Below are 57671 nucleotides of genomic sequence, written 5' to 3' on the forward strand. Positions count from 1 at the left end.
TGGAGCTACTGGAATCACTGGTGCCACTGGAGGCACCGGTCCAACTGGAGCTACTGGAATCACTGGTGCCACTGGAGGCACCGGTCCAACTGGAGCTACTGGAATCACTGGTGCCACTGGAGGCACCGGTCCAACTGGAGCTACTGGAATCACTGGTGCCACTGGAGGCACCGGTCCAACTGGAGCTACTGGAATCACTGGTGCCACTGGAGGCACCGGTCCAACTGGAGCTACTGGAATCACTGGTGCCACTGGAGCTAGCGGTCCAACTGATACGGCACTTTATGCTGGAAATACAACAGGTCCTACAATCATTACTATTGCTGGTGGTACGAACATTGCTTTACCAAGTAATCAAAATATTAATGGATTTACGCCGAATGGTTCAAATGATACATTCACAGTCCAGCAAACAGGTAAATACTATATCACATATCAAGTAAATACCACTACTGCACTTTTAGTGAGCACAAGGCTATGGTTGAATGGATCAACTGCTATTCCAGGTTCAATTCAGTCCTCTGCCGTATCCACAACTTTTATGAGCAATACAGTTATTGTCAATTTAACAGCAGGAAATACAATTTCATTACAATTTTTCGGAGCGGTTGTAACAGCCATTCTAATAGGTGGTGGTGCAACCGGTGCATCACTTACCATCATCAGACTCAGCTAAGTGAAACGAAGATAGAAAAAAAGAAAGGCTCTGTCAGCCTTTCTTTTTTCTATCTTCAATTACGCTTATACAACGGTCAATATCAGGAGATTGCAAGAGGTGAAAAATAGACTGTATGAACGAAAACTCTAAATTCCACCATTCTAATAACTGAAGTTTTTCAATGATATCCGAAGAAAACCGATATTTCATGAGCCGCTGCGGGTTCCCTGCGACAATCGCATATGGAGGCACATCTTTTGTAATCAGACTATTTGCTCCAATGACTGCCCCGTTTCCTATCTGTACTCCTGACATGATTGTTGCTCCATATCCAATCCAAACATCGTGCCCTATACACACATCCCCTTTTGATCGTGGATGTCCTTCAATATGGGCAGCATCTGTGAAAATTTGATTGAAGGGATATGTGGTGACCCAATCTGTTCGGTGTTCACCACCAAGAAAAACTTTTACTTCGTTTGCGATGGAACAAAACTTCCCTACATTCAGCGTTGTTCCTTCTCCCCACGTCAAGACTTGAAAACCTGGTCCGGCATAAGTGAAGTCACCGATATCATACGAACTGAGCTCACTTCTTTGATTTAAAAACATAGAAGATCAGACCCCCTACAAAGTAATCGATCTTCGTATGTATATGCCAGATGATAGGCTCACATTATGATTGGACAAGTGCAACGATCTGCTTTTTCTTCCATACCAGTCGATAATAGCCGTATTGGAGCAATAAGTTTACAAAAAAGGCAGCAGGATATCCTATCCAGATTCCTTTGATCCCAAGCGATGTATGGTGTGATAGCACATAAGCCACTGGTACTTCAACAAGCCAAATGGAACAAATACTAAAGATGGTCGGCCATAGAACTGTGCCACTTGCTCTCATTGTGGCTGCAACGATTTGCGCCGTTCCAAAAATGAGATAGCTCCATAGGGTAATCACGACCAAACTATATGCAACATCAATTGTTGCAGGATCTGTTAAAAAGATAGATAAAATTTGTGGTGCGAAAATATAGACGAAAATAATAATCAATCCGCCTATCGCAAAGTTTAGCCCCAGCCCAATTTTAATGACATCTTTCAAACGATTCATGTTTCCTGCGCCAATGAATTGTGCGGCGAAAATAGAAACCGCAATACCAAGGCTCACTGCAGGCATCTGTACATAACTTACGACTTGATTGACAACGCCATAGGCTGCGGTCGCCTGTGATCCATAATCGTTGACAAAAGAAATGACAGCAATTTCTGATAAAGAAATGAGAATCATATTAATACTAGAAGGGATACTTAACTTTAATAGCGTTTTTAATAAATCCCCTTTCATCAATAAATGCTTTCTAACCGACGCATCAATGCGAAGCGGGTGCTTTGTTTTATAAAGATAGATATGAAGAATGATAAACGTAACGATTGTAGAAATCACAGAAGAATACGCAGCACCATATAAACCAAATGCCGGTAAACCAAGCCAGCCGAATAATAAAATCGGTAGCAGTAAAATATTTGTTCCTGTACTAATCATTAAGAAATAAAATGGAGTTTTCGAATCTCCTGTTCCTCGTAAAAAAGTTGTATAGACAAAATAAAGAAATAAGATGGGCATGGAGATGAATAGGATTCTGGCATATGCCGCACTTTCCTCCACAATATTTGCAGGTGTCCCCATCAAATGTAAAATATCTGTGGCAAAAAAACCTCCAATGACAGCTAAAGAAAGTCCGATTAAAAAGGTGAACGAAAGCGTTGTACCGATAATTTCCTTTAACCTCTGCTCATTTTTTGCTCCGTATGCTTGTCCAATCAGGATCGAGCTCCCTGATCCAATCCCAATGGAAAAAGAAACAAGTAAAAAGAAAAGTGGAAAGAATGCCGAAATCGCAGCTACTGCATCCTCTCCAATCCATCTACCGACAAGCACAATGGAAACAAGCTGTCCAATTGATTGCAAAATATTGCTTAATAAAAGTGGAATTAGAAAGATCGACATGGTTTTTACTAAAGATTGATTATTATCTAACGTCATGATGGTTCTCCTTCTCTGTCTAAAGATCCTCAGCTAACATGCTGACAATTCGGTCTTCTATCTCTTTTCCTTTTTCGTCATCAACGAGATGATTCAATAAGATGGAAAAAGCAAGCGTTTTTCCACTCTGCGTTTCAATATATCCAGATAGTGTGCTGACCGTTGATAGTGTACCTGTTTTTGCACGCACTTTTTCTAGTGTAGCTGGTTCTTTCAATCTATTTCTTAATGTACCTCCCACCATACGCTCACTTGCCCCAGCTAACGGAAGTGCATGGACATAGGTGTTAAACCATTTTTCCTTTTGAATGTTTGTCAAAAATAACGTGAATTGATTTGCAGAAACAAGGTTAATCGGTGATATGCCTGATCCGTCTCTCAACACAGTCATAGATGCATCTATGCCATAGGCAGGAAGACGTTCATTCAGCACGTCAAGCCCTTTGTCAAAACTCCCTTTGTTCTTTACCCGCTTCCCAAGTTCTTTTAACAGAATTTCTGCATGTGTATTGTTGCTTAATTTCATCATCGGAACAAGAAGATCGGATAAAGGCATTGATGTATGGGAAGCGATTTTTTTCGCTTTTTTAGGAACTTGTTTTGTTTTGAGTGGTCCTTTCAGCTGAATCCCCTCAGCCTTTAATGCTCGTTTCATTAAGTCTAAAGCATACGTTGTCGGTTCCCATAATGCGACCCATTGTTTAGACGAGGATGCTTTTAGCGGAATCGTTCCAGTCAGTGTAATTTTGTTTGTACCGTGAGAGCGTTTAAAAGATATTTTCTTCTTTCCGCCTTCTGGCACAGTTTTCACTTGATTGACAACTTGAGCGACGTCAGTCTTCGGGATCATCTCATAGCTGGCCTTCTGCCCTGCTTTCTTTCCCGGCTTAACTTCGAGAATGATCGTCCCTGCATCATAATCCTCATTCGGTGAAGCAGTAAGAGCAGATATTTGAGCGCCGTAATATTGATCTTCATCACTCCACGGCAGATCGATGGAATACCTTGTGTCATCAAACCAAGTATCATCAGCTGCAAGCTGTCCACGAATCGTATGTATTCCGGCCTTTTTGACTTGTTTGGCTAATGCGGCAAAATCGCTTTCTAACAATGTCGGGTCTCCAGAGCCTCGGAGATAAAGATTGCCGTGCAATGTTTTTTTGTGAATTGAACCATCTATCCAAACGTCTGTTGGAAAAGTGTGTGTTTCACCCAGTAGATCGAGTGCGATAGCAGATGTGAGTAATTTCATATTAGAAGCAGGAGTCAGACGGATGTCCGCTTGATGTTCATAAAGAAGAGAAGTGTCAGAAGTATCGCGTACGCTGATGCCAGCAATTGCGCCCTCTAAATCAGGTGCTGTTCGAATGAATTCGTCTAAAGAAGTGATCCATTTTGATTGATCATCATGAGCTGTTAGTTGTTCATCTTTCACTGAAAAAGGGAGAAATAACATCGACAAAATACATAGTTGTAAAAACATGACCTGTGAGAAACGTTTCACGCAATCCCTCCTTTTTAGAAAAGCAGCCAAATTTAGCAGATTATGTTCATTATACACAAAAGAACGTTTGTTCTCAAAGGTTTTTTAAACAGAAAAGTCAGCTTTCTTTGACGAAAACTGACAAGCCTCTTTTACCTTTTTTCAGGATTCCAGCCATCGCTTCCGCTAAGCACGGCTTGAACGGTGATTTGACTTGCTTCGTTTTTTGTTAATATCGTTGACCACTTCACCCGGTTTGCCACATGACTCCCTGCGCCCGTTGATCCATATTCTTGATATCTAGCCGTTCTTTCGTTGTCTTTGTTCTCCCAGTTATGCCATCCCTCAGCTTTAATATGTTCATCCATTTTTGTTTGGAGGAACGTGACAGCCGAATGAGGTCTCCACGGACGGCCTAAGTACACAGATTGAGACGCAGACGTTCCTTTATTTAACGTGGAATCAATAAAAACGTAGCCATACTTTTGCGCTTCTGTTGTGGATGCCGCTGTAATATATCCATTTCCAAGACTTTTTATTTCAGCTCTTTTAAATACAGCCGTTGCTGAACCAAAGATGAAGTCAACCGTGCCCTCGATATAGCAATCTTCATAATATTGTCTCCCTGTGCCTGTGGCATAAAGTGTATCTTGATAACCGAGAACACGTACGTGTTTAAACACAGCCCGGTCCCCGGATACATAAAGGGCAACCGCCTGCCCTGCGTTTCGGCCAGCTGTATTTTGAAACGTGATATTTTCTGCGTAAAAATGATTTGCCCGAATCATTGTACTAGAGCTATTGGTTGTGCTCCCGCTGCTTGCATTTGTATCATCATACGTCAGAATCGTCTGATACTGATTTTCTCCAATAAAGGACACATACGGCTTATTTTGCGGAAGGAGAATCTTTTCTTTATACACACCATTTTTAATATATATCGTCGTTTGCTGTTGATTGTTCACTGGTATCGCATCAATGGCAGATTGAACCGTTCGAAATGTCCCATTTCCTTTTTGGTCGACAATAAGCACGCGGTTTGTTTGATGGTTGTGTCCAGCTGCTTGCGCATAAGCTGAGTCAAAAAGCAGTAAGGCCAATACCATCATCAGCAGTCGTTTTCCATACTTCATCACACATCTCCCCCTTATATTGTGAACGTTTTCATTGACGTATTCTTTTTGATCCTATTCAGTTATAAAACAAAAAAACACAAAAAAACATCCACTGTGTTAGGTTGTGGATGTTTTTTCATATTTCATCGCATAAATTCCTTCATTTTCAATCCATTCACAAAATAGGACGTCTTTATAGGAGGATATGTGCTGTTTTTTCAATTGCTCTCTCAGCCACGCTTCATCAAATCCAGCTTCCTTTAAATCTTTTTTTAAAATCTCTCCGTCGATAATAAACGTTCTAGGCAATGTGACTTCTTTTCCTTTCACGTTCACATCTTCGGCTGTAGCTGGTGCATATTTCATTTTCGGAAGCACACTCACAGACCCATCCGTTTCCAAAATGGCAAATTCAATTTCATTAAGAGCAAAATGCCCTTTCGCTCGAATCAGCGTCTGCAGCTGATTTAAATCAAGCATATTTTTCTTTAATCGATTGTAGTGAATCTTTCCTTTATCAATCACAAGAGTCGGTCTTCCCTCTAAAAAAGCGCGAATGGATTTGAATTTTTGTGAAAGCCATTCAACTGTGTAGATTAAAACGCCCCAGACTGCAACTGCAAAAAGGATATGTAGCACGCTGACTTCTGGATCAAAAATGGCGTTACCAACCATCTCCCCTAAAATCAGTGCAGAAATAAAATCAAACGGCGTGATTTGTGCAAATTGTGTTTTCCCTAATAGCTTTGTAATGGAAAATAAAGCGAAAAATCCGATAAAGAGTTCAATCAAAATATTAAAAAATGGCACACATATACCTTCCTTTCTCACTGCATGTACTTACAGCATGTACAGGAAAGGAAGGTTCTAAACCATTTATGAAGGCAGTAAAATAAAGACGTCGTCTCCCTCAACCAATGCTTCATATGTTTTCACGCATCCATGATCTGGTTCTTGAACATTTCCTGATGAAAGGTTGATTTTCCAATCATGCATTGGACAGAAGACATGATCTCCGCTCACCATTCCTTCAGCTAGTACACCGCCTTTATGAGGACAGCGATTTTCAATGGCTTTGAACTGCTTGTTAGAGGTTTGAAAAACAGCTAATTCAAGTGGACCGGCTGCGACTGTTTTCCCTAGCTGCAATGGAAAATCTGATATTGTACCAATATGAACTTTTACAATTGAAACTGTCATCTGATCTCATCCCTTCAATTGATTTAGACGGAAGCAGTTGCCTTTTGAAATAATTGTCTTGTTTCTGTTTCGTTCTCTCGAATCTCTTGCCACGGTTCTTCATAAGTTGAAAGTGCGATGTCCATTCTTTCGATGAGTGCTGCACGTTTCTTGTCATCTAGCAGGACCGTTTGGATATGATTCAATCCAAGCCGTTCAACCCAAGCGGATGTTCTCTCTAAATAATTTGCGGTTTCTCTGTAATATTGAAGGTAGGCTGCGGCCATTTGTTCTACTTCTTCTGCTGTACTTACTTTCATTAATAAGTCTCCAGCTCGTAAATGTGTCCCTCCATTCCCGCCAGCATACAATTCAAATCCCCCATCGATACCTACGATGCCAAGATCTTTAATCCCAGATTCAGCACAGTTTCTTGGACAGGCTGATACGGCCATTTTGACTTTGTGCGGTGTGGCAAGTCCTTCAAATTTCTTTTCAAGTGCGATCCCAAGAGAAATGGAATCCTGCGTTCCGAATCTGCAAAATTGTTCTCCAACACAAGTTTTGACGGTTCTTAATGATTTTCCGTAAGCATAACCAGACGGCATATCTAAATCAGCCCATACTTTTGGTAAATCTTCTTTTTTGACACCTAAAAGGTCGATTCGCTGCCCTCCAGTCATTTTCACAAGCGGTATCTCATATTTGTCAACGACATCCGCTATTTTTCTCAGGTCATTAGCATTTGTCACGCCCCCGTACATACGTGGAACGACCGAATAGGTACCATCGTTTTGGATGTTGGCATGCATTCGTTCATTCACAAATCGCGAGCTTTTTTCATCTTTGTAGTCAAGCGGATACATCATCCCTAAATAGTAATTCAGTGCAGGCCGGCACTTTGAACAGCCTTCTTCTGTTTCCCAGTCAAGTACATTCATCACTTCTTTGACATGCTGCAAACCTTTCTCTTTTATTTCATGAATCACTTCATCTCTTGATAAGGTGGTGCAGGCGCAGATGGTTTCTTTTTGCGCAGTGCGGTTTGCATCATCGCCTAAAGTGTGCCATAAAATCTCTTCCACAACAGATTGACAGCCTCCGCATGACCGAGAAGCACTTGTACATTGCTTGACCTCTTGTATAGTCGTTAGGCCTTCTTTTTGAATAGCTGCCACTATTTGACCTTTTGAGACACCATTACAGCCACAAACGATATGGTCGTTTGCCATTTGTTCAATCGTGTTTTCTTGCGCCAGCTCATTTGATGTTAAGACAGATACTTTTTCCATATCTGACATATCAACACCTTCTCTAATGTACGAGAATAAACGTGGTCCATCGCTTGTTTCTCCAAACATGACGGCGCCGACTAATCGGTTTTGCTGGAAGACTAGTTTTTGATAAATGCCTTGCTGTTCGTCAAAAATCTTAATCGCTTGTTTCTCATCGTTTTCTATAAAATCTCCAGCTGAAAATACATCAACCCCTGATACTTTCAGCTGTGTCGATAGAACAGATCCTTCATAAGGCGTCGGGGCCATATCACAAACATGCTTCGCAAGCACGTTTGCTTGATCGTATAATGGCGCAACAAGACCGTACGTTTGTCCTCTATGTTCAACACATTCTCCGACTGCGTAAATCCGCGGGACACTTGTTTCCATGAAATCATTGACGATAATTCCCCGGTTCACTTCAATGCCGCTCGTTTCGGCAAGCTTGTGATTCGGTTTAATTCCTGCTGCCATGACCACCATATCTGTCTCTAATGTAGAACCATCTGAAAATGTTAGCCCTTCTACTCTTGTATCTCCTAAAATTTCATTTGTCTGTTTTCCTAATAAAAAGCTCATGCCTTGTTTTTCTAATGCTGTTTGCAGAAGTTGACCTGCCACCGGATCGAGCTGCCGGTCCATTAGATGAGAGCCAAGATGAATGACGGTCACTTCCATACCTAAGTTTAATAGACCACGTGCTGCTTCAAGTCCAAGGAGCCCGCCTCCAATAACGGCTGCTTTTTTGTACATCGTAGATGCTTTGACCATTTCCTCTGTGTCTTGTAATGTACGAAAAGCTGTTACCCCTTTTTTATCGCTCCCTGGAATGGGCGGGATGAACGGGAGGGACCCTGTCGCTAAAATTAAACGGTCATAATGCACGGTCCGTCCTTGATCACTCATAACGGTTTGATTGTCTGGATCGATCTTCACAATGGTCTCATTTGTAAACAGCTGAATATGATGTTCCTTGTACCAATTCCAATCGTTTAACGTAATATCCTCTGTCTTTGTATCCCCTTGGAGAACTTTCGATAAAAGAATCCGATTATAGTTAGGATACGGCTCAGTTCCAAATACAGTCATGTCGAATCGTTCATTGTCTGTTTTTAAAATGTTTTCGAGCGTTCGGATACCAGCCATACCATTCCCTACTAATACGAGTTTTTCTTTCATGAAAAACACCCCTCATGTGATCGTTTTTTAGAAAGTACCATAATCTAAACAAAGATGGAAAATACATGTTAAAATTTCTCACATAGTTTTCAATTCTTGTAGGCTGACAGCTGTACAGGACAATATTTAAAACCTGGCATTTTACTGTGTGGATCTAACTGTTTACCAATTAATAGGTTAATTGATTGATGTTTATTCCAGTGAAACGGAACAAACACAGTATCTTTTCGGGTGGTATCTGTTATGTGGCACCTCATGATGACACTACCTCGTTTTGACTGGATGGTGACGAGTTCCCCGTGCTGAATCCCGTAAGCTTCGGCTGTATCAGGATGAAGCTCTACATAAGCTTCAAACTGCCGGGCAACAAGAGAGGTGCTTTTTCTTGTTTGAACGCCCGTTTGGTAATGAGCCATCACCCTGCCGGTCGTTAAATAGAGTGGATATTCTGGACTGACTGGTTCTTTTGCACCCTGTTGTCCATGTGCAACGACTGCAAATTTTGCTAATTTATCAGGATGTGAGAATTGATGCTCAAATAGTCTTTCTGTTCCTCGGTCTTCCAAATGAGAGCAGGGCCATAATATGCCTTGCGTCTTCCTTAACCTGTCATAGGTCATACCGGAATAATCGGCTTTGGCTCCTTTCGTTGCTGTTCTCAATTCCTCAAAGATGTCTTCTGCAGATGAAAAAGAAAAAGAGCCTCCTTTGCCTAATACTGCTGCTATATCACAAATGATTTGCCAATCGTGCTTTCTTTGGTGTTTGAGTGGATAGGTTGCTTCTCTCAGCGTAACGCGTCCTTCTATGTTCGTCATGGTCCCTTCGTCCTCTAAATATGACGAAGCTGGTAAAATAACATCTGCAAGTGCAGCCGTCTCAGAGATAAATAAATCAATTGCGACAAAAAAGGACAGCTGCTCGATGGCTTTTTTGATAAAGCTTGCATGCGGACCTGATTGAACGGGATTAGAACACATTAAAAAGAGCGCTTTTATCTCTCCTTTCTGCATTTTTTCAAACATTTCAAAAGCAGATACACCTTTTCCAGGCAGTTCTTTTTCATCGATATTCCATATTTCGGCCATTTCTTTTCTATGTACTGGGTTTGTGATATCACGGTAACCAGGAAGCTGATCTGCTTTTTGTCCATGTTCTCTTGCACCCTGTCCATTTCCTTGCCCAGTAATAGCACCATATCCACACCCAATCCGGCCAATTTTCCCAGTAACAAGCAGAATATTCAGGAAATTACGAACGGATGCTGTCCCGTCTATTTGCTGCTCAATGCCTCTTGCAGTCAGAATCATTCCTGTTTTTTCGCGTGCGAATTTTCTCGCTATTTTTTGAATGACTTTCATCGATACACCGGTTTGCTGCGTAATGTCAGGCAGGGACATGTGTGAAATATGCTGTTTCATTTCTTGAAAACCTGATGTTCGTTTTTTAATAAATTCTTCGTCTAGTAACTGTTCATGAAGCATGACGTGTAAGATTCCATTTGCGAGTGCAGCATCTGACCCAGGCCTTAAGCTGACATGTAAGTCAGCTAGTTTGGCTGTTGCTGTTTTTCGCGGATCGATCACGATGAGAAATGCCCCGTTCTTTTTAGCTTCTTCCAAGTACGGCATGAGGGTCGGCTGACATTCCGCTATATTGGTTCCAACCAATAGTAAAACCCGGGCATGCTTGATGTCACGAAGCGGAAATGTTAGACCCCGATCAAGTCCAAATGTTTGGTTAGCTGCTGTTGCTGCTGAAGACATACACAGTCTTCCATTGTAATCAATGTATTTCGTTTTAAGGGCGACCCTTGCAAATTTTCCGAGTAAATAAGCTTCTTCATTTGTAATCGATGCACTACCATACACACTGATAGCATCGTTCCCATGTTCCGTCTGAAGGGTTTGAGTGCGTGCTTTGATTTCGTCAAGTGCCTCTTGCCAAGTCACTTTGACAAATTGACCGTTTCTTTTGATGAGGGGGTGATTCAATCGTTCCTTGTGCAGTGCGTGCTGGTGGGCATGCTGCCCTTTCATACAGATCCTGCCGAACGTGGTTGGATTATGAATACCTATCGTCTGGTAGCGTGTTCGCCCTTCTGCGTGCTGCTCGACTAATTGCATTTTGCACTGCATACTGCAAAACGGACATTGAGATGGGAACACCCTTTTTCGCTCTTGCTGCTCTGATGTTTGCTGCACATATTGTAAAAAAGATTGATTCATACATTCACACCCTTTTGTCTACTTTGCTCAAATTGCTCGCAGAGCTCTTCTCTCATTTCCTCATCGAGCAATTTTTCTCGGATGGAAATGATGCCGTTTTTTTGGATCCAGTCTCCAATAGATTCTTGAAAATATGCACGTTTTCTATAGTCTTCAAGCAGTGCTTTTAAAAAAGGAATCAGCTCATCCGTTCGGCTCACAGAATAAAAAAGCTGACCTGCCTTAGGTTGACGTATGCTGCCTCCTATATAAATGTCCCATTCATCCAGCTGCTTCTTGATGCAGATGTCATAGATGGGGCTGAAATGACATACGCAGGAAGGACCAGCGATATGAATCGATGTGACTGCAGGTAAAAGCGTGTTTTCTAGTTGTCTTTCGATCTCCATGACAAGTGTTGTGACAGATGGATCGTGACGACAATCACATGATAGAACATGAGAAAGTCTCTTGCTTTCTTGTGGCATGATGTGTCCATGTTCTTTTACAATATGGTCGGCCTCTTGTGAAATACCGATCAGCCGAATTCGTTTATTCTCCGTTAGTTCTACGTGCTGAATTTGCTTTTGCTCTAATAATCCGGTTATCATCTGTAAAAATGTCAGATCAAGACGGCCACCATATAACTGAGGCATTAGTATGTGCTCATGATCTGATGGGCTGTCTTTTACGAAAAGATCTTGAAACTGCTCAAGATAGTATGGAATGGCTGCTCGGCACTTGTCACAGCCGTTATCTGTCATCCAATCAAATTGTCTTCTTACTTGCTCTTCATTCAGCGGCTGCTGCTTTTTTACATACGAAAAAATGGTCTCTTCCTCTACATTTGTGCACGAGCAAAACGTGTCCAGTGCTTCCGTTAGCTGATTTGATGAGACATGGCAGCAGGCACGAACAAGCTCTTGACAGCCTCCGCAGCCCGTTGCGGCCCCTGTCTGTTTTTTTATCTCTTCTAAATTTGTCAGCTGATGGACCGATATGCTTTTGAATATCGCTCCCTTCGTCACCGTGTGGCATTGGCAGATGAGATCCTCTGTTTTTAATGAATCTAAAGGGGATATCTGCTCTTCATTCAGCGATTTCATGACTACGCTTTTATCACGCCCCACTTTTACATCCTGCAAAAGCTGCTCAGCTCTCTCAAGTTGACCAACTAATACAACGCCTGTGAGCACATCATGTTCAAACACTAGTTTTTTATATACTTCTTGTTCTTCATCTAAGTAAGTCACCACTGAAGCGGAGGGGGATCGGTTTACAATACTGCCAGCAGAATAAATAGATATGTCATTTGCTTTCAATTTTGTTGAATAAATGGCAGGAGGTAAATTCGTGACCAGTTCATCTAATAAATGATTCGCAAGCACGTTTGCTTGTTCATAAATAGGCTGCACAAGACCGTGCACCATCCCCTTATGCTCTGCACATTCTCCAATAGCATAAATATTCTCAACGTTTGTCTGCATGACATCATTTACAACAATGGCTTTTCTTGTATGAATGCCGTGCTGTTTTGCAAGCTCTATATTCGGACGGACCCCTGTTGTGAAAACCACGAGATCAGCATCCACGATGTCTCCACTTTTTAACAGAACGCCTTCTACTCTCTCGTTTCCTAAACATGCAATCGTATGAGCATTTGTTTTTACCTGAATCCCCTTGCGACTTAATTGTTGAGACAAAAGCCCTGCAGCTGTTTCATCTAATTGGCGTTGCATAAGCCAATCCGTGTGATGAATCAAGGTTGTCTTCAGTCCAGCGATCTGTAAACCAGCGGCCACTTCCACACCAAGTACACCACCTCCAATGACTGCTGCACGCTCATAGCGTAAAGAATCAGCGTAAATGGCCTCATAATCGTCAATCGTACGAAAAGCATAGACCCCTTTTTTGGATACGCCTTGTATAGGCAGAAAATGAGGCGATGAGCCTGTGGCGATAACCAGTTTGTCATACGGGATATTCCGGCGTGCTTCTGTCATGAGCAATTGACGCTTTGTATCGATGTGGACAACTGCTTCGCCTGTTTGGATGGTGATGTCATGTTTGGTGTACCATTCTTTTGGCTTTAGTTCAATTTGAGACAACGATTCACTTTTTTGTAAAACTGACGAAAGTTTTATTCGGTTGTAGGCCGGGTGCTTCTCTTTTCCAATGATCGTGATGGAATAGCGTTCTGGCTGTTTCTTTACGATATGTTCGATACATTTCATACTCGCCATGCCGTTTCCGATAAACACGAGTTTACGTTTTGCCATGTGAGATCAACCTTTCTAGCTTTTTGCGCCAAAGCAATGTTTGCCATAGATTATGGCACACATTTGTAAAAAAGTGTTTATCCATGTCATTTTTTCTAACACAACACTTCCATTCCTTCTATCAACTCGCTATCTTTAAGTCAGAAAATTCAAAATAAAGGAGGGGTTTTGTGAAACTCTCAGAATTGACTTCTAGTGGTCATCCTAAGACATTGTTTGGTTCATTTTTATATTTTGACGTGAGTTTCATGATTTGGGTTTTGCTGGGGGCACTCGGTGCTTTTATTGCACAAGATTTTGCCTTATCGACAATAGAAAAAGGCATGATTGTAGCCATTCCGATTTTATCCGGATCTTTTTTTCGAATTGTGCTAGGCCTATTAACAGACCGAATGGGACCTAAAAAAACAGCGATGATGGGCATGATTTTGACCACCATTCCGCTTATATGGGGGTTTTTCGGTGGTACAACCCTTTCAGAGCTAGTACTGATCGGGATTTTATTAGGGGTTGCAGGTGCGAGTTTTGCGGTCGCTTTACCGATGGCAAGCCGCTGGTACCCTCCTCATTTACAAGGGGTAGCGATGGGAATTGCCGGCGCCGGAAACAGCGGAACACTGATCTCGACACTCTTTGGACCAAGGCTTGCGGAGATGTATGGCTGGCATACAGTGATGGGGCTCGCTCTTATTCCTTTAAGTTTCGTCTTTTTGTTTTTTATTTTCACAGCAAAAGATGCACCAAACCAGCCGGCCCCTCAGCCGCTTCGGTCCTATTTTTCAGTCTTTAAAGTAAAGACAACGTGGTTTTTCTGTCTTCTTTATGCAATTACATTCGGTGGTTTTGTCGGACTTTCAAGTTTCTTGAGTATTTTCTTTGTGGACCAATATGCTATTTCAAAAATTCATGCCGGTGATTTTGTGACGCTTTGTGTGGCGGCAGGCAGCTTCTTTCGGCCAGTTGGCGGTTTGATTGCCGATAAAATTGGCGGGATGAAAGTACTGCTCGGTTTATTTGCTTTGATTGGTATCTGTTTAGGGGCAGTGAGTAGTCTACCTGCTTTACCAGTGGTCATTGCGCTTTTATTTGTCGGAATGATGTGTCTTGGTATGGGGAATGGGGCGGTGTTCCAGCTTGTGCCGCAAGTGTTTCATAAGGAAATTGGGATTGTGACTGGAATTGTAGGGGCTGCAGGAGGCATTGGGGGATTCTTTTTACCAAACGTTCTTGGCAGTTTAAAAGAAATGACGGGCTCCTATACATTTGGCTTTTTGACCATTTCTCTTTTTGTTCTTGCTGTCTTCCTCTGTTTGGTTGTCTCCCAGTTCAAACGTAAAAAAGTCATTATCCAGCCAACCATGTCTGAATCATAAAAAGCCATGACCACTCTTTGGTCATGGCTTTTCTCTATATATGGTAAACACCCTTTGTTTGACCTATTTTGGCAGAACCGAACTCCCCATTAAATAACGGTCTACCTCATGCGCCACTTGTCTGCCTTCGTTAATTGCCCAGACAATCAAGCTTTGACCGCGTCTTGCATCTCCCGCTGCAAATACGCCTTCTACATTCGTCGTATATTCCCCATATTTTGCGTCAATCCGATTGTTTTTGCTGTCCACGCCAAAGTGTTTCACTAGCGGCTGTTCAGTTCCCTCAAAACCAATCGCAATAAAGACTAGCTGAGCTGGCCATACCTTCTCTGTTCCTGGAATCTCATGAAATTCAAACTTCCCTTGCTCGTTTTTCACCTTTTCCATTTGAATGGTATGAAGCTCTTTTAACTTCCCATTTTTATCAGCCACAATCTTTGTGGTTTGAATCGAATATTGCCGCGGATCTTCTCCAAATTTTGCTTGTGCTTCTTCGTAAGCATAATCTAGAGAGAAGACATAAGGCTGTTCTGGCCACATGTTATCCCCTACACGTGTATCTGGAAGCTTTGGATGCTTTCCGAATTGAACAACACTTTTTGCTTTTTGGCGAAGTGCAGTTGCGACGCAGTCAGCGCCTGTATCTCCTCCGCCAATCACAATGACGTCTTTCCCTTTTGCGTCAATAAAGTTTTTATCTTTGAATCCTGAATCAAGCATGCTTTTTGTTGCGAGTGTTAAATAATCCATTGCCAGGTGAATCCCTTTTGCTTCCCTGCCTTCAATTAACAGGTCACGCTGCTTTTGTGCACCTGTACAAAGGATGACCGCATCAAATTGCTCTTTCAGTTCATCAGCCGTGATATCCACACCAATTTCTGTATTGGTCACAAAGTCAATGCCTTCTTGTCTTAGCAGTTTAACTCTGCGCTCAACGACTTCTTTGTCGAGCTTCATATTCGGAATACCATAAGTGAGCAGTCCACCAAGACGATCAGATCGTTCAAACACGGTTACAGCGTGCCCTGCTTGGTTTAGTTGGTCTGCACTTGCCAGTCCTGCTGGTCCTGATCCGACAATGGCAACCTTTTTCCCTGTACGGCTTGAAGGAATTCTTGGTGTAATCCAGCCATTTTCAAAACCTTTATCAATGATCGTCCGTTCGATATTTTTAATCGATACTGCTGGATCATTGATCGCGACGGTACATGAGCCTTCACAAGGTGCTGGACATACTCTTCCAGTAAATTCAGGGAAATTGTTCGTTTTTTGTAGTCTTTCAAGCGCTTCTTTCCATCTGCCCCGGTAGACAAGGTCATTCCATTCTGGAATTAAATTGTAGATCGGGCAGCCAGAAACGCCGCCCCTGATCTCCATCCCAATTTGACAAAACGGTGTTCCGCAATCCATACATCTAGCACCCTGCTGTTTCAATACCTCATCTGTATAAGGAGCTGAATATTCTTTCCAGTCATTTTGACGAGTGAGAGGGTCACGTTCATTTGGCTTTTCTCTTTTATAATCCATAAAACCTGTTGCTTTGCCCATTGTCCTCTCCCCTTTCTTAATGAGCGACGGCTGCTTTTTGCCCGTTTGCCGTTTCTTTATTTTTCGGTTTTGTGTTTGCTTCAAATGCGAACATAACAGCTTCCTCGTGGCTGAGGCCTGCTTGTTTTTGTTCCTCAATGCTTTGAAGCATCATTTTGTAATTTCTCGGAATGATCTTAATGAATTGATTCTTTTCTTGTGCCCAGTTCTCTAGAAGCGCTGCTGCTTTTGAGCTGTTTGTATAATCAAGGTGTTCCTGAATCATTTGCTTCACTTCTTGTTCTTCTTCGTGATCTGTGAGTTTTTCAAACATGATCATTTCCATGTTACACATTCTTTTGAACTGTTTTGCATCGGATGTATGCACATAAGCGATACCGCCAGACATCCCTGCGCCAAAGTTCTTCCCAACGTCACCTAAAATGACAACACGTCCGCCAGTCATGTATTCACAGCCGTGATCACCGATTCCTTCAACGACCACATTGACACCTGAATTACGAACGGCAAATCGTTCACCTGCACGACCGTTAATATACGCTTTTCCGCTTGTCGCGCCGTAAAATGCAACGTTACCGACAATCACGTTCTCATGTCCATTTTGTACAAAGTGATCAGATGTTTTGACAGCAATTTTGCCTCCAGAGAGTCCTTTGCCGATATAGTCATTTGAGTCACCTGTTAAATATAAAGACATCCCCTTTGGAACAAATGCGCCGAAGCTTTGTCCAGCTGAACCAGTGAACCGAAGTGTGATCGTATCCTCTGGCAGACCTTCTTCTCCGTAGCGCTTAGACACTTCACTGCCCGTAATCGTTCCAGCTACACGGTGAATGTTGCGAATGTTTAGTGACAGATCAACCGGTGTTTGATGATCGAGCGCTTCCTGTACATAAGGGAGAATCTCATTCATATCCAGTGATTCATCAATTTTATGATTTTGCGGCGTTCTGAATGTGCGTGGTCCCTCTGGCTGATATAGCAGGGTTTCAAGGTTCAGCTGTCCTGCTTTCCAGTGTGCTTTTGCTCTTTCACTTACTGATAAGACATCCGTACGCCCAATCAATTCATCCATTGATGTAAAGCCAAGTTCAGCTAAAATTTCTCTTACTTCCTCTGCAATAAACATCATGAAGTTGACAATGTGATCAGGGTCACCCATGAATTTTTTGCGAAGTTCTGGGTTTTGAGTAGCGACTCCGACTGGGCAAGTATCTAAATGACATGCTCTCATCATGACGCATCCTAATACGACAAGTGGAGCTGTCGCAAAGCCGTATTCTTCTGCTCCTAAAATCGCAGCCATGACAACGTCGCGTCCTGTCATTAATTTGCCATCCGTTTCAAGAACGACTCGCTCTCGAAGGCCGTTTAAGACAAGGGTTTGATGCGCTTCTGCCAATCCAAGCTCCCAAGGAAGTCCTGTATGTTTAATACTTGTTTTCGGAGAAGCTCCAGTACCGCCATCATATCCACTAATTACGATGACATCAGCTGTCCCTTTTGCAACACCTGCTGCAATCGTTCCAACGCCAGCTTTAGAAACTAGCTTGACACTGATGCGTGCGTCACGGTTTGCGTTTTTCAAATCATGGATCAATTGAGCCAAATCCTCGATTGAATAAATATCATGGTGAGGCGGTGGTGAGATTAGGCCAACACCTGGCGTAGAACCACGTACGTCTGCGACCCAAGGATATACTTTATTTCCTGGCAGTTGTCCGCCTTCTCCCGGCTTTGCACCTTGCGCCATTTTAATTTGCAGTTCATCTGCATTGACTAAATAATGACTTTTCACGCCAAAGCGGCCAGAAGCAATCTGTTTAATCGCACTTCTGCGATCATCCCCGTGCTCATCTACTGTGAAGCGTGCAGGGTCTTCCCCGCCTTCTCCGCTGTTGCTTTTGCCGCCAATTCGGTTCATCGCAATCGCTAGTGCTTCATGCGCTTCTTTACTTAATGAACCAAATGACATCGCACCTGTCTTAAAGCGGCGTACAATGGATTCAGCAGATTCAACTTCTTCCAGACGAACTGGCTTTTGTTTTGAACGAAAAGCAAATAGATTTCTAAGGAAACCAATTCGTTCTTCATCCGCTGCCTTCGTATATTGCTTAAATAAATCATAATCTTCGTTGCGGCATGCCCACTGAAGGGTATGAATGGTTTTTGGGTTAAAGGCATGATACTCTCCATTTTTTCTCCACTGGAATTCACTGCCTGATTCTAGCGTTTGATCAGTTGATGCCTGATACCCAGCCTCATGACGAAGCTTTGCTTCACTTGCAATGGTGTCAAGATCAATACCGCCTAGCTGCGAAGCTGTTCCTGTGAAATACGCCTGGATGACATCTTCACTAATGCCGACTGCTTCAAAAATTTGTGCGCCTCGATAGCTTTGGACAGTGGAAATTCCCACTTTAGACATTACTTTAACTACGCCCTCAGTCACACTTTTCCCAAACTTTGTGACAGCTTCATCAAAGCTAATCGCAATCGCTTCTTCAGCAATAAGCTGTTTGTATGTTTCGTAAACGAGGTACGGATGGATCGCATCTGCACCGTAGCCAATCAGTGCGGCAAAATGATGAACCTCTCTTACTTCTCCAGATTCGACGATTAAGCTCACCTTTGTTCGTAAGCCTTGACGCACAAGATGCTGATGAAGTGCACTCAATGCAAGAAGTGGTGGAATCGGCACTTTTTCTTCCGTCATGTCACGATCGGAAAGAATTAGTAAAGATACCCCTTCACGAATGGCTTTTTCTGCCTCTTCAAACATCGCATCAAGACCTCGTTTTAGGTCATCAGTGAAAAGTGTATGAATCGTTTTGCTTTTAAAGGCGTTATGAACAATCGTTTTCAAGCCGTTGAACTGCCCGCTTGTTAAAACCGGTGTATAAAGTTTAATTCTTCGACATGAATATTCATTTGGGTGTAAAATATCTCCCTCAGCACCTAACCAAGTCATGGTCGATGTGACAAGCTGCTCACGAATGGCATCAATTGGCGGGTTCGTCACTTGAGCAAACAGCTGTTTGAAATAAGAAAACAGCGACTGCGCACGATCTGATAACACAGCAAGCGGTGTATCACTTCCCATCGAGCCTATTGGGTCCTTGCCTTCTTCTAGTAAAGGAATTAAATACTTTTGAATGTCTTCGTACGTATAATGGAAAGCACGCTGACGCGTTAACAAATCACTCATTATACTAGAATTTTCTGAATTTTCTTCCGAGCGATTGACGTGAACCATTTCTTCATCGAGCCATTTTTGATAAGGAAGTTCATTCGCAATCGAAGATTTCACTTCTTCATCAGAAATAATGCGTCCTTCTTCTAAATCGATTAACAGCATTTTACCTGGTTCAAGACGGTCTTTATACTTCACATCTTCTTCATTTGTGTCGATGACGCCGACCTCAGATGAGAAAATGATATGATCGTCATTTGTCACATAGTATCTCGCGGGTCTTAATCCGTTCCGGTCTAAGATGGCGCCGATTTGTTTACCATCCGTAAACGAAATCGCTGTCGGGCCATCCCACGGCTCCATTAACGAACTATGGTATTCATAAAATGCCCGTTTCTCTTTTGACATGTGCGTATTCTCCGTCCACGGCTCAGGAATCAGCATCATCGCTGTATGAGCAGGAGTCCGCCCTGCAAGCACGAAAAATTCAAAGGCATTGTCTAAAATGGATGAATCACTTCCGTCTGCATTCAGCACTGGCAAAATCTTGTCTAGATCTTCTCCGAAGGCTTCAGACACGAATTGTTGTTCTCTTGCTCTCATCCAATTGATGTTTCCTCTTAATGTGTTAATTTCTCCGTTATGAATTAAGTAACGGTTTGGATGCGCTCGTTCCCATGTCGGGAATGTATTTGTACTAAATCTTGAATGAACGAGTGAAAATGCAGAAACAAATGTTTCATCCTGTAGATCAAGATAAAAAGCATCAACTTGATCTGATGTTAAAAGCCCCTTATATACGATGGTTTGACTCGACAGGCTGACAAAGTAAAATTGTTTTTCCTCTGCTGTTCCCCAGTTTTCAGCCTGCTTGCGGATGACGTATAATTTTCGTTCAAATGACAAACGGTCTGTTATGTTGTCGTTTGCTCCGATGAACACTTGCCGGACAACCGGACAGCTCTTCGCTGCAACCGTTCCAATTTTCCCAGCATCAACAGGAACCGTTCTCCAGCCAATTAATGTTTGCCCTTCTTGTTTAATGAAGCCGTTGATCTTTTGTTCGATCGCTTGACGCGTTTTGGCATCATCATCTTTTGAAAAGAACACCATTCCTACCCCGTAACGGCCCTTTTCAGGAAGTGCAAGGTCTTGACAGTTCTTTCTAAAAAAAGCGTCTGGCAGTTGTACCATTAAACCGGCACCATCACCTGTATACGGATCACTGCCTTGCCCGCCGCGGTGATCAAGCTGGCACAGCATTTGCAATCCCTTTTTGACGATGCTATGTGTCGCCTCCCCTTTTAAATGGGCGTACAGTCCGATTCCACATGCATCATGTTCAAATTCAGGACGGTAGAGACCTTGTGGTTGTGGTAGTTGATTATAAGTCATCGTTTCTCTCCCCCGTTTAAAAGATCCGTTTTTTCACAGTAATAAAATCTCACAAACTCTGTAACTTATTTTAAGTTTTCAAATTAATATAAACAATATATAATTTAGATCAAAACAATCTCTTTTTGAGATAGATGGGTGTGAAGTGCAAAAATGGAGCTTCGTCAATTACGTTATTTTGTAGAAGTTGCTGACCGTGAACACGTGTCAGAAGCGGCTGAAAACTTACACGTTGCCCAATCTGCCATCAGCCGGCAGATTGCCAATTTAGAAGAAGAACTTGGAGTGGCTTTATTCGAACGAGAAGGACGAAATATCAAATTAACGAAAATCGGCAGACAATTTTTGGACCATGTCAGAACCGCCCTAAAAGCGATAGATTACGCCAAAGAACAAATTGATGAATACTTAGACCCTCACAAAGGGACAGTGAACATTGGATTTCCTACAAGTCTAGCAAGCCAAGTGCTCCCTTCTGTCATTTCCGCATTTAAGCTGGAATATCCAGAGGTCGATTTTTTACTTCGTCAAGGTTCCTATAAGTTTCTGATTGAAGCTGTCAAAAATCGAGACATTGATCTTGCCTTTTTAGGACCCGTCCCGACAAACGATCCTCAAATAGAAGGAAATATCTTGTTTTCCGAAAGCATTTATGCCCTTTTGCCTATTAGTCACCCCTTTAGCGGGCAAAGAAGTATTCATTTAAGTGATTTGAGAAAAGACCATTTCGTTTTATTTCCTGAAGGATATGTGCTGAGACAAATTGCGGTTGATGCCTGTAAGCAGGCTGGCTATGAGCCAACTATCTCATCTGAAGGAGAAGATTTGGATGCCATTAAAGGTCTTGTGTCAGCGGGTATGGGCGTTACTTTATTACCCGAAAGTGCTTTTTATGAAACAACACCGCGATTTACAGTGAAAATTCCCATTGATTTCCCGCAAGTGAGGAGAACGGTCGGAATTATTGCGTCTAAGTCGAGAGAGATGTCTCCTTCTGCCCATGATTTTTATATGTTTGTGAAGGACTTCTTTTCTAAAATTGAACAATATAAATAATTCATTAAAACAAGACATTTCATTTGTAGAAATAAACTCTCTTTGTATATGATGAGTAACAGAACAACAGACTATATGGAAGAAAGGTAATCGTATGAAATCAATTTTATCGTTTTTAAAGCCCTATCGGCTATCCGTTGTGTCCATTGTGATTCTCACCTTTTTAAGCAGTATGCTCCAGCTGTATTTACCGACGCTTACGGCAGATATCGTTGATGTCGGGATCGTCCAAGGAGATGTCGCTTATATATGGAAGGTTGGGGGGTGGATGGTGGCTTGTTCTTTACTTGCCATCTTGCTCACGATTTGGAAGTCCTACTTGTCATCTAAGACAGCTCTAGGCTTCGGGCGTGATATGAGAAGACAGCTGTTTGTGCATGTCGAACAATTCTCATTAGAAGAATTTCAAAAAATCGGGACATCTTCCTTTATTACAAGATCAACAAATGATGTGAAACAAGTTCAAGATGTCACGATCATGATATTACAAATGATGACACGGGCGCCTCTTATGCTCGTTGGTGGAATTATTTTGGCTGTATCTAGAGATGCTGTGTTATCTCTCATCTTTTTAGCAGCTCTTCCCCTTCTTGGCGGGTTCATTTATTTGGTGTCAAGAAAAGCGATCCCCCTCTTTGGCCAGCTTCAGAAAAAAACGGACCGGCTGAACTTGATTATGAGAGAGTCGCTTTCAGGCATTCGGGTCATTCGTGCGTTTAACCGAGTAGATGACGAAAAGGAACGTTTTCAAAAAGCCAATACATCGTATAAGGATACTGGCCTTAAGGTCAATCGATTAATGGCGTACTTGTTCCCTTTTATGCTCATTATCATGAACTTCACGAATATCGGCATTGTCTGGATTGGCGCTAATCGGATTGATGCCGGACAGATGGAAGTCGGGAATCTGATCGCCTTCATTCAATATGCGATGATGATTTTAATGGCACTCATTATGCTGTCTATGAGTTTTATTATGGTGCCTAGAGCTCAGGCATCAGCTAAACGGATGAATGAAGTGTTAAATCTAGAACCAAGAATTAAAGACAAAAAAGAAACTGTCACTAAACTTGATCAGCCAGCCCAGTCTATTCGCTTTGAGAATGTGTCATTTTATTATTCAAATGCTGAAAAACCAGCCGTTCAAGACATGACGTTTGAAGCCAAAAAGGGTGAAACGACGGCGATCATTGGCAGTACAGGTTCCGGGAAAACGACCCTTCTTCAGCTGATGACACGTTTTTATGAAGCAACAGAAGGAAAAATTATATTAGATGGTGTCGATATTAGAGAATTGCCTCAAGAGAAACTGAGAAGTCAGATGGGTTATGTTTCTCAAAAAGCCATTTTATTTAGCGGAACCATTGCTGATAATGTGCGCTTTGGCAAACGAGATGCTACAGATGACGAGATTTGGCAGGCACTGCGGACAGCACAGGCCGAAGAATTTGTTTTGCAAAAAGATGGCGGAATTCACGCAGAGATAGACCAAGGGGGTTCGAATCTCTCTGGCGGTCAAAAACAACGTCTTTCGATTGCAAGAGCACTCGTAAGAAAACCTGCATTCTACCTGTTTGACGATAGCTTCTCTGCCCTTGATTACAAAACGGATGCAAAACTTCGGTCAGCGCTAGAAGCTGAAAAAGAGCATGCTGCTTTGATTATTGTGGCTCAAAGAATCAGCACAGTGAAGCATAGCGATAAAATCATTGTGTTAGATGATGGAAAAATAGCAGGTATCGGTACACATGAACAGTTACTGAAAGATAACCTTGTCTATCAAGAAATAGTCGCATCACAAGAAGGTCAGGAGGTGGAGCAAGGATGAGTAAAAAAATGTCTTCTGGAATGGGACATAAAGGCGGTCACCCAAGGGGCCCAGTACAAAAACCGAAGGAATTTAAAAAAACACTTCTTCGTTTAACGGGCTATTTAAAACCGAGAAAATTTCAGCTGATCATTGTCCTGATTGCAGCGATCGGTTCAACCGTTTTTAATGTTGTCAGTCCAAAATTACTTGGGGATGCCACCTCTTCCCTATTTGAAAGTTTTACACAAGGAACTGGTGTTCAATTCGATGTCATTTCACGCATTTTATTGTTGCTTGTTCTATTATATGTCGTGGCATCTCTCTTCTCATTCGTGCAGCAATATGTAATGGCGGGTGTCTCGCAGCAGACCATTGCTGAACTAAGACAAGAAGCGAGTGACAAACTTACACGTCTCCCTCTTCGTTATTTTGATAAAACAACACACGGAGACACGCTGAGCCGGGTGATGAACGACATTGATAATATTAATACTTCTTTACAGCAGGCACTCACGCAAGTGATCACATCTGTTATTACAGTCATTGGTATTGTCGTCATGATGCTTTTCATCAGTCCGCTGCTGACACTGCTTGTTTGTTTGACGCTGCCTCTCAGTTTGTTTGCGATTCGAGGCATTACATCATTTTCGCAAAAGCATTTTAAAGCACAGCAAAAAGAACTAGGGATGATCAATGGACATATTAATGAAATGTTCACAGGACATCAGACGGTTCGTGCGTATGGCTATGAAAAGAAAGCCATTGATACATTTGATCAATTAAACGAACAACTATATGAATCTTCAAGAAAAGCACAATTTATCTCCGGCTTAATGATGCCGATGATGACCTTTATTGGGAATCTTGGCTATGTGGCGGTAAGTGTTGCTGGCGGAATTCTTGTCATTAACGGGAATATTCGTGTTGGGGATGTGCAAGCATTTATCCAATACACACAACAAATGTCGCAGCCGCTTGTGCAAGCATCCAGTGTTGCAAACTTAGTTCAATCTGCTATCGCTTCTGCTGAACGGGTGTTTGAAATTCTGGATGAGGAAGAAGAACATGCGGAAGAAGATGCAGCGATTGATCTTAAATCCCTTTCCGGAGATGTGGCCTTTGAGCACGTGCACTTCGGTTATGAGAAAGATCAACCCATTATTAAAGATTTGAATTTACATGTCCGAGAAGGACAAACGGTTGCCATTGTTGGGCCAACAGGCGCTGGAAAAACAACGATTATTAATCTGTTAATGCGCTTTTACGAGCTAGATCAAGGCTCCATTCGCATTGGCGGCGTAAAAACAACCGACCTCAGCCGAGAGCAAGTGCGTGACTTATTTGCGATGGTTCTTCAGGATACATGGCTCTTTGAAGGCACAATTTATGACAACATCGCATATGGCAGACCGAATGTTTCAAAAGAGGATGTGTTGAAGGCCGCTAAACATGCCTATGCAGATGATTTCATCCGTACCCTTCCAGATGGATATGACACACTCTTAACAGAAGATGCCGGCAACCTCTCGCAAGGTCAGCGTCAACTGTTAACCATCGCCCGTGCCATCTTATCTGATCCGAAGATATTAATCTTAGATGAAGCAACAAGCAGTGTTGATACACGGACAGAGATGCATATTCAAAAAGCGATGAATGAATTAATGAACGGCAGAACAAGCTTCGTCATTGCACATCGACTTTCAACGATTAAAGATGCCGATCTCATTTTAGTCATGAAAGATGGCACGATTATTGAAAAAGGAACTCATCGTGAGCTTTTGAAAGAAAAAGGTTTTTATGCCGACCTCTATATGAGTCAATTTGCCGAAAACCAAGTCGGTTAAACATCATCAAAAAAGATAGACAGCATGTAAAAATGCCTGTCTATCCTTTTTGTGATGCCTTAAGCTTCCCGTTTTTTGACTTTCACACTAAGTTTCGTCATGTAATCCGCTTCATTTTTAGACATCAGAGAATGAAGTAAATACTCTTCAAAGACATCTCCATCCAGTATCATATCCTCTGCTTCGATTTGATCTAATAAACGTGAATAGGCAGTCTCCATCTCTTCATATGTTCCTTGTTGATACATGACTGCATATAGACCCGCTGGCTTTTTGACTGCATCCGGCCCTTCCATTCGGCAAAACAGCCTATCAGACTGATGATAATGACGCTGCAAAAACTGCTCCTTGTTTAAAACAGAACCATTTGCCGCAGCACCTTTAATCCCAATTCCTTTCAGAAATTCTCCTACAATTCGAGAAATTTCTTCTACAGGTGTGTTTGAATCAATCGGGTTTGATGTACTGAGGACGATCGGTTCCTCTGGCAGTTCTTGAAACAAGACCTCCCCTGTTTTCACTGATGATAATTCATTCGTTGTCTCGATCACACGAAAAAGAAAAGATTGAATATCCTGTAGTTTTTGGATCTCCTCTCCGACCTTTTCTGCTTGATCAACCGCCAGGCTTTGCAATTTATCTTGAGAAGGCTCAGTAAAGTATTGTTTTAATTGTTTGATCGGAAATTGAACAGCACGAAGGGATTGAATGGCCATGAAATGATCAAACTGTTCAAATGTATAATAACGGTACCCATTTTCCTGAACACCTGCCGGCTTAAACAAATCGATTTTATCATAATAGAGCAGTGTATCTTTTTTCACTTCAAATAATGACGCAAATTCTCCAGTTAAAAATGTTTTTTGAACATCGCTCATCATTTTTAGGGCTCCTTTCTTGACTATGGAGTTACTCCATCCTTTATGATAACATGCAGAAACACCACATATGTGGAGGAAGGATTTACACATGAACAAAATCACACAAGATCAAGTCACATTATCACTTGCAAATCAAGAAGACTTCCCTTTGATGAAAAAGGAACTGCAAGATGCTTTTACAGCTGGCATCATTGATGCATTTGGCGATGCAGAAGGTGGACCAATTCCTCCTGATGAGTCGATTGATGAATCTTTTTATTCGACTGAGAACCTTGTCTATCATATTTTACTAAACGGTCAAAAGGCAGGAGGGGTTGTTTTAAAAATCAACCCTCTCACACACCGCAATTCGGTGGACCTATTATACATTTCTTCATCATCTCACAGCCGAGGCATTGGTCAGGCAGCATGGAAAGCCATTGAGGCGCAATATCCAGAAACGAAGGTGTGGGAAGTTGTCACTCCTTATTTTGAAAAGCGCAACATTCATTTTTATGTGAACAAATGCGGGTTTCAGATTGTTGAGTTTTATCACTTACACCATCCAGATCCGAGCTTCCCTCATGAGAAGAATCAAGAAAATGACCCTTTAGCGCCTGAGACATTTGAATTTTTCAAATTTGAGAAAGTCATGAAAAAAGACCGTTCAAGTTCATAAAAAAACTAGATTGTTGACAAAGGGCTAAAATGGACTTCATTTTAGCCCTTTGTCTTCTTTTTCAAGAGTTGTCAGTGCTTCAGCATCGTTTCCATGTCGTTCCCCTTTTTTCTCTCTTCTTTTCTCATACACTAAAAAAACACTACCCCAAGTTAGAAAGGTAGTGTTCGTTACATTCATTCTAGCTTCTAATCTGACCATCACCAGATAGAAGCAGCTTTGTTGTTGTCAGTGCAGGAAGTCCCATTGGCCCTCTTGCGTGCAGCTTTTGAGTAGAAATGCCAATTTCAGCGCCATATCCTAGTGCACCGCCATCTGTAAAACGTGTAGATGCGTTATGATAAACAGCAGCCGCATCGACTTCGTTTAGAAAGATTTGTGCGTTTTTTTCATCCTCTGTTACGATGGCTTCTGAATGTTTGGTTCCGTACTGATCAATGTGGTGAATGGCGCCCTCAATTGAGTCAACGACTTTCACCGCAAGATCAAGACTTAAATACTCATCTGTCCAATCCACTTCCTCCGCAGGAACCGCTTCGGAAAAGAAGGATTGAGCGTCTTGATCCCCGTGCACAGTGACTTGGTGCTGAAGCAGTGCTTCATTCAATGCTGCACCATTTTCTTTCAGCCAATCGCGATGAACGATCAGAGTCTCAAGCGCATTACAAACGGCCGGACGATTTGTTTTCGCATTGATGACAATCTGAATGGCTTTTTCTACATTCGCTGTTTGATCAATAAAGATATGGCAGTTCCCTGTCCCTGTTTCAAGAACTGGAATGGTCGATTCTTCTACAACGGTTTTGATTAAAGAAGCCCCGCCTCTCGGAATTAAAACATCGATCCATTCTTTTAGATGAAACATCGCTTGAACCGATGAACGGTCTGTTTGTTCAATAAACTGTACCGCATCACGAGGGATCTTTGTTTGATCCAATGCCTCATGAATGACGCGGACGATGGCTTTGTTGGAAGAAATAGCGGAGGAACCGCCTTTTAAAATCACTGAGTTGCCTGCCTTGAGGGCAAGCCCTGCTGCATCGACAGTGACATTCGGTCTCGCTTCATAGATCATCCCGATCACGCCGAGCGGTACTCTTCGGCTTTTCACATGTAAGCCGTTCTCAAGAGTCCATTCATCCAATATTTCTCCAACAGGATCTGTTAATCTCGTCACAAGCCGCAAACTTTCCGCAAACTCATGAATTCTCTCTTCATTTAACATTAATCGATCCATTAATGCTTCAGAGAAGCCCTTTTCTTTTCCTGCCTCTAAATCCTTTTGATTTTCCTGTAAAATAAAATTACTTTGCTGTTCGAGTGTTTCTGCTATTTTCAGTAGCGCCTCATTTTTTTCCTCTGTTTGAAGTAAACCTAGTTTTTTTGATACGTGCTTTGCTTTTTTCGCTTTTTCTTTGACCGATGTGACAACTTCAGCTGTCAGTGTCATGAAATTCCTCCCTTATGATTAGCAAACTGGTATTGATAAATCTAAATGACAAACAAATGCTTCAAGATCTACGACATGCACCACTTCATCCTGTAGCAAGTCACCGTTCAGTGCGAGTTCGTCGGACGCATAATTGACAATGCCAAGCCCTATCTCTCTTTCATCTTGATCTAAAATACGGACAACATCGCCTTTTTTAAACGAACCCTTTACATTGACTATGCCGTCAGAATCCAGACTTTTCTCACGATGCATGAGAAGCTCCTGTGTTTTCTCTTGAACAACGATTTCGCCTTTTGGGCCAGAATGAAAAGCAATCCACTGTTTTTTATAATTCAGCGGCGCTAAATTTTCGTCAGCTGTAAAATAAGTGCCGTCCTCTGTCCCATTAATGGCTTTGTCTAAAATGTGAGGCGTATCGGCTTTTCCCAAAAAGCCATTGATGCCTGAGGCCATTGAAATTTTAAAGGCGTCGAGTTTTGATTTCATTCCGCCTGTGCCAACGCTGCTTCCCGCATCTCCAGCGGCTGCTTCGATGTCTTCTGTGATTTCTGTGACTTCTAGAATTCTCTTCGCATTCGGATTTGTATGAGGGTTATCTTCATACAAGCCGTCAATATCAGATAAAATAGCGAGGAAATCCGCATCAATCAGTCCAGCTACTTTTGCAGACAATGTATCATTGTCTCCAAACTTCAACCGATTGATCGTCACTGTATCATTTTCATTAATAATCGGGATGATCCCTCGATCTAATAACACATTCATTGTATTTCGCACATTTTGATAGCGCGTTTCATCTGAAAAATCGCTTCTTGTAATTAATAGCTGTGAAGCAATATAACCGTGCGATAAAAATAAAGTAGAATATGATTCCATTAAAAGCCCTTGCCCTATTGAGGCAGACGCCTGTTTTTCTGGCAGTGTTTTCGGTCTATCAATAAATCCTAATTTTCGGTAACCAGCTGCAACCGCACCAGATGAGACCAAAATGACTTCGTGTCCTTCATCTTTGAGTTTTACAATTTGATTGACGAGGTTTTCTAGTTTTTTTAAACTAATCTCACCTTGAAAGCTAGTAAGAGAGCTGCTTCCGATTTTCACAACAATTCGTTTTCTCTCTTTCTCTGCGTACACCTTATCACTCCTGTATTGAGGCTCTATTTATATCGTTACTTTTTGTTTTTGCTGTTCACTTATTTCTTTTGATCGATTGGCAGCATGTTTGACAGCCTGTTTGATGGCTTCTCCTCCGCCAAAATCATCTAATGCATCTAGTCCTGCAGCAGTTGTTCCATTAGGTGACGTAATTTTTTCTCTGAGGACAGAAGGATTTTCAGCTGTTTCTTGCAGCATCTTCGCTGCACCGAGAAGTGTCTGTGTACCGATTTGACGGGACATTTCTTTTGATAAGCCAGCTTCTTCTCCAGCTTCTTCGATTCTTTCCATTAAGAAATAAAAATAAGCTGGACCGCTTCCGGCAATTCCTGTGAAAATATCCATTTGCTCTTCCTGAATGGTATACACTTCTCCCATTTCAGATAAAAGAGCCCGACTCGTGCTTACATGTTCATTTTTCACATAACGTCCAGCAGATAAAGCGGTCGCCGACGCCCCAATCGTACTTGACGTATTTGGCATTACTCGCATAACAGGCTGCCCTTCATGCAGCATGTCTTCAATATACGATGATTTCACACCTGCAAGTACAGACAGGATGAGCTGATCTTTCTGAATATGAGGTTTTAATGATTCAAGTGCTGTTTCAGCATCCTTTGGCTTCATCGCCAGGATCAACATATCCATTTCTTCAAAAGGAAATGAATCCATTGTGGCTGTTTGGATTCCGTAGCGTTTCGTTAGTTCGTTTAATCGCTGCTTATTTTGCTTGTTTGTTGCGTAAATTTGGTTTAGCGGCATCTGACCTGATCGCACAATACCTGCAATCATTCCTTCCGCCATAGAACCTGCTCCAATGAAAGCAACTTTCTTTTGATCAATGATATTGATCCTCTCCCTTGTTCGCTTTTTGTTCGTGTTTTTCGCACGTTAGTTATCGTAACATGATGAGAAATCGTGTCAAGAAAGAGCCAGCGCTTTTCAAAAGTCCCGAATACGCGCTGAACAGCTTGCGGTATGTATGTTAGCCGTGTTTTTTTAAATCATCAATTTAGATCAAAAGAACTATACAGATTTGAATCATAGTACCCTTTCGTTCGACTGAATTCACCATTTTATTTTTGGTTTCGGTGACTTCAATTCTAGTTTTTAGAAAGCGCTATCATTTTTGATGACTTTCTATTTTCCTATAGGATGAATGTGTTTGAATCTTTCGATTAGACTATTGACATATTTTAGAAAACATGTCCGTTGAAATGCGTTTTTCGTGGTGATACCGTGAAAGGGAATCAAGAGAAAAAGGAGCGTTCATAATGAAAGTAAAAGAAAATTACGTCAATGTCATCCCAATGAAAGAAATCCGATCTACTGATGACCTTCTTTTCCCATTCCCTATCTACAATGAATTACGATCGCAGGGTGATATTCGATACGATGAAACGAGAAAGTGCTGGGATCTCTTTCGATATGCTGATATTCAGTCCGTTCTGAAGCAGCCAAAAGTGTTTTCATCACAGCGAGGAAGAAGTACATCTAAAACGAGTATTTTAACAATGGACCCTCCAAAACATACCAAAATGAGAGCACTCGTCAATAAAGCCTTCACGCCAAAAGCGATCAAACAAATAGAAGAAAAGATCAAAGACTTGACCCATGATCTATTACATCAAGTAAAGGATCAACGGACCTTCGATATTGTGCAAGATCTGGCCGCTCCCCTACCTGTCATGATAATCGCCGAGCTTCTCGGTGCAGAAGTGAAAGACAGAGAGTTGATCAAAAAACATTCAGATGCTCTAGTTGCAGGAGCCAAAGACGATTCAAAAGAAGCTATTCAAGCCGTTGTCGACATGCAAAAACAAGCAGAAAAAGAGCTGTCAGCGTACTTTGCTCATTTGATCCAAAAACGAAAAGAAACGCCAGTCGATGATTTAATCTCCCTTCTCATCCAAGCGGAAATTGACGGTGAGCGTTTATCAGAAAATGAACTGCTTGGCTTTTGTATACTCTTACTCGTTGCTGGTAATGAAACAACAACGAATTTAATCACAAATGCAGTACGACTTTTAACAGAACAGCCGCATATCGCCGAATCAGTGCGGCAAGACCTGTCTCTCATTCCTCAATTGACGGAGGAAACGCTGCGCTATTATCCGCCTGTTCAAGCGATTGGGCGAGTTGCAGCAGAGGATGTTCAGATTGCCGGTTCTCACATTGAAAAAGGAGACTATCTCATCAGCTGGGTGGCATCTGCGAATCGTGATGAACGGAAGTTTGACGATCCAGATACGTTTCGTCTTGACAGAAAATCAAATCCGCATTTGAGCTTTGGCTTCGGCATTCATTTTTGTCTTGGTGCTCCTCTCGCCCGGCTTGAGGCTCATCTAGCACTTGAGATTTTACTCCGTACGTTTCGAGAAATCACTTGTGCGGCAGATCAGCTGAAACCAATTCAAAGCACGTTTGTTTTTGGGGTCAAAGAATTCCCTGTGCAGGTCACCCGTTTTTAAAAGTCCCTTTCATCAGGGGCTTTTTTTCATATGCTTATCCTTACCTTCCTGGTCTGAACATGCTAAAATAAAATCCATATGTACAGTGATCACGGAATTCGGAAAGGAAGCTAAACGTATGACCGATTACACAGCAATGAAAGACGGAATATTCAAATCAGTTTGTTCGTTAGATTGCCCTGATCAGTGCGGTCTTTTAATACATAAAGAGAACGGAAAGATCGTTAAAGTTCAAGGAGACCCAGATCATCCTGTCACTCAAGGAAACATTTGCAATAAAGTGCGGAATGTCACAGCTCGTTTATATGATGAAAAACGTCTGACAACGCCATTAAAACGTGTAGGTCAAAAAGGTGACCGGCAGTTTGCACCAATTACGTGGGAAGAAGCGATTGAAACCATTCGTCAAAAATGGACAAAGCTGATCGAAGAAAAAGGACCAGAAAGCATTTTGCCTTACAGCTTCTATGGGAATATGGGGAATCTTAATGCAGAAGGAATGGACCGCCGCTTTTTCTATCGACTTGGCTCAAGTCAGCTAGACCGAACCATTTGTCAGTCAGCCGGAACAACAGGCTATAAATATACAATGGGCGCAAGCATCGGGACAGACCCAGAAGAGACCATTCATACGAAACTATTTATCTTTTGGGGCATCAATGCGGTTTCAACCAATATGCATCAAATCACGTTGGCACAAAAAGCTCGAAAGCAAGGGGCTAAAATTGTCGTCATTGATGTACACAAAAACCAAACGGGCCGGATGGCAGATTGGTTCATTCCGCTTCGCCCTGGCACTGACAGTGCGCTAGCTCTTGGGATCATGCATGTCCTTTTTAAAGAAGACCGCACAGATGCGTCATTTTTAGAGACTTACACGGTCGGTCACAATGAACTTCGCGAGCATGTGAAGCAGTACGATCCAGAAACAGTCGAACAGATCACGGGTGTCCCAAAAGAAGACATCATCACACTTGCGAGAATGTACGCAGAGACATCGCCATCTCTCATTCGTATTGGCAATGGGCTACAGCATCACGATAATGGCGGTATGAGTATTCGAACCATCTCCTGCCTCCCTGCCCTCACCGGTCAATGGCTGCATAAAGGCGGCGGTGCGATGAAATCGAACTCTTCTTTTCTTAGTTATAATGAAATCGCTCTTCAGCGGCCGGAATTATTAAAGGAACGCGAACCTAGAACATTTAATATGAATCAGCTGGGCAGCGTGCTAACGAACGCAGAACCTTCTATTGATTCTCTTTTTGTCTACTCTTGCAACCCGGCTGTTGTGACACCTGAAGCAAATAAAGTAAGAGACGGTTTGATGCGGGAAGACTTATTTACGGTTGTCCATGACTTGTTCATGACAGAGACAGCCACTTATGCGGATATTGTTCTGCCAGCGACCTCTGCCTTTGAAAACGAGGATTTTTATACTTCTTACTGGCATCATTACATTCAAATTCAAGAACCTGTTATAGAACGTTATGGAGAAAGCAAATCAAACACAGAAGTGTTTCGTCTTTTGGCTCATGCGATGGGCTTTGAAGATGAAGCCTTTAAAGACACAGATGCGGAACTAATGGAACAAGCTCTTCATCATCCTGAAAATCCGCATTATGAAAACATTTCATATCAAGCGTTAAAAGAGAAAAAGTGGATCAAAGCAAAACGAGGGCCTTTCGAAGATTTAAAGCTCCCTACCCCAAGCGGGAAAATTGAGCTTTACTCTGAACAAATGAAAAAAGATGGATATCCAGCCCTTCCAACCTATGTACCTTTATTCAAGGAAAGTGATTATCCACTAACGTTTATACCGGGACCAAACCATAATTTTCTTAATTCCACCTTCTCTCTTCATGAGAAGCATCAAAAGCTTGAGAAATTTCCGAAGCTTCATATGAATGAACAAGATGCAAAAGAAAGACAGATTGAAGATGGGGACATGGTTCGTGTGCTGAATGATCGAGGAGAATGCGAGCTGATCGTGTCAGTCGGACAAAATGTGCTATCTGGCGTTGTTGTCAGCCAGGGATTATGGGCAGACCAAAAAGGCAAAAAACATTTGGTGAATGGCCTCACACCTGATCGCTTGGCAGATATGGGCGGCGGTGCGACGTTCTTTTCCGGCAGAGTCGAAGTTGAAAAATTATGATAGAAAGAGCCAGGAGTTTTGCTCCCGGCTCTTTTCTTTGACTTTTTTAGTTGCCAATAAACAGCTGATTGGTCATCACATTTGCACTTCCGCTGCTTTGGTAGCCTTCTACAGTAAATGCCGTTTCATACATTTTCCCCATTGGCATCCCTAAGCTTTCCCATTTTCTAAAATGCGCACTGACGGAGACCGTTCCGCTTGTACGTTTCGTTTGACGTACACTCCAATATTGCTTGAAGGTTGCGATCCCGATAATGGAAGGCTGATTGACACGGGTTGTTTCATAAATGTCATATGTGCCTCCATCAGCATAAAATGATCCTTTATACGCTCCTGTTGGACGATACGTGCCCCATGAATCAACAATGTAGTATTCTGCTAATGGAGATTGTGTCCAGCCATAGACACATAGATAGGAATTCCCGCCTGGGTTAAAACTTGCGTTGTAATTGATGGAGATGTTGCCAAGCTGATGGTGAGTTCTAGTAGAATCAAACTTTTTCCCTTTTCTAAATAAAGCATTTCCGATATTGTTCCAGCCTGCACTAAATGCCCCGCCGTTATTGAGTGTCATCGAAGTGTTTCCGTAGTCCTTCCATAGTTCATAATCGTACCCGCTGTGGTTGCCCATTTCATTATTCGTAATGGTTCTCGCATGGGCTGGTACAGCCGTCAGTATAAGCGTCAGTCCAATACACATCACAAACAACAGTCTTAATTTTTTCAAATTCATCGTCTATTCCTCTCCTTTTTCATCCTTTTGATTCTGTCATCTCTAAGATGAAACGAATTCATCACCTCCTTTCATGCCCCCACTTACTACTAGATTATCGATACTGTGCTAGACCCGCATGAATGTCTCTTGTGTGTGTATAAATGCTTTGATACAAACGAAAGAGATGATCATATACATCGACATGCTGTTGATTTGGTGTAAATACGACCGCTTGATGGATAAACTGATCCGCGCACGCCTCAAGTGACTCGTACCAGCCGCATCCAACTGCTGCAAGCATCGCTGCACCTAACGCGGGCCCTTGCTCATTTTCAAGCTGAATCACCTCAGCTTGAAAAATGTCTGCCTGCATTTGAAGCCATGTATGACTTCTCGCACCTCCACCAATAGACACGATGGAATCAATGCTTTTTCCCGCCTGCTTGAATAAAGCGATCGATTCATTTAATGAAAAAGTGATTCCTTCAAGCACAGCTCTAACCATATGCGCTTTTTTATGCCGGCTGTCTAATCCAATGAAGCTTCCACGAATGACTGAATCTGCATGAGGCGTTCTTTCCCCAACTAAATATGGCGTAAATAGCAATCCATTTGCGCCAGGCGCTATATCTTTTGCTCCGGCTAAAAGGTCTTTAAACGAATCATTTGGAGCAAGTAAAGATTTAATCCAATCGAGGCTATAACCTGCTGACAAAGTGACCCCCATTGTATAAAAAGCGTCTTTTTTTGCATGATGGAACAAATGCAAGTTTCCATTCAGCTCTCTGTTATGATTTTCTTCATAGGAAAGAATGACACCTGATGTGCCAATGCTGCATAGTGTGTGACCTGATGATAAAATGCCGGCACCAATGGCACCGCAAGCATTATCCGCTCCACCCGCAAAAACCTTCACCTCTTCTGCCATCCCGGTTTCCTTTGCGATCTGCGGCAAGAGTGTTCCAACCTCCGCCTCCGATGAAACGAGCGGCGGGCAAATACGAATCGGAATATCAAAGGTTTGACAAATCTCCTCACTCCATGCTTGTTCTCCCATATCCAACAGTAACGTACCAGCCGCATCAGAATAGTCCATATGAATAGCACCGGTTAATCGATATCTGACATAATCTTTTGGAAGTAAAAACAAATGGATTCGTTGATCAATTTCTGGTTCATGTTCCTTTACCCATAACAACTTTGGCAGTGTAAATCCTTCTAATGCCTGATTTTTTGTGATCGCTTGCAGCCTGCCTCCTAGCTTTTCTGTCATGCGCACGCATTGCGGTGTTGTTCTTGTGTCATTCCACAAGATGGCAGGCCTGAGCACTTGAAGGAATTCATCTAATAAAACAAGTCCGTGCATTTGTCCAGAAAAACTGATGCCTTCTACTTGCCTTGACTGAACAGGCTTTCTCTCCATAAGTTCTGTCATCGCGGCAATCGTCTGCTCTACCCAGTCTTCAGGATTTTGCTCACAATAACCTGGTTTGCTTTGAATGAGGCGGTAAGATTTAGTCGTCTCGCAGCATACCTTCCCGCTCTCATCTACTAATATCGCTTTAACTCCGCTCGTTCCAAGATCAATTCCCATCACATACTTCATGTGTTCACTCCTTCAAAACATCCGCCCGCTCCATTAATCTTCTAACAAATATTGATTTAATCTGGCTTTCAGCTGTTCCTCTCTGCCAGATTCGTTTCTGATGAGCGGATGTTTCAGTGCATATTCTTCTAATGTATGAAAGTTTGCCTTTCCTTCTGAAATCTCCAGTCCAATTCCTTCAGAAAAACTGCGGTACCTGTGCTTGATCACATCTTCAAACACACGGTCTTCTATGAGTCTATGAGCCACCCGCAGCCCTTTTGCGAATGCATCCATCCCCGCAATATGGGCATACAGAAGATCTTCCAGTTCAAAGGAGGCTCTTCTGACTTTTGCATCAAAATTGAGACCGCCTGTTCCAAGTCCGCCATTTTGCAAAATTTCATACATGGCGAGTGTTGTGGCATATAAATCCGTTGGGAATTCATCTGTGTCCCATCCTAGAAGGGAGTTTCCTTGGTTGGCATCAACGGAACCGAGCAGTCCATGAATTCTTGCTACACGCAGCTCATGCTCAAACGTATGACCCGCTAATGTCGCATGATTGGCCTCGATATTTAATTTAAAGTGTGTATCCAATCCATATTGTTTTAAAAAGGCGATCGATGTCGCTGCATCCGTATCATATTGATGAGTTGTCGGTTCCTTCGGCTTTGGCTCAATTAAAAATTGACCTGTAAATCCAATTTCTTTTGCATAATCGACCGCCATATGCAAAAAGGTCGCCAAATGATCAAGCTCTCTTTTCATATCTGTATTCAGCAGTGTGTCGTAACCTTCTCGTCCTCCCCAGAAAACATAATTTTCTGCGCCGAGTTCCTTTGCTGTTTCGATGCCCTTTTTCACTTGTGCAGCTGCATAGGCAAATACATCTGCATGACAGGATGTCGCTGCACCGTGAACAAATCTTGGATGCTTAAACATATTAGCCGTGTTCCATAGAAGCCGAACCCCGCTTTGCTGCATGTAATCTTTCATTCTTTCTATGATGATGTCTAACTGCTGATTGGTCTCTTGAAGCGTGTCGCCCTCTGGTGCAATATCACGGTCATGGAATGAAAAATACGGAACATCCAATAGATCAAAGAGCTGAAAAGCCACTTCCAATCTAGCTTTCGCCAAATCCATTCCACTATAAGAATCCCAGGCCCTTTTCATCGTGCCAGTTCCAAACATGTCTGTTCCATCAGCAGTCAGTGTATGCCAATAAGCGACGGAGAATCGCAGGTGATCTTTCATTGTCTTTCCGCCAATCTTTTCGCTCGGATTATAATATTTAAATGCGAATGGGTTCTTTGAATGTTTTCCTTCATATTGAATGTTGCCAATCCCTTGTAAACTACTTAACGAAGTCATATTTGATTTGACCATAAGTGATTCCCCCTATATATTCACTTAGTAAGTTGATTCAACAAACAAACGAACGAGTTGACCAACTAATCTCTTTGAATTTTCCATATTTTTTAGTTTTTTAGAAATATTTTCGTTATAATAAAGTGAAAAGCATGTTTTATAGAGAATGAACTCGACAAAAAACGGCTTTTCTTCACTTAATCTAAAGACGAAACAAATGGAGTGGATACAATGGATATTGCGGATCAGAACTTTGTGAAAAAAATAAATCAAAAGCTATTGCTAAACGAAATTCTGCACCATGCACCAATTTCCAGAGCAAAATTATCTGAACGCACTGGGTTAAATAAATCGACTGTTTCTTCTCAGGTGAGTACATTAATGAAAGAACATCTTGTTTATGAAATCGGTCAAGGCGAATCTAGCGGCGGAAGAAGACCCGTGCTTCTCATGTTTAATAAACGTGCAGGTTACTCTATCGGCATTGATGTCGGTGTTGATTATGTCAACGGCATTTTAACAGACCTTGAAGGGTCGATGATTCATGATGAGCAGCTCAAGCTCCCATCCAGCACACCTGATGTGACCGTCCGTATTTTAATTGAATTGATTCAGCAGTTACGTTCACATATCCCTTCTTCCCCATACGGGCTAATTGGTATTGGGATTTGTATACCAGGTCTGGTCGATGCAGATGAACAAATTGTGTTTACGCCTCATTCAAAATGGAAAAATGTCGATCTGAAAACAAGTCTCCAAGACACATTCCAAGTACCGGTTTTTATCGAGAATGAAGCAAATGCCGGTGCGTACGGTGAAAAAATCTTTGGTGCTGCTAAACATTATGACCATCTGATCTATGCAAGTATCGGCACTGGTATTGGAATAGGCATCATTATCAATCATCATTTATATAGAGGCACAAACGGTTTTTCTGGTGAAATGGGACATATGACGATCGACTTTAATGGACCGACATGTAGCTGCGGAAATCGTGGTTGCTGGGAACTGTATGCATCTGAGAAGGCACTGTTCCAATCGCTCCAAACAGATGGTCAGCCATTCACCTATCAAGATATTGAGCGGCTGGCGAAGTTAAATGATATGAAAACACTCAATGCCTTGCGTAACTTTGGCTTTTACATTGGGGTAGGTCTCACAAACGTTCTGCATACCTTCAACCCACAAGCCGTTATTTTACGAAACAAGGTCATTGAATCTGAGCAGACCGTTCTAAGTGTCATTCAAGATGAAGTATCCTCTAGAATGGATGCACAATTCAGCTCACGGGTGGAGCTGCTCCCTTCGTCATTAGGACAAAACGCACCAGCCTTAGGGATGACATCTCTTGTCACTGAAGCTTTTTTGCGTGATGTCACGCCTTCACCATAATGGAATACATGTTAAAGAGAGACAGCCTTTAGAGTGTTGTCTTTTTTTTATTCAGTTGTTTCTTCGTATCGAAAATACTTAAAATCGGCAGGCAGATGTTCGCCGCTTGTGTCTTGGCACTGCATTCCGACAAAAGCCCCTGTAAAGAACCCCCCTCCTCGAATAAAATCATCTGACAAATGGGTCGATTCAAGCGGTACATCTATTTTTTCCCACTCTTGTTGATCAAAAGAATAAGAATACGCGTACGTCTCTCTCTTAACGGTCACTTTTAAATACACATACGGAATCTCGTCTGGGATGATGATTTTTTTGATTAGCGGCTGAGAAAAGGCCAGATTTTCACACACAGATAATTCAAGGATACGGCCAAGCGCCTCGTCATAAGTCACCTGAAGTGCAGTCCAATTTTCCGTATTATAATAATTCACAAGACCTGCCGCTTGCTGAAAGTTTTTCGGAAAGAAGGAAACCGCTGTCTCTGCTTCAAAATAAAAGCTTTGCCAGCGCCTCGCAACAAACGCTTGGGTAAATTTAGACGTTAAAGATTCCTGCCCATACAGCCTTAAATGATGAGGATTTTCCGTCACTGAACCAATCTGATCCGTAAATGGGATTCTTAATGTTTGGAAATGTCTATTTAACGATGAATCTTTAAATTCATCGACTATGTGATAGGTTGGAGAGAACTCTTTTACGCTCATCGCAGGCGCTTCAACCTCTAGAAGCCCCTCTTTTCCGCCTACCACATACGGCCAGCCATCTTTCCATTCAAGCTTTTGTATGGCTGTCTCTCTTCCTAAAGGACACCAGCCTCTTTGCTGAAAAATGGATTCCTTACTTGAATGAATTGGGCGGCCAGTCAGATGAGCCAAATACCATTCATTTGTATGCGTTTGTACAATGGAAGCATGCCCGCATTTTTGTAGTGGATTGCTAGGCGCATGAAAAGCCGTTAAAATTGGGTTGTCAGGATGAACCTCGTACGGCCCATCAATACGCGAGGAACGGGCGATTGTGGCTGCATGTTCGTAACGTGTTCCCCCTTCAGCTGTTAATAAATAATAGACATCATTGATGTAATAAAGATGCGGGGCTTCTGTCAGTTTGATTGGCGTGCCTTTAAAAATGACCTTCCGCTCACCGACCAGTTTTTTTTCAGATACACTATATTCCTGCAAGGCTATACCTGCAAAGGAGTGATGTTTTTCTCGATGGTCCCACAGCATATTCAACACGTATTTCTTTCCGCTTGGATCATGGAACAAGGAAGGATCAAACCCAGAACTATTGAGCCGAACCGGATCGCTCCACTCACCATCTACTGCATCAGCTGTGACCAAATAATTATGACCATCCTTAAACGGACCATCTACTACTTTAATATCTGAATAGATGAGCCAAAACTGACCATCCGCATAACTTAAACACGGTGCCCATACCCCGCCGGAATCAGGATTTCCTTTCATATCGAGTTGAGAAGTTTTTTGCAAGGGACGCGCGGCGAGCCGCCAATGGATGAGATCCTTCGAGTGATAAATTTGCACCCCCGGGAACCATTCAAATGTAGAAACCGCCATGTAATAGTCCTCTCCCGCACGGCAAATACTTGGGTCAGGGTTAAATCCTTTGAGCACTGGATTAGTAATCTTCAATTGAACTTCCTCCTCTTTCAGAGAACTACATTTTAAAATCGTCCATATGATCGATATACACCTTGTCTCTATTCTCAAGCTCTCGTATGACTTTTTTATGTTTTTCTTCATCTAGGTTATAAAAATTAATATCAACCATCGCTAAAATGAGTAAGCATACAGGAATCACCGTTGTCGTGATTAAAATGCCCAGTAAAGCTTCTGGTGTTTGCACTTGATTTGCAATATAACCAAATCGGTCAAGGACAAGCCCTGGAACGATGCCGCCTAAGGCCATCCCAAATTTAAAGAAGAAGCCAATCACTGCGTAAATCAGTCCACCCATTCTTTTCCCTGTTTTATATTCGCCATATTCAACGGTTTCAGGAATGAGTGCCCACATGTAAGCACCTGCTGTAATACTCCCTGCAGCCGCAACGAGCCTGAAAATAAGTATTAAAGTGATTTGACTCGGCGGGATCACAAGTAATGCAAGAAGGCCTACAATATTCAGCAATAATGAATAATTCAGCAGCTTTTTCTTTCCTAATAGTTTGTGCAATTTTGGAATAAACGGCAGCACCATTAAAGCTGGCAGACTGCCAATCAGGCCGTACCACTTCACTAAATCTTCTCTGCCGAGGTTATACGTCACATAATAGATCCCGACTGAGTTGCTGATCGAGTTCACACCAAAGATAATGATAAAGAAAATGCTTAACACAACAAGCGGACGATTCACTCGTAACTGGACAAAGAGATCACTGAACTTGATCTTTTCCTCTGGCTTTTGAAGCGTGACGCGCTCATTCGTACTTTTAAAACAGAAAATCAGTAATCCGCCCCCAAGTACGCCGAGAAATGCCATCGTGATCTGCCAGCCAAGTGCTGTATTTCCTGTTGTATCACTCAAAAACGTCGCAAGAAACGGAACAAAAAAAGCAACAACTAAACCACCGAGATTTGCAAAAAGCATACGAACAGACGTAATACTGACGACCTCTTGGTTATTTCTTGTCATTGCGGAAGTTAAAGCACCATAAGGAACATTGATGAACGTGTATGTAAGCGATAAACCAACATACGTGATGTACGCATAAATGAGTTTTCCCATTTCGGAAAAATCCGGTGTCGTAAAACAAAGAATGGCAAGAACGGCAAAAGGTAACGCACCAAATAACAAATAAGGTCTAAACCGGCCAAAACGGCTGTTCGTTCGGTCAACCATCGCCCCAATAAACGGATCTGCAAGCGCATCGATGGCCCGAACCACCAAAAACATCGTCCCTGCTGCTGCTGCTGATAATCCATACACATCCGTATAAAAAAATAATAGATACGTAGAGACAGTTGCATAAATTAAATTACATGCGAAATCTCCTGAAGCATACCCCACTTTTTCAGACATACGAATCTTCTTTAAATTCTCACTCACCATGAGTTTTCTCCCTTCTTCACTTAGCCTCTTCTAACGGACAGATGGTGCAGGGCAGCAGCAATCAATAGGTCGAAAATAAAGCGCTTTCAATTCGTTGTAAAAATGAAGCTGAACAGCTCTTTCTTTCAGCTTAGCCCACATAGCAGCAAATCATGTGCTTTAAACAATAGATGATCGCCATCTTAGTTTATCGATTAAACAAACTAAGATGAATTCATTTTATAAAATATGATCTGACTTTTCAATATTTTTTGAAAAAATAATCCAAATAATTGATTTCTTGTCATTTTTTCTATGATATGAGGAGATGAACCTTCTTTTTATCTTCCAAAGACAAAGAGAACTCAAATAATGGTTGCATTCATACTGATCCCATGCTATATTAATCAAGCGATGAGCTGAATTGTGTAAGTCGGGTAACATGTCTCTTTGAGACACACACGAATGTGGCGTGTGGTTATTCCGCCTCAATACGCAAAAGACATCTTCTGATGAAGATGTCTTTTTTCTTACCCTATTTTGGTGCCATTTTCAACCGGCTCATCGGTGGCAAGCAAAACAACGTCTTCTTTTGACGGCATGCCTCCTAAGACAAGCACCTCTGATTTAAACCCGGCAATTCTTCTTGGCGGGAAATTGACCACTGCAATAATTTGTTTCCCAGTGAGATTCTCAGCCTGATAACGTTTTGTCAGCTGTGCACTAGATTGTTTTATGCCAATCTCATCCCCAAAGTCAATCTTCAGCTTGAAAGCAGGCACTCTCGCTTCTGCAAAGAACTCTGCTTCTACTATCGTCCCAACACGAATGTCTAACGCTAAAAACTGTTCAATATCTGCCATTAGAATCTCTCTCCCTTTCAATCTTTCATAAAAAAGGTCACATTTTTCTTCTGCTAGATGACCACTTGTTTTCCACTAATTTCTTAATTGTAGCACACCCTACTCTTCTAAAAGAAAGGGTTAAAAAGACTATTGATTGAAATTTTTTAGTTTACATAATCATTTTATAGTAGTCTATTAAATATTTGCATCATGAAAATGAATTCGGTAAAATGCAAATAATCCTACTGCTTCCTCCCAAATATATCAGGGAGGGTTAACACTTGTTTACATTATCAGATATGTGGACGTTTTGCTGGTCGTTTTTCGTCATTCTTCCTATCGTTGCCATCTTGCATCAGCTGGGCCATATTGTGGTCGCATGGCTGTTTGGAGCAAAGGTTTCGTTTGCGCTTGGCAGAGGTAAAAAAGTATTGAAAATAGGCGTCGTTGAAATTAGAAGAATCTATTTTCTAGATGCTTTTTGCCATTATGAAGAAATGAGGAGAAATAACCGTTTCTCACACATTCTTGTCTACTTAGGTGGATCATTATGCAACCTGCTCAGTGTTCTCATATTGAACACAATGATCGCCAACGATTTCCTGCCAGAACATCAATTTTTCTATCAATTTGCTTACTTCTCAGTCTACTATGTATTTTTTGCTTTACTGCCAGTACAGTATGCAGATCATCATCCGAGTGATGGGCAAGCGATTGTGAACATCATTCGTCACGGTGAACCATGCGACATCATTGATTAAGATGAGTGGCTTTCACTGTCGATTTGATACTGAATCGTTAAAAAAGGAATACCGAATAGCTTCATTTGATGAATTGCTGTGAGACTTTTTTCCGTCTCCGCTTTCATATGAAAGCTTTCTTCCATTGGCAGTTTCATGGTGATGAAAGACGTATGCAAATACAACCCTTCATCACCCGTACTGCCTTTTGGACTTTTACTTTTTAATAGAAAATCTTCCTTTTCATTCAAAGGTTTTAAAATTGCCGTAAGCTGTGAAAAAGGAAGCGGCAAAGCAATATTCATATAGACTGTCTCTTCATCATGGTGCTGAGCATAGAGCGCATAAAAGACTTGCTCGCCTTTCTCATTGCGCCTGATCCACACACGTACATTCTTCCTTTCTTCAAGAGGATGTTGAAATCTTGAAAGACTCCCCGGCATTTCATATGGCATTCTTGATGACCCTAAATAGAGCTGTCCTATTTGTCTAAAAACAGGTTGAAGCAAAAAGACAAACGGCCTTACCCACCAATGAAAACAGACGGCTGCTTTTAACGTAAAGGACATCGGGTCCTCATAAAATCTGCGAATAACAGGTGACACACTCTCTGCTGAAAATGCCTTTCCATTTAATTGGTCAAGAGAATCGACTAAACCAATCTTCTCATCATGCTGCATGTCGTCATGTTGAAAAGACATGATCTGAAAACGACCGTGAACTCTCGATACCGGAAAATCCTTCTGTTTCAATCGATCAGCTGGTCTTTCAATCAACCATCCAATGAGGCCTGGTAAAATAACCAAACTTGCATTGATACTGCCATGAAACCAAATCATTTGATCCATGCTGATGTAGGTAACATGTAAAAGCATTCCGGCAGAATAAAGGAATGATAGGACAATGGTTCCCATTAACATGATGCTAGAAAACACAACGAACCCTTTTGCAACAGTTGAACGAAAAGAAGTTGTCATACATAAAATTCCATACAAATAAAGTGCGATCACATAAAGAACGACGCTGAACGTATCAAACAGGCGAGAATAGCTGATTCCCACAGCAATCATCACTGGCGACAGTAAAATAACCCAGCCACCCACTTTGTATAGCGTCGTCTCTTTTTTGCGCTGCCTCCCCAATAATCCATAAAAGATTGGGATAAAAAAAGCCGAATAATGAAAATGAATAGCGGTCAAAAGAACAATCATCGGTGAAAATGTCATCACTTGTATATCTGCTATGTACAGCCAGAACCAAAGCCCACCTAGAGCGATATACATACATGCGCCATCGATCATCAGCTCATGAAGCGGATGGGCTCCTCTTTTCAGCAAACGGGTGAAACCAAATAAAGCCAGAATCATTGTAAAGAAAAGCCATCCCAATGCAAGCCAGAGAGAATGATAGATGAATGCGCCTGTTGCACATAGAGCTGCTACTGGAAAGGCTTTCATTATGAAGCCGATCAGCCCCTTCTGCTGCCGTTTCTTCTCTTCCTGATAAAAAAAGTGTAAGAAAGCGGGAAGAAAAAATAAAATCGCAATTAAAACAAAAAATTCTGGTATGGGAGCTGTCGTCAAACGTGTAACGAGAAAGCAGGACAGCAACATGATGCTACACATCAAATGCCATTTATTCATGAGGTGACACCCTTTCCGTAAACCGGCCCTTATACGTAAAAAGAGTGCCAAAAAGGCGATTTTTCACTTGAACATCAATCGTATACTCACCTGCATGCTCATCGTAACCTTCCGTTACATCAGATTCACCGTAAAGCCAAGAAGGCAGTGGCCATTCCCGCCCAAACAGCAAAAACTTTTGCTTACCTGATTGAATGTGCAAGAACCCTTTTTCCGTGACTGTAAAATGAAGCTCTGACACAAGAAGCCTAGGTTTTCCAAAGTAGTCTAGTACTTGATGGCTCTTCTGATCAATGATCATATCTGCATCAAAATGTCTTTCCTTGTCAGGAAAATAGAACGTTCGAAACCAGTGCATCCCTTCTTCTCCCTTACTTGTCGTAAAAGGCTTGTTCACAATTTGGAAGGGAATATTTCGCCCTCTTTCAGGAAAAAAACAGCGAAACAATGGACCGATTTTGAATAACAATCGGATGAGCTTTGTCCCGCCTCCTATTTCCTCCATGATGCCTTCGGCCGTAAACGCGCGGTTATAACGTTCTTTTAATGTTGGATGCAGCTTATCGTAGTCCTTTACTTGATGATGATGAACGACCATGTCTACCTCCCCTTTTTCGTTTGATTGAAAACACATCTACACAATCTTTTAAATTGATCATTCCTGCAACGGATAAAATGAAAAATGCACTCAGCACCAGCGGCTCGTGCAGAGTCGTTTCTGGCGATAAAATCCCTATACCAAGCATCAGCAGCAGAAAGATGCTTTGAAGGATGAATATATATTTCTTTGGCAGTTTAGGCATGAGCCATGATACACCTAATAGCGCATAAAACAATCGAAATCCGGTGCTATGATCAAAAGCAGAAGGTGAAAAAGGAATGATCGCTTGACATAACCAGACGATGGCAAACAACAAACAAATGCCATAATGGGCAAGTGTTCTCTCAAGCAGCAAACGGGGATGCGTGCCCTTTTCAAGCCACGTCTTTAATGCGCCAAAGCTAAAGGCAGTCATAACCCCCATCATTGGCCGAAAAAAGAACCGGTCTGCCCATTTCCACCCTTTTCCTTCCTTTGTTTCATAATCAAATTGCGTTTGAAACACAATGTGATCATTCGTTTTCATGTATTTCCAATACCCTCCGCCTTCTTTGATGAAAGACAAAGGGTGTGATGATTTAAATTGAAGTGAGGATGCTCTTTCATGACGCTCATCCTTCACGCTCGTTCGATACGCTCCTGTCCCAGTTACACTAATGCCGAATCCAAGGTGTTTCTCATACAAAAAGGATTGGGGCTGTTCATCACTAGGTCCATTTAATGAAATGGTCGAAAATCGCAAATCCCATTGTTCATGAAGCTTTGGATTTTGCGTATACTCCCATACTTTTTCAATAGGTGCTTGAATGGTTGTTTCCACATAAACAGGCTTTCTTTTCATCTGCCTCTACTCCTCTATGTGAATTATTTCACATAATAAGCATACCATGTTTCACAAAACTGTCAAATCTTTATTGGTTTTTTGCCCAAAAAATGTTTTGATTTGTTCACATCTCCTTCATCAAATCGGTTCGATACATAAAAAAGACCTGTCAATGAGACAGATCTTCTTGCTCTTTGATGCCTGCAATATAAAGACGGACCGCATAGCTCACACTATCTTCAAGCTGTTCTTTCCGTTGAAATCCTTTTTTGTTTGAAATATCTCCAAAGCCGTGCAGTAAGCTTCTAAGCCCTCTGACGACATGCGTCATGTCCTCTTCTTTTACACCAAAACGAGACATGATGGATTGGACAAAATCAGCAAGATTCTCTGCAGCCACACTGACTTCTTTTTCATTCATATGTGAAAAAGCAGCCTCATAAAGACCGGGATGCTGACGAACAAATTGAACATATTGTCTTGCAAATGCTAAAACAGCGTCTTCTTTTTCCAGCCCCGCTGTTACTTGTTTGCCGGCCTCACAAAGCATTGTCAGCCCCTTAACAGCAAGAGCTGCCTGTATTTCATGAAGACCGGATATATGGTTGTAAAGAGATGGTGGTCTGATGTTAAGCCGTTTGGACAATGTAGCAATGGTCAACGCGGAAAAGCCCTCTTCATCGACAAATTCGATGGCAGATTCAACAATTTTTTCTTGTGTGATACCCATTCTTGGAGACATGGCTTACTGTCCTCCCTTTTGTAGCTGATGCTTCCTTTTTTCGATAGCAGCTCTGAGCTTTGCCTCAGGCTCTATGATGAGATCACCATGTCCTGCTGCGAGACAAGACAAGCGAAGTGCCAGTAATTTTTCAGCGCTTTTTAGTGCTGTTTCTGCATCCCAAGTGGCAAAAGCCGGGAATGGGAAGGTGAAGCGAAACTCACCCGTTACAAATAAACCGCCTTTTGTCACAACTGCATCACCCGCAATGACAACCCCTGACTTTTCATCGTATAAAGAGATGCTTCCTGGTGTATGTCCTGGTGTGGCAATGACTTTAAGTGACCCAATCTCGTCCCCTTCTTCAACAAGCACGTCTGGTTTTGTGAGAATGTCTTTTGAAAAACTGCCTTTGACTTTTTTCTTCGGTTCACCAGGAAGTAAAGAGAAATCGCCAGCAAACAGGCGAGCATCTCGTTTCGATAAATAAACAACTGCCTCTGGAAAAGCCTTTTTCACTTCATCTAGTGCGCCAATATGATCCATATGACTATGAGTCAGAATAATTTTGTTAATGGGTTTGTTTAATTGATGTGCAAATTCAATGATCGAGCTTGCTGCCATTTTCAAAGCTGCATCAATTAAGATGAGTTCATTCTCTTCCTCAAATACATAACAATTTACCGGAAAAATACGTGGCATGAGTGTAAGCTGGTGCAAACGGTCAAATGTTGTCAATCTCATCTTGTTTTCCCCCTAAAACTAATGTCGTTAGTTTTATATTAACTAATATCATTAGTTTTAGCAACTATTTTTTCGTCGACTGCTATATAAATATCAATTTGTGCTTCTTTTGGATCAATCGATCGTTCGTCGTACCATTCAAAATCGCCAGTATATGTTCGCAAGTAACGCTGATCCCAGCTCCAAATCTGCTGCCATGTTTCAAACACAACCTCTTCAATCGGGCCCTTTCTCGTTTGAAATCTTGCGTAGGTGGAGCCTGGAATCTCTTTTGCATCTTGTGCTAGCTGCTGGTCAACCAATTGCCCCGCTGTGAACAAATAAGCGCCATTTTCATCCTTTTCATAATCTGAATACAGCCCTATGACTGGCGCATGGCCCCCGTCGAGCTGCTGCGTGAAAAATTGCTGCCAAAGCGGTGCAATCTTCCGCTCGTTTGTTTGCTCCATTTCGTTTGTTGTTCGAACAGATAATCCCTTGATCCATTGTTTCTGTAAAATCACGATATCGTACATACATTCTCATCTCCTTTTTTTCCATCATATAAAAAGAAACCTGACAACACTGTGTCAAGTTCCTTTTGGTTTTTGAAATTGTTTCAACTTGAGATCAAACGCTTCCCGAACGGATAGCGGAGAGACAATGTCGACATCTGGCCCTAAATAAAAAAGAAAGCTATATAACCAATCATCCTGAGGCAACGTGATTGTGGCAAGATACGTACTATCTGCACATACGGTAAATTCATTTTCATCTATCCATTCCTTCACTTTACCAACAGAATCTTCAGTCAACCTGAGCGTTAGTGTACTGACGGAAGGTTCTTCGTGCCAAGAATCATTCCAAGGCTTTTCTTCATTTTTTATTCGTTTAGGAAGAAAAGATACTGAATGCGTGATAAGGTCTGACATTCTTTTGAGTTTAAACAGGCGAAACGCTTTTTTCACGCAGCAATACGCATACAAATACCAGTGTCTTCCTTTTAAGACAAGTGTATAAGGCTCTACTTTTCTAGGAAGTGTTTCGCCTTTTGCATTGCGATAGGTGAACTGGATATATTGATGCGCTGAGGCAGCGGTATGAATGAGCTGGAGCTTCTTTTCTAAATAGCTGTCTTTCCCCCAAGAGCTTAAATCAATAAAGACATGTTGCTGTTTTTCATTTTGAGGCGGGATCAGGGATTTCATTTTCTTTAGTACATGTTCACTTTCTTTAAAGGTGTATGCACTCGTAATGCCTTCAAGAGCTGTTAAAATCAGTTCAATATCATCATCGGTGAATAATTTTTTCTCTAGACGATAGTCGTCAACGAGTGAAATTCCACCCCCTGCGCCTTGTTTTGTGACAACTGGAATCCCCGCTTGATTAATCGTATCAATGTCACGGTATATGGTTCTCACGCTCACTTCATGTAGTTCAGCGAGGTCTTTCGCCTGTACTTGCCGTTTGCTAATCAGTATCATCACAATGGACAAAATGCGATCGATTTTCATGACTTTTCCTCTTTTTCATAAATATAGGTTTTGATTTGATAAAAAAAGAAAGAATGGTAATGATAAGTAACAGCCAGCATTCGTTTACATCATTCGTTTACATCCCTGCCTGTGCAGGAGGAGGTTGCAACATGACACATTACGTATGGCAGTTGTTCATGATCGGGGTCGTCATGCTCGTCTGGATCATCATTCGAATGAATCGAATGAGACGCTATCAGCTTGTGCGCCCGGTAAATCTTTTCATGAGAATGTATGTATTTAGTCTCACTGCCCTTATTCTCTTATCAGAAGGATGGCAAAATCACAGTATTTTTATCTATGCCGTCATTGGCATGATCTTCGGGAGCAGTCTGGCCATCCACGCCTATCAGACGATTCAGATGAAATTAGAAAATGGCCGGCTGTATATGAAAACAAGTAAATGGATTGAAAGCTTTATTTTATGTTTGTTTTTATCTAGGCTTGCATTTAAATCGGTCAATCTGACAACACATGCGATCACCAAAATGGATATCGTTGAATTGTATCAGCATATTGTCAGCGATGATGCGCTGACAATACTCAGCTTTTTCCTTCTAGCGGCTTACTATATTGTGTTTTCTTATCAAATGATGAAAGCAAATAAACGATCAACCCAAGTACATCATGCATAAAAAACCTTCCTATATAAAAGTAGGAAGGTTTTTTCTCAATCATGCTGTGCATGGTGTATCATTTGTTCAAGCACTTCCATCACATGCTGATCTTCAGGACTGTAAAAAATCGAGGTCCCTGCTCGTCTAGATTTCACGAGACGAAGATTCTTTAAAAAGCGCAGCTGATGAGATACGGTTGATTGCATAAGGTTTAGTGTTTCTGCTATATCATTTACTGAATGTTCACCTTGAGACAGCAAATGCAGAATACGAATACGCGTCGGATCAGATAAGGCTTTAAATGTTTGGGAGACAAGAAATAGACTTTCTTCGTCCAGCTCCATCCGTTCCTGTTCTTGATTTGTATTCAGTTCTTCCTTCATTTCGCTTCACCTTTCTTGTCAGTCAACTCACGACTTATTCTATGTATCATCATATACCAAAACGTGTAGCATGCAAAGCTTCCACACCTTTTGAAAAAAGATTTATTCAAATAGCATTGACACGTGGTAGCATTCTTTTTAAAATGAGCATTATTTATTCATTTTTTTAGAGGAGCTGATAGGCAAATTGACTGAAGAGCCAAGACTAAAACGCAGCCTGACTGTTTTTCCGCTTGTTGTGATCGGGCTTGCTTATATGGACCCACTTGTCGTATTTGATTCATACGGCATTGTTGCTCAGCTGACGAAAGGACACGTTGCTGCAGCTTATATCTTTACTTTACTGGCATTACTATTGACAGCGCTTAGCTATGGGAATATGGTGAAGGCTTTTCCAAAAGCAGGATCTGCATATACATACGCGCAAAAAAGTATTCATCCTCACGTTGGCTTTCTTGTAGGCTGGACACTATTGCTAGACTATTTATTTTTGCCTATGGTGAATTTTGCAATCGGAAGTGCTTATTTAACCGCAGCCTTTCCTGATGTACCTCATTACATTTGGATCATCATACTTGCTATCGCCATAACGACTGTCAATGTAATCGGTATACGTCTTACAGCCAACATTACAGCGCTATTTGTGACCTTTCAGGTGATTGTCGCTGTTACATTTGTTGGGTTTATTATTTATGGGCTCACGCAGCATGCAGGCACGGGAGAGTTACTGTCAACCCGTCCATTTTATTCAGCAAGCTTAGATCCCGCCCTTATTTTTTCCGGCGCGACGATTTTATGTTTTTCTTTTCTAGGATTTGATGCGATTTCGACTATGTCTGAGGAAACAATTAAGCCAAAAAGAACGATTCCTCTCGCTATATTTTTAACGGTCGCTATTGGAGGTGTGCTGTTTACCCTCACCTCTTATTTTTTACAGCAGGTGTTTCCAAATTTTCAACAGTTCAAGCATCCAGATGCGGCATCACTTGAAATTGCGGAATTTGTGGGCGGAGCGTTTCTCCACTCATTCTTTTTAGCCGGCACCATGGTCGCTGTCATCTCTTCCTCCCTATCATCACATGCGAGTGCCGCAAGACTCTTGTATGCGATGGGAAGAGATCAATCATTACCAAAGCGTTTCTTCGGTTATATTCACCCAACATTGAAAACGCCTGTATTTAATATTTTATTAATTGGTGTTTTTTCGTTAACCGCAGTTGTTGGTGAGCTTGAGGTCATTTACTCGTTTATCAGCTTCGGGGCATTAATTGGATTTACGTTTGTTAACTTGTCTGTTTTCGCCTACTATTTCATCAAACAAAAACAAAGAGGTGTATTAAACACACTGAGGTATGCCATCATCCCTCTTTGCGGAACGGCTTTTTGTATTTGGCTCTTAACAAGCATCAGTACAAATGCATTAATCATCGGCATGGTGTGGCTCATGATCGGTTTTGTTTATTTCTGCTATAGACTGAAAACAAGAACAGAATTTACGTTTGGCTATGATTGAATATAAGGTTTTCACTTGGTATCCTGTGCAGGATATGGCATAATATAAAGGCTGTACTTCCCTTTTAAAAGCGGGGCAAAACAGGGGTGAACTGACCTTGAAAAAGAAAAAAACAGGATGTTTTGCCATTTCAGGCTGTTTCACGATTTTTCTGTTTGTTTGCGTATTAGCGGCCATTGTCATTTCCTTTAATCAAAAGGAGTTAAAAAAGCTGCCGATAGATACGGAATCAATTGTTTTGTCGAGATTGGATGATTACAAACCGCTTGTAGAAACAGAGTTAAGAGATCAAGATTTAGATCAATATACCGCGTTAATTCTCGGTATGATGTATCAAGAATCAAAAGGCAGAGGCGGAGATCCAATGCAGTCCTCTGAATCTCTTGGTTTGAAACGAAATGAAATCAATGACCCTCAGAAAAGCATTAAACAAGGAGTCCATCATTTTTCGACCATGTACAAGCATGGGAAGAAAAAAGGCGTTGATTTGGAAACCATTATTCAAAGCTATAACATGGGAATCGGCTATATTGATTTTGTTGCAAAAAACGGGGGAAAACATTCCGAAAAATTGGCAAAGCAATACTCCAAAAAGCAAGTGAAGCGAAACCCTGAAGTCTATACATGCGGGGGCGACAAAGATAACTTCCGCTATCCGTATTGCTACGGTGATTTCACTTATGCTGAAAAAGTAAAAGAAAAAACGAAAACAGTTGAAGAAAAGATGAAATTGGCTTCATCATCCACACCATCATCGTAAAAAAAGCACTTCCATGAAGGAAGTGCTTTTGATTTTATGAATGCTCTTTCCCGATTTCCGGCAGGATCGTCTTGGCTAAATGCTGATCCATTTCTTCATATTCATCATAATGAATCGTTTCATATAGCTCTTTTCTCGTTTGCATGTCCTCCAGCATCCCCTGCTGCGTCCCCTTTTCCTTAATCTCTGTAAATAAACGCTCATACGCTTTTGCAGCAACTCTCAGGGATGACACTGGATAAATCACCATTTGAAAGCCAAACATAGAAAACTCGTCTGCATGATAATAAGGTGTTTTTCCAAACTCCGTCATGTTTGCAAGAAGCGGCCCTTTTATATTATTTGAAGCATACGTGAAATCTTCTGCTGTGATCAGCGCTTCAGGAAAAATGGCATCTGCTCCTGCTTTTAGATAGAGATTCGCCCGGTGAATGACATCCTCCATCCCGTTTACTGACTTCGCATCCGTTCTTGCGATGACGAGAAGTGTAGGTGCCGCTTGTTTGATCGCTTTGATTTTCGCCATCATGTCTTCTACAGAAACGAGTGATTTTCCGTTTAAATGTCCGCATTTCTTCGGCATTTGCTGATCTTCAATTTGAACAGCCGCTACCTTGCTCTCCACCATTTCTTTTGCTGCCCTGGCTGCATTTAATACACCGCCATAGCCAGTATCCATATCAACTAAAAGAGGCAGCTGAGAAGCTCGAATGATTTCCTTTGCCTTTTCCGCCATTTCAGTGGAATGAATCATACCGAGGTCAGGAAGCCCTTTGCTTGCGCAAAAAGCGGCACCCGATAAATAAAGCCCTTGAAATCCCATTTTCCTCGCATAGAGCGCAGACATTCCATCGTGAACGCCTGGAATTTGAAATAAAGCGGATTTGTGCATTTGCTCTTTAAAAGCTGCGGCTAAGTCAACTTGATTTACTTCATCATTCACGATCCACACACTAGCTCCCCCTTATATGACAAATAAATCCATAAATGCTGGTACTGTCGTTGTTTTTAATTGATTGGGATTTTGGCAAAGTGAAACAATTTGATCGACTTGTTTTTGTGGAAATCTCGTTTTCAAATGATATGCCCATTTCTTTTCAAGCAGCGGGATCCCTTCCTGCCTTCTTCTGCGATGACCAAGCGGATATTCAATTTCAATTCGATCTGTCATCGTTCCGTCTTTAAAGAAGATTTGAACACAGTTTGCAATTGATCTCTTTTTCGGATCTAAATAGTCTTCTGTATACCGTTTATCTTCTTTGACAATCATTTGATCACGCAAACGGTCAATGAGCGGATTCTGCGCCGTCTCTTCTTCATAATGATCAGCAGTCAGCTCACCATAGATTAACCCAATGGCCGTAATATACTGCAAGCAATGGTCACGGTCTGCCGGGTTGTAAAGCGGTCCTTTTTTATCAATAATTCGAATGGCTGATTCATGTGTCGTAATCTCAATTCTGTCAATCTCATCTAAACGGTCTTTTACCGCATCATGTAGAATGACAGCGGCCTCAGCGGCAGTTTGCGCATGAAATTCTGCTGGATAGGCAATTTTAAAGAGTACATTTTCGATCACATATGACCCGAGCGGCTGGGCAAGTGTAAGTGGTTTTCCTTTCATTAACACATCTTCAAACCCCCACTTTTCTGCACTGAGGGGCGTCTGATAGCCCATTTCTCCTTTCAATGTCATCATCGCTAGTCTCACCGCACGGCTTGTGGCATCCCCTGCTGCCCACGATTTCCTTGATCCTGTGTTCGGGGCATGCCGGTACGTTCTAAGTGGTGAATTATCCACAAATGCTTGTGATAACACATACTGCACATCTTCTTTCGTTCCGCCAAGCATTGCACAAACGACTGCACTTGATGCCACCTTGACAAAAAGAACATGATCCAAGCCATTTCGATTCAAACAATTTTCTAAAGCAAGCACACCTTGTATTTCATGTGCCTTTACAATCGCATGCAGTACGTCATTCATCGAAAGCGGTTCTTCTCCGTTTGCAAGCCTCGTTCTGCTGATATAATCGCTTACAGCCAATATCCCGCCCAGGTTATCTGAGGGATGGCCCCACTCCTGTGCAAGCCACGTGTCATTATAATCTAACCAGCGGATCATACATCCTATATTAAAAGCCGCTTGAACAGGATCTAACACAAATGAAGTGCCAGGCACTCTTGCTCCGTTAGGGACAACAGTTCCAGGTACGATGGGTCCAAGATGCTTCGTGCATTCTGGAAAGTTGAGCGCCAGCATTCCGCAGCCGAGTGTATCCATGAGTACATACCGAGCTGTTTCAATGGCCTCTTTGCTCGTAATTTCTCCATCCACGGCATAGGCTGCGATATCTTCTAATAGTTGATCTGTTTGATTGGCTACTGCTGTTTTATTCATATTCATTCCCCCGTTTTTCCATCATCATTTGAGACTTTTAATCCTCTTGGCCCTAAATATCTTACTCTCGGTCTAAAAATCCGATTGTGTGAATGCTGCTCGATGACATGCGCTGCTAATCCGCTTGCTCTCGCAGCAAAGAAAATCGGTGTATAAAGTGAAATAGGAATGCCGAGCACGTAATAAATAGGTGCTGCGTAATAATCAAGGTTTGGATAGAGGTTTTTCTTTTCTTTCATGTATGCCTCACCTGCGACGCACATGTCATAAAGCGTCGTGTCTCCTTTTGATTCGGTAAGCGTTTTCAACGATCGTTTTAAAAGAGCCGCTCTTGGGTCCATTTTTCTCATATATACCCGGTGTCCAAAGCCCATCATTTTTTCTTTTGCGGCTAATTTACGTTCGATGAGCGCAAGGAAACCTTCTGTTGTTTTGCCTTCGAGCAGCATGTGCATCACTGCTTCGTTTGCGCCTCCGTGTAAGTCACCTTTTAATGAAGAAATCGCTCCAGTAAAAGCACCATACATGTCAGAATGAGTAGATGCAATGACTCTTGCTGCAAATGTTGAATTCGGCAGCTCATGCTCACTATAAAGCGTGAGTGTTTGGTCAAATGCTTTGATTTCGTCTTGTGCCGGAGTGCGGCCTGTTAACATCGCTAGAAAGTTTTCAGTGTAGGATTTGGTCTGGTCTGGAGTAGGTGTGGTGTCTTGTGTGAGAATATGATAGCTTCCCGCAACAATCGCTGGCAGCTGGCCAAGTAATCGAACGGCACGCGCTTGTTGGCATGCTTCTGATCGATCATTCAGTTGTTCATCGTACCCTGCAAGAGCAGATAAACACGTTCTCATGGCATCCATTGGGTGAGTGGTTTTTGGCAGTTTTGTCAAAATGGTTTGAATGGTTGGATGTAAGCTTGTTTGTGAGGAAATATCTTGCTGAAATTGGTGATATTCCATTGCATCTGGTAATCTTCCATAAATGAGCAGATAGGCTGTTTCTAAGTACGTCTTGTTTTGTGCCAGCTCGATGAGGTCATAACCGCGAATCACAATTTCTTCTTGCTGGACATCTAGGAACGAAATTGACGTTTCGCTTGCCACAATGTCTTCAAGCCCCGGTTTGTACTGCAATTGTTCAGTCATCATATAACCCCCGTTTCGTTCAATTGTGTTCTCCAAACGAGCAAACGGCCAGACATGATGTGATTCTATAGGTGGGAAGATACCGTGCAAGTCGGATACCCAATTCCCATTTTATCCAAAGCACTTCATCTTGTAAATAAAAGAACGTATGTCCAGATGGACATACGTTAGCTGTAGTATGGAGAAATCATGATATATACGATGACACCTGTTAGACTGACATAGAGCCAAAGAGGCATGGTCCATCTTGCAATTTTACGATGACGTTCGACTTGCATTTGTGCGCCTCTAAAGAGAGTGATCAGTGCAAGCGGTACAATGACGGCAGATAAGACGATATGTGTGATGAGAATAAAGAAGTAAATCGGACGAATGATTCCTTCTCCCCCGAAGTGTGTATCAGCTGCCATTGAATGATACGTCACATACGAAATTAAAAAGACAAGTGTTGTTGAAAAAGCCGCAAAGATAAATCGTCTATGGGCTTTAATGTTCTTTTGTTTAATCATAATGAGCGCTGAAAGTAAAAAGATAAACGTAAAACTGTTCATCACGGCATTCAGTAACGGCAGAAATGTAATATCCAGATGACTAAATTTATCTGTTTTTGGCATGAAAAATAATAAAGCAATTAAGCCGTTTATGGCAATTGTTAAAAAGACAACAATGCCGGTGAAATTTTTCGGTT

The 57671-nt window shown here is 41.9% G+C and carries 46 protein-coding genes (1 of these 46 running past the window's edge); 13 read left to right on the forward strand and 33 right to left on the reverse strand.

Features of this window, described 5'->3' with window-relative positions; translation table 11 throughout:
• Positions 1-676: BclA C-terminal domain-containing protein (locus KVT11_RS10065; RefSeq protein ID WP_483297934.1), on the forward strand; the 676-nt coding region annotated here is incomplete at its 5' end.
• A gap of 33 nt (positions 677-709) precedes the next feature.
• Here the strand turns inward: KVT11_RS10065 and KVT11_RS10070 are convergent.
• The 9 genes from KVT11_RS10070 to nirB (KVT11_RS10110) all read right to left on the reverse strand — a co-directional run bounded on the left by KVT11_RS10070 (position 710) and on the right by nirB (KVT11_RS10110) (position 13421).
• On the reverse strand, positions 710-1270 hold the full coding sequence (locus tag KVT11_RS10070; protein WP_217609005.1) for a CatB-related O-acetyltransferase: 561 nt from the start codon (positions 1268-1270) through the stop codon (positions 710-712).
• A gap of 64 nt (positions 1271-1334) precedes the next feature.
• Positions 1335-2702 (reverse strand): MATE family efflux transporter, encoded by a 1368-nt coding sequence (locus KVT11_RS10075; protein ID WP_017358860.1) that lies wholly within the window; start codon positions 2700-2702, stop codon positions 1335-1337.
• 19 nt (positions 2703-2721) lie between these two features.
• Positions 2722-4206, reverse strand: a complete 1485-nt coding sequence (gene dacB / locus KVT11_RS10080) for a D-alanyl-D-alanine carboxypeptidase/D-alanyl-D-alanine endopeptidase (RefSeq protein ID WP_008346599.1) — start codon at positions 4204-4206, stop codon at positions 2722-2724.
• A 131-nt stretch (positions 4207-4337) separates the two neighbouring features.
• Entirely contained in the window at positions 4338-5318 is a 981-nt protein-coding gene (locus KVT11_RS10085) for a pectinesterase family protein (RefSeq protein WP_008346597.1), read from the reverse strand.
• 99 nt (positions 5319-5417) lie between these two features.
• The gene (locus tag KVT11_RS10090; RefSeq protein ID WP_008346595.1) at positions 5418-6110 is read right to left on the reverse strand and encodes a DUF421 domain-containing protein; all 693 of its coding nucleotides are present in this window, start codon (positions 6108-6110) and stop codon (positions 5418-5420) included.
• A gap of 66 nt (positions 6111-6176) precedes the next feature.
• Positions 6177-6500 carry a nitrite reductase small subunit NirD gene (nirD, locus tag KVT11_RS10095; protein ID WP_008346593.1) on the reverse strand — a complete coding sequence of 108 codons (324 nt, stop codon included), beginning with the start codon at positions 6498-6500 and terminating at the stop codon, positions 6177-6179.
• 23 nt (positions 6501-6523) lie between these two features.
• Positions 6524-8935: a nitrite reductase large subunit NirB gene (gene nirB, locus KVT11_RS10100; RefSeq protein ID WP_108611633.1), complete on the reverse strand. Its 2412-nt coding sequence runs from the start codon at positions 8933-8935 to the stop codon at positions 6524-6526.
• Positions 8936-9024: 89 nt separating this feature from the next.
• Positions 9025-11163 carry an assimilatory nitrate reductase catalytic subunit NasC gene (gene nasC, locus KVT11_RS10105; RefSeq protein WP_017367410.1) on the reverse strand — a complete coding sequence of 713 codons (2139 nt, stop codon included), beginning with the start codon at positions 11161-11163 and terminating at the stop codon, positions 9025-9027.
• Complete coding sequence (gene nirB / locus KVT11_RS10110; RefSeq protein ID WP_146271424.1) at positions 11160-13421, reverse strand: nitrite reductase large subunit NirB; 2262 nt, start codon at positions 13419-13421, stop codon at positions 11160-11162. Before nirB (KVT11_RS10110) ends, nasC begins: the two co-directional genes overlap by 4 nt.
• A gap of 170 nt (positions 13422-13591) precedes the next feature.
• On the opposite strand from nirB (KVT11_RS10110), the gene KVT11_RS10115 reads away from it, so the two are divergent.
• Complete coding sequence (locus KVT11_RS10115; protein WP_017367412.1) at positions 13592-14794, forward strand: nitrate/nitrite transporter; 1203 nt, start codon at positions 13592-13594, stop codon at positions 14792-14794.
• A 63-nt stretch (positions 14795-14857) separates the two neighbouring features.
• Here KVT11_RS10115 and gltD read toward each other — a convergent pair whose 3' ends face one another.
• Both gltD and gltB read right to left on the reverse strand, forming a co-directional pair.
• Positions 14858-16342 carry a glutamate synthase small subunit gene (gltD, locus tag KVT11_RS10120; protein ID WP_008346585.1) on the reverse strand — a complete coding sequence of 495 codons (1485 nt, stop codon included), beginning with the start codon at positions 16340-16342 and terminating at the stop codon, positions 14858-14860.
• A 16-nt stretch (positions 16343-16358) separates the two neighbouring features.
• The gene (gene gltB / locus KVT11_RS10125; RefSeq protein ID WP_210552457.1) at positions 16359-20930 is read right to left on the reverse strand and encodes a glutamate synthase large subunit; all 4572 of its coding nucleotides are present in this window, start codon (positions 20928-20930) and stop codon (positions 16359-16361) included.
• 153 nt (positions 20931-21083) lie between these two features.
• Between gltB and gltC the strand changes: the two genes are divergently transcribed.
• The 3 genes from gltC to KVT11_RS10140 all read left to right on the forward strand — a co-directional run bounded on the left by gltC (position 21084) and on the right by KVT11_RS10140 (position 25640).
• Entirely contained in the window at positions 21084-21986 is a 903-nt protein-coding gene (gene gltC / locus KVT11_RS10130; protein WP_024718330.1) for a glutamate biosynthesis transcriptional regulator GltC, read from the forward strand.
• Positions 21987-22080: 94 nt separating this feature from the next.
• The gene (locus tag KVT11_RS10135; protein ID WP_210552458.1) at positions 22081-23814 is read left to right on the forward strand and encodes an ABC transporter ATP-binding protein; all 1734 of its coding nucleotides are present in this window, start codon (positions 22081-22083) and stop codon (positions 23812-23814) included.
• Positions 23811-25640, forward strand: a complete 1830-nt coding sequence (locus KVT11_RS10140) for an ABC transporter ATP-binding protein (RefSeq protein WP_210552072.1) — start codon at positions 23811-23813, stop codon at positions 25638-25640. The genes KVT11_RS10135 and KVT11_RS10140 overlap by 4 nt, the downstream gene beginning before the upstream one ends.
• 59 nt (positions 25641-25699) lie before the next feature.
• Here the strand turns inward: KVT11_RS10140 and KVT11_RS10145 are convergent, their stop codons facing one another.
• Positions 25700-26521: a MerR family transcriptional regulator gene (locus tag KVT11_RS10145; RefSeq protein ID WP_210552073.1), complete on the reverse strand. Its 822-nt coding sequence runs from the start codon at positions 26519-26521 to the stop codon at positions 25700-25702.
• Positions 26522-26609: 88 nt separating this feature from the next.
• Between KVT11_RS10145 and KVT11_RS10150 the strand changes: the two genes are divergently transcribed.
• Positions 26610-27179, forward strand: coding sequence for a GNAT family N-acetyltransferase (locus KVT11_RS10150; RefSeq protein ID WP_210552074.1), 570 nt, complete (start codon positions 26610-26612; stop codon positions 27177-27179).
• A gap of 181 nt (positions 27180-27360) precedes the next feature.
• Here the strand turns inward: KVT11_RS10150 and KVT11_RS10155 are convergent, their stop codons facing one another.
• From KVT11_RS10155 to proC, 3 genes are read right to left on the reverse strand one after another with little or no spacing between them, the layout of a single operon-like run.
• Positions 27361-28629, reverse strand: a complete 1269-nt coding sequence (locus KVT11_RS10155; RefSeq protein WP_017359465.1) for a glutamate-5-semialdehyde dehydrogenase — start codon at positions 28627-28629, stop codon at positions 27361-27363.
• Between the two features lie 18 nt (positions 28630-28647).
• A complete protein-coding gene (gene proB / locus KVT11_RS10160) occupies positions 28648-29766 on the reverse strand; it encodes a glutamate 5-kinase (protein WP_017359466.1) in 1119 nt (372 codons plus the stop codon).
• A 27-nt stretch (positions 29767-29793) separates the two neighbouring features.
• Positions 29794-30591 carry a pyrroline-5-carboxylate reductase gene (gene proC, locus KVT11_RS10165; RefSeq protein ID WP_220482489.1) on the reverse strand — a complete coding sequence of 266 codons (798 nt, stop codon included), beginning with the start codon at positions 30589-30591 and terminating at the stop codon, positions 29794-29796.
• 470 nt (positions 30592-31061) lie between these two features.
• Here proC and KVT11_RS10170 point away from each other — a divergent pair, with 470 nt between their 5' ends.
• Together KVT11_RS10170 and KVT11_RS10175 are read left to right on the forward strand one after the other, a co-directional pair.
• Positions 31062-32258 carry a cytochrome P450 gene (locus KVT11_RS10170; protein ID WP_017359468.1) on the forward strand — a complete coding sequence of 399 codons (1197 nt, stop codon included), beginning with the start codon at positions 31062-31064 and terminating at the stop codon, positions 32256-32258.
• A gap of 118 nt (positions 32259-32376) precedes the next feature.
• Positions 32377-34416, forward strand: coding sequence for a molybdopterin oxidoreductase family protein (locus KVT11_RS10175; protein ID WP_046343752.1), 2040 nt, complete (start codon positions 32377-32379; stop codon positions 34414-34416).
• Between the two features lie 46 nt (positions 34417-34462).
• Here the strand turns inward: KVT11_RS10175 and KVT11_RS10180 are convergent, their stop codons facing one another.
• The 3 genes from KVT11_RS10180 to xylA all read right to left on the reverse strand — a co-directional run bounded on the left by KVT11_RS10180 (position 34463) and on the right by xylA (position 38108).
• Complete coding sequence (locus KVT11_RS10180; protein WP_046526855.1) at positions 34463-35149, reverse strand: glycoside hydrolase family 11 protein; 687 nt, start codon at positions 35147-35149, stop codon at positions 34463-34465.
• Between the two features lie 94 nt (positions 35150-35243).
• Positions 35244-36737 (reverse strand): xylulokinase, encoded by a 1494-nt coding sequence (xylB, locus tag KVT11_RS10185; RefSeq protein ID WP_210552075.1) that lies wholly within the window; start codon positions 36735-36737, stop codon positions 35244-35246.
• 33 nt (positions 36738-36770) lie between these two features.
• On the reverse strand, positions 36771-38108 hold the full coding sequence (xylA, locus tag KVT11_RS10190; protein WP_046526857.1) for a xylose isomerase: 1338 nt from the start codon (positions 38106-38108) through the stop codon (positions 36771-36773).
• A gap of 213 nt (positions 38109-38321) precedes the next feature.
• Here xylA and xylR point away from each other — a divergent pair, with 213 nt between their 5' ends.
• Positions 38322-39482, forward strand: coding sequence for a transcriptional repressor XylR (gene xylR, locus KVT11_RS10195; RefSeq protein ID WP_017359472.1), 1161 nt, complete (start codon positions 38322-38324; stop codon positions 39480-39482).
• Between the two features lie 47 nt (positions 39483-39529).
• On the opposite strand, the gene KVT11_RS10200 is transcribed toward xylR, so the two are convergent.
• The 3 genes from KVT11_RS10200 to csaA all read right to left on the reverse strand — a co-directional run bounded on the left by KVT11_RS10200 (position 39530) and on the right by csaA (position 43396).
• The gene (locus KVT11_RS10200) at positions 39530-41137 is read right to left on the reverse strand and encodes a glycoside hydrolase family 43 protein (RefSeq protein WP_116306985.1); all 1608 of its coding nucleotides are present in this window, start codon (positions 41135-41137) and stop codon (positions 39530-39532) included.
• A 25-nt stretch (positions 41138-41162) separates the two neighbouring features.
• Complete coding sequence (locus tag KVT11_RS10205) at positions 41163-42554, reverse strand: glycoside-pentoside-hexuronide (GPH):cation symporter (RefSeq protein ID WP_007500679.1); 1392 nt, start codon at positions 42552-42554, stop codon at positions 41163-41165.
• Positions 42555-43063: 509 nt separating this feature from the next.
• Positions 43064-43396 carry a chaperone CsaA gene (gene csaA / locus KVT11_RS10210; RefSeq protein WP_017367427.1) on the reverse strand — a complete coding sequence of 111 codons (333 nt, stop codon included), beginning with the start codon at positions 43394-43396 and terminating at the stop codon, positions 43064-43066.
• A gap of 263 nt (positions 43397-43659) precedes the next feature.
• On the opposite strand from csaA, the gene KVT11_RS10215 reads away from it, so the two are divergent.
• Positions 43660-44139 (forward strand): hypothetical protein, encoded by a 480-nt coding sequence (locus KVT11_RS10215; protein ID WP_007500681.1) that lies wholly within the window; start codon positions 43660-43662, stop codon positions 44137-44139.
• On the opposite strand, the gene KVT11_RS10220 is transcribed toward KVT11_RS10215, so the two are convergent.
• The 7 genes from KVT11_RS10220 to KVT11_RS10250 form a co-directional block, all read right to left on the reverse strand.
• Complete coding sequence (locus tag KVT11_RS10220) at positions 44136-45761, reverse strand: YndJ family protein (protein WP_076822081.1); 1626 nt, start codon at positions 45759-45761, stop codon at positions 44136-44138. The two genes, KVT11_RS10215 and KVT11_RS10220, sit on opposite strands and share 4 nt — an antisense overlap.
• A complete protein-coding gene (locus KVT11_RS10225; RefSeq protein WP_039963930.1) occupies positions 45754-46359 on the reverse strand; it encodes a DUF4166 domain-containing protein in 606 nt (201 codons plus the stop codon). Before KVT11_RS10225 ends, KVT11_RS10220 begins: the two co-directional genes overlap by 8 nt.
• Entirely contained in the window at positions 46322-47203 is an 882-nt protein-coding gene (locus KVT11_RS10230; protein ID WP_017359477.1) for a membrane protein, read from the reverse strand. The genes KVT11_RS10225 and KVT11_RS10230 overlap by 38 nt, the downstream gene beginning before the upstream one ends.
• Positions 47204-47354: 151 nt before the next feature.
• The gene (locus tag KVT11_RS10235) at positions 47355-47927 is read right to left on the reverse strand and encodes a TetR/AcrR family transcriptional regulator (protein ID WP_008346533.1); all 573 of its coding nucleotides are present in this window, start codon (positions 47925-47927) and stop codon (positions 47355-47357) included.
• Positions 47928-47930: 3 nt separating this feature from the next.
• Entirely contained in the window at positions 47931-48650 is a 720-nt protein-coding gene (locus tag KVT11_RS10240) for an MBL fold metallo-hydrolase (RefSeq protein WP_025207489.1), read from the reverse strand.
• 38 nt (positions 48651-48688) lie between these two features.
• Positions 48689-49165, reverse strand: a complete 477-nt coding sequence (locus KVT11_RS10245; protein ID WP_025207490.1) for a GyrI-like domain-containing protein — start codon at positions 49163-49165, stop codon at positions 48689-48691.
• Positions 49166-49219: 54 nt separating this feature from the next.
• Positions 49220-50143 carry a helix-turn-helix transcriptional regulator gene (locus KVT11_RS10250; protein WP_210552076.1) on the reverse strand — a complete coding sequence of 308 codons (924 nt, stop codon included), beginning with the start codon at positions 50141-50143 and terminating at the stop codon, positions 49220-49222.
• A gap of 131 nt (positions 50144-50274) precedes the next feature.
• Between KVT11_RS10250 and KVT11_RS10255 the strand changes: the two genes are divergently transcribed.
• Entirely contained in the window at positions 50275-50799 is a 525-nt protein-coding gene (locus tag KVT11_RS10255) for a CcdC protein domain-containing protein (RefSeq protein WP_116306992.1), read from the forward strand.
• A 35-nt stretch (positions 50800-50834) separates the two neighbouring features.
• On the opposite strand, the gene czrA is transcribed toward KVT11_RS10255, so the two are convergent.
• Positions 50835-51164 (reverse strand): Zn(II)-responsive metalloregulatory transcriptional repressor CzrA, encoded by a 330-nt coding sequence (gene czrA, locus KVT11_RS10260; RefSeq protein WP_007500691.1) that lies wholly within the window; start codon positions 51162-51164, stop codon positions 50835-50837.
• A gap of 187 nt (positions 51165-51351) precedes the next feature.
• On the opposite strand from czrA, the gene KVT11_RS10265 reads away from it, so the two are divergent.
• Both KVT11_RS10265 and KVT11_RS10270 read left to right on the forward strand, forming a co-directional pair.
• Positions 51352-52677, forward strand: coding sequence for an APC family permease (locus tag KVT11_RS10265; RefSeq protein WP_017367435.1), 1326 nt, complete (start codon positions 51352-51354; stop codon positions 52675-52677).
• Between the two features lie 97 nt (positions 52678-52774).
• On the forward strand, positions 52775-53437 hold the full coding sequence (locus tag KVT11_RS10270; RefSeq protein WP_017359484.1) for a lysozyme family protein: 663 nt from the start codon (positions 52775-52777) through the stop codon (positions 53435-53437).
• 34 nt (positions 53438-53471) lie between these two features.
• On the opposite strand, the gene prpB is transcribed toward KVT11_RS10270, so the two are convergent.
• The 4 genes from prpB to KVT11_RS10290 form a co-directional block, all read right to left on the reverse strand.
• Entirely contained in the window at positions 53472-54389 is a 918-nt protein-coding gene (prpB, locus tag KVT11_RS10275) for a methylisocitrate lyase (RefSeq protein ID WP_116306994.1), read from the reverse strand.
• A gap of 12 nt (positions 54390-54401) precedes the next feature.
• A complete protein-coding gene (locus tag KVT11_RS10280) occupies positions 54402-55838 on the reverse strand; it encodes a bifunctional 2-methylcitrate dehydratase/aconitate hydratase (RefSeq protein WP_116306996.1) in 1437 nt (478 codons plus the stop codon).
• A gap of 2 nt (positions 55839-55840) precedes the next feature.
• Positions 55841-56983: a citrate synthase gene (gene mmgD, locus KVT11_RS10285; protein WP_025207495.1), complete on the reverse strand. Its 1143-nt coding sequence runs from the start codon at positions 56981-56983 to the stop codon at positions 55841-55843.
• Between the two features lie 167 nt (positions 56984-57150).
• Positions 57151-57671 carry the 3' portion of a DUF420 domain-containing protein gene (locus KVT11_RS10290; RefSeq protein ID WP_008346516.1) on the reverse strand. Its footprint extends 19 nt past the window's final position, so the window shows 521 of its 540 coding nt (coding positions 20-540); its start codon lies beyond the right edge, outside the window; it ends in the stop codon at positions 57151-57153.

It is taken from the genome of Bacillus sp. GbtcB10, from assembly GCF_019091365.1.
Taxonomy (GTDB): domain Bacteria; phylum Bacillota; class Bacilli; order Bacillales; family Bacillaceae; genus Bacillus; species Bacillus altitudinis.

Coding starts and splice junctions, on each gene's coding strand:
- KVT11_RS10070 (WP_217609005.1), bottom strand. CDS start 1,270: ATGTTTTTAAATCAAAGAAGTGAGCTCAGTTCGTATGATATCGGTGAC.
- KVT11_RS10075 (WP_017358860.1), bottom strand. CDS start 2,702: ATGACGTTAGATAATAATCAATCTTTAGTAAAAACCATGTCGATCTTT.
- KVT11_RS10085 (WP_008346597.1), bottom strand. CDS start 5,318: ATGAAGTATGGAAAACGACTGCTGATGATGGTATTGGCCTTACTGCTT.
- nirD (WP_008346593.1), bottom strand. CDS start 6,500: ATGACAGTTTCAATTGTAAAAGTTCATATTGGTACAATATCAGATTTT.
- nirB (WP_108611633.1), bottom strand. CDS start 8,935: ATGAAAGAAAAACTCGTATTAGTAGGGAATGGTATGGCTGGTATCCGA.
- nasC (WP_017367410.1), bottom strand. CDS start 11,163: ATGAATCAATCTTTTTTACAATATGTGCAGCAAACATCAGAGCAGCAA.
- nirB (WP_146271424.1), bottom strand. CDS start 13,421: ATGGCAAAACGTAAACTCGTGTTTATCGGAAACGGCATGGCGAGTATG.
- gltD (WP_008346585.1), bottom strand. CDS start 16,342: ATGGGCAAAGCAACAGGTTTTATGGATTATAAAAGAGAAAAGCCAAAT.
- gltB (WP_210552457.1), bottom strand. CDS start 20,930: ATGACTTATAATCAACTACCACAACCACAAGGTCTCTACCGTCCTGAA.
- gltC (WP_024718330.1), top strand. CDS start 21,084: ATGGAGCTTCGTCAATTACGTTATTTTGTAGAAGTTGCTGACCGTGAA.
- KVT11_RS10135 (WP_210552458.1), top strand. CDS start 22,081: ATGAAATCAATTTTATCGTTTTTAAAGCCCTATCGGCTATCCGTTGTG.
- KVT11_RS10140 (WP_210552072.1), top strand. CDS start 23,811: ATGAGTAAAAAAATGTCTTCTGGAATGGGACATAAAGGCGGTCACCCA.
- KVT11_RS10145 (WP_210552073.1), bottom strand. CDS start 26,521: ATGATGAGCGATGTTCAAAAAACATTTTTAACTGGAGAATTTGCGTCA.
- KVT11_RS10150 (WP_210552074.1), top strand. CDS start 26,610: ATGAACAAAATCACACAAGATCAAGTCACATTATCACTTGCAAATCAA.
- KVT11_RS10155 (WP_017359465.1), bottom strand. CDS start 28,629: ATGACACTGACAGCTGAAGTTGTCACATCGGTCAAAGAAAAAGCGAAA.
- proC (WP_220482489.1), bottom strand. CDS start 30,591: ATGGCGGAAGGAATGATTGCAGGTATTGTGCGATCAGGTCAGATGCCG.
- KVT11_RS10170 (WP_017359468.1), top strand. CDS start 31,062: ATGAAAGTAAAAGAAAATTACGTCAATGTCATCCCAATGAAAGAAATC.
- KVT11_RS10175 (WP_046343752.1), top strand. CDS start 32,377: ATGACCGATTACACAGCAATGAAAGACGGAATATTCAAATCAGTTTGT.
- KVT11_RS10180 (WP_046526855.1), bottom strand. CDS start 35,149: ATGAATTTGAAAAAATTAAGACTGTTGTTTGTGATGTGTATTGGACTG.
- xylB (WP_210552075.1), bottom strand. CDS start 36,737: ATGAAGTATGTGATGGGAATTGATCTTGGAACGAGCGGAGTTAAAGCG.
- xylA (WP_046526857.1), bottom strand. CDS start 38,108: ATGGTCAAATCAAATATGACTTCGTTAAGTAGTTTACAAGGGATTGGC.
- xylR (WP_017359472.1), top strand. CDS start 38,322: ATGGATATTGCGGATCAGAACTTTGTGAAAAAAATAAATCAAAAGCTA.
- KVT11_RS10205 (WP_007500679.1), bottom strand. CDS start 42,554: ATGGTGAGTGAGAATTTAAAGAAGATTCGTATGTCTGAAAAAGTGGGG.
- csaA (WP_017367427.1), bottom strand. CDS start 43,396: ATGGCAGATATTGAACAGTTTTTAGCGTTAGACATTCGTGTTGGGACG.
- KVT11_RS10220 (WP_076822081.1), bottom strand. CDS start 45,761: ATGAATAAATGGCATTTGATGTGTAGCATCATGTTGCTGTCCTGCTTT.
- KVT11_RS10225 (WP_039963930.1), bottom strand. CDS start 46,359: ATGGTCGTTCATCATCATCAAGTAAAGGACTACGATAAGCTGCATCCA.
- KVT11_RS10230 (WP_017359477.1), bottom strand. CDS start 47,203: ATGAAAAGAAAGCCTGTTTATGTGGAAACAACCATTCAAGCACCTATT.
- KVT11_RS10235 (WP_008346533.1), bottom strand. CDS start 47,927: ATGTCTCCAAGAATGGGTATCACACAAGAAAAAATTGTTGAATCTGCC.
- KVT11_RS10240 (WP_025207489.1), bottom strand. CDS start 48,650: ATGAGATTGACAACATTTGACCGTTTGCACCAGCTTACACTCATGCCA.
- KVT11_RS10245 (WP_025207490.1), bottom strand. CDS start 49,165: ATGTACGATATCGTGATTTTACAGAAACAATGGATCAAGGGATTATCT.
- KVT11_RS10250 (WP_210552076.1), bottom strand. CDS start 50,143: ATGAAAATCGATCGCATTTTGTCCATTGTGATGATACTGATTAGCAAA.
- KVT11_RS10255 (WP_116306992.1), top strand. CDS start 50,275: ATGACACATTACGTATGGCAGTTGTTCATGATCGGGGTCGTCATGCTC.
- czrA (WP_007500691.1), bottom strand. CDS start 51,164: ATGAAGGAAGAACTGAATACAAATCAAGAACAGGAACGGATGGAGCTG.
- KVT11_RS10280 (WP_116306996.1), bottom strand. CDS start 55,838: ATGAATAAAACAGCAGTAGCCAATCAAACAGATCAACTATTAGAAGAT.
- mmgD (WP_025207495.1), bottom strand. CDS start 56,983: ATGACTGAACAATTGCAGTACAAACCGGGGCTTGAAGACATTGTGGCA.